The organism is Mycobacterium sp. 1245111.1, from assembly GCF_001673405.1.
In the GTDB taxonomy this organism is placed as follows: domain Bacteria; phylum Actinomycetota; class Actinomycetes; order Mycobacteriales; family Mycobacteriaceae; genus Mycobacterium.
Map to the genome: position 1 here is coordinate 1 of NZ_LZLV01000064.1, position 57,671 is coordinate 57,671.

Annotated in this window: 45 protein-coding genes, 2 tRNA genes and 2 pseudogenes; 25 read left to right on the forward strand and 24 right to left on the reverse strand. The window is 64.5% G+C overall.

Annotated features, from left to right (window positions below; genetic code table 11):
* The first annotated feature begins 418 nt into the window (after positions 1–418).
* Entirely contained in the window at positions 419–925 is a 507-nt protein-coding gene (locus tag A5658_RS11060; RefSeq protein WP_156751390.1) for a hypothetical protein, read from the forward strand.
* 137 nt (positions 926–1,062) lie between these two features.
* On the opposite strand, the gene A5658_RS11065 is transcribed toward A5658_RS11060, so the two are convergent.
* The 6 genes from A5658_RS11065 to recC are packed head-to-tail and all read right to left on the reverse strand — an operon-like array spanning position 1,063 to position 18,427.
* A complete protein-coding gene (locus A5658_RS11065) occupies positions 1,063–4,797 on the reverse strand; it encodes an ATP-dependent RecD-like DNA helicase (RefSeq protein ID WP_197503097.1) in 3,735 nt (1,244 codons plus the stop codon).
* Positions 4,798–4,821: 24 nt separating this feature from the next.
* The gene (locus A5658_RS11070; RefSeq protein ID WP_067334077.1) at positions 4,822–6,768 is read right to left on the reverse strand and encodes a UvrD-helicase domain-containing protein; all 1,947 of its coding nucleotides are present in this window, start codon (positions 6,766–6,768) and stop codon (positions 4,822–4,824) included.
* Entirely contained in the window at positions 6,765–10,127 is a 3,363-nt protein-coding gene (locus tag A5658_RS11075) for a DEAD/DEAH box helicase (protein ID WP_082993089.1), read from the reverse strand. Before A5658_RS11075 ends, A5658_RS11070 begins: the two co-directional genes overlap by 4 nt.
* A gap of 49 nt (positions 10,128–10,176) precedes the next feature.
* Positions 10,177–11,871, reverse strand: coding sequence for an exodeoxyribonuclease V subunit alpha (gene recD / locus A5658_RS11085; RefSeq protein WP_067334086.1), 1,695 nt, complete (start codon positions 11,869–11,871; stop codon positions 10,177–10,179).
* A complete protein-coding gene (gene recB / locus A5658_RS11090; RefSeq protein ID WP_067334089.1) occupies positions 11,868–15,143 on the reverse strand; it encodes an exodeoxyribonuclease V subunit beta in 3,276 nt (1,091 codons plus the stop codon). The genes recD and recB overlap by 4 nt, the downstream gene beginning before the upstream one ends.
* Positions 15,143–18,427: an exodeoxyribonuclease V subunit gamma gene (recC, locus tag A5658_RS11095; protein WP_067334199.1), complete on the reverse strand. Its 3,285-nt coding sequence runs from the start codon at positions 18,425–18,427 to the stop codon at positions 15,143–15,145. Before recC ends, recB begins: the two co-directional genes overlap by 1 nt.
* Before the next feature lie 324 nt (positions 18,428–18,751).
* On the opposite strand from recC, the pseudogene A5658_RS11100 reads away from it, so the two are divergent.
* Together A5658_RS11100 and A5658_RS11105 are read left to right on the forward strand one after the other, a co-directional pair.
* Positions 18,752–19,672: pseudogene (locus tag A5658_RS11100) on the forward strand (alpha/beta fold hydrolase).
* 29 nt (positions 19,673–19,701) lie between these two features.
* Complete coding sequence (locus A5658_RS11105; protein WP_067334093.1) at positions 19,702–20,217, forward strand: nitroreductase family protein; 516 nt, start codon at positions 19,702–19,704, stop codon at positions 20,215–20,217.
* A 32-nt stretch (positions 20,218–20,249) separates the two neighbouring features.
* On the opposite strand, the gene A5658_RS11110 is transcribed toward A5658_RS11105, so the two are convergent.
* From A5658_RS11110 to A5658_RS11130, 6 genes are all read right to left on the reverse strand, one after another.
* A complete protein-coding gene (locus A5658_RS11110; RefSeq protein WP_067334097.1) occupies positions 20,250–20,744 on the reverse strand; it encodes a barstar family protein in 495 nt (164 codons plus the stop codon).
* Between the two features lie 145 nt (positions 20,745–20,889).
* Positions 20,890–21,018, reverse strand: a complete 129-nt coding sequence (locus A5658_RS29090; protein ID WP_255361325.1) for a hypothetical protein — start codon at positions 21,016–21,018, stop codon at positions 20,890–20,892.
* Positions 21,015–21,272 carry a hypothetical protein gene (locus tag A5658_RS11115; protein ID WP_067334100.1) on the reverse strand — a complete coding sequence of 86 codons (258 nt, stop codon included), beginning with the start codon at positions 21,270–21,272 and terminating at the stop codon, positions 21,015–21,017. The genes A5658_RS29090 and A5658_RS11115 overlap by 4 nt, the downstream gene beginning before the upstream one ends.
* Positions 21,273–21,299: 27 nt before the next feature.
* Positions 21,300–21,677 carry a hypothetical protein gene (locus A5658_RS11120; protein ID WP_067334103.1) on the reverse strand — a complete coding sequence of 126 codons (378 nt, stop codon included), beginning with the start codon at positions 21,675–21,677 and terminating at the stop codon, positions 21,300–21,302.
* 38 nt (positions 21,678–21,715) lie between these two features.
* Entirely contained in the window at positions 21,716–22,843 is a 1,128-nt protein-coding gene (locus tag A5658_RS11125) for a WXG100 family type VII secretion target (protein ID WP_156751391.1), read from the reverse strand.
* A gap of 3 nt (positions 22,844–22,846) precedes the next feature.
* Positions 22,847–23,125: a hypothetical protein gene (locus A5658_RS11130; protein WP_067334109.1), complete on the reverse strand. Its 279-nt coding sequence runs from the start codon at positions 23,123–23,125 to the stop codon at positions 22,847–22,849.
* 81 nt (positions 23,126–23,206) lie between these two features.
* Between A5658_RS11130 and A5658_RS11135 the strand changes: the two genes are divergently transcribed.
* The 4 genes from A5658_RS11135 (at position 23,207) to A5658_RS11150 (ending at position 27,358) form a co-directional block, all read left to right on the forward strand.
* Positions 23,207–23,974 (forward strand): class I SAM-dependent methyltransferase, encoded by a 768-nt coding sequence (locus A5658_RS11135; protein ID WP_231997277.1) that lies wholly within the window; start codon positions 23,207–23,209, stop codon positions 23,972–23,974.
* An 88-nt stretch (positions 23,975–24,062) separates the two neighbouring features.
* The gene (locus A5658_RS11140; protein WP_067334115.1) at positions 24,063–25,022 is read left to right on the forward strand and encodes an alpha/beta hydrolase; all 960 of its coding nucleotides are present in this window, start codon (positions 24,063–24,065) and stop codon (positions 25,020–25,022) included.
* Positions 25,023–25,070: 48 nt separating this feature from the next.
* Positions 25,071–26,216 carry a type II toxin-antitoxin system HicA family toxin gene (locus A5658_RS11145; protein WP_067334119.1) on the forward strand — a complete coding sequence of 382 codons (1,146 nt, stop codon included), beginning with the start codon at positions 25,071–25,073 and terminating at the stop codon, positions 26,214–26,216.
* Between the two features lie 122 nt (positions 26,217–26,338).
* Complete coding sequence (locus tag A5658_RS11150) at positions 26,339–27,358, forward strand: NlpC/P60 family protein (protein WP_197503098.1); 1,020 nt, start codon at positions 26,339–26,341, stop codon at positions 27,356–27,358.
* On the opposite strand, the gene A5658_RS11155 is transcribed toward A5658_RS11150, so the two are convergent.
* Entirely contained in the window at positions 27,351–27,794 is a 444-nt protein-coding gene (locus tag A5658_RS11155) for a type II toxin-antitoxin system VapC family toxin (protein ID WP_231997278.1), read from the reverse strand. The two genes, A5658_RS11150 and A5658_RS11155, sit on opposite strands and share 8 nt — an antisense overlap.
* Positions 27,795–28,125: 331 nt before the next feature.
* Between A5658_RS11155 and A5658_RS29330 the strand changes: the two are divergent.
* The 3 genes and pseudogenes from A5658_RS29330 to A5658_RS11165 all read left to right on the forward strand — a co-directional run.
* A pseudogene (locus A5658_RS29330) lies at positions 28,126–28,845 on the forward strand (BadF/BadG/BcrA/BcrD ATPase family protein); the annotation flags it as partial.
* 48 nt (positions 28,846–28,893) lie between these two features.
* Positions 28,894–29,823, forward strand: a complete 930-nt coding sequence (murQ, locus tag A5658_RS29335) for an N-acetylmuramic acid 6-phosphate etherase (RefSeq protein ID WP_369830508.1) — start codon at positions 28,894–28,896, stop codon at positions 29,821–29,823.
* Positions 29,820–30,902, forward strand: coding sequence for an anhydro-N-acetylmuramic acid kinase (locus A5658_RS11165; protein ID WP_067334125.1), 1,083 nt, complete (start codon positions 29,820–29,822; stop codon positions 30,900–30,902). The genes murQ and A5658_RS11165 overlap by 4 nt, the downstream gene beginning before the upstream one ends.
* On the opposite strand, the gene A5658_RS11170 is transcribed toward A5658_RS11165, so the two are convergent.
* Together A5658_RS11170 and A5658_RS11175 are read right to left on the reverse strand one after the other, a co-directional pair.
* On the reverse strand, positions 30,889–33,522 hold the full coding sequence (locus A5658_RS11170; protein WP_067334210.1) for an adenylate/guanylate cyclase domain-containing protein: 2,634 nt from the start codon (positions 33,520–33,522) through the stop codon (positions 30,889–30,891). The two genes, A5658_RS11165 and A5658_RS11170, sit on opposite strands and share 14 nt — an antisense overlap.
* A 37-nt stretch (positions 33,523–33,559) precedes the next feature.
* Entirely contained in the window at positions 33,560–35,791 is a 2,232-nt protein-coding gene (locus tag A5658_RS11175; RefSeq protein ID WP_067334129.1) for a molybdopterin-dependent oxidoreductase, read from the reverse strand.
* 123 nt (positions 35,792–35,914) lie between these two features.
* On the opposite strand from A5658_RS11175, the gene A5658_RS11180 reads away from it, so the two are divergent.
* The 3 genes from A5658_RS11180 (at position 35,915) to A5658_RS11190 (ending at position 42,095) form a co-directional block, all read left to right on the forward strand.
* Positions 35,915–39,040, forward strand: coding sequence for an adenylate/guanylate cyclase domain-containing protein (locus tag A5658_RS11180; protein ID WP_255361326.1), 3,126 nt, complete (start codon positions 35,915–35,917; stop codon positions 39,038–39,040).
* 74 nt (positions 39,041–39,114) lie between these two features.
* Positions 39,115–40,779: a patatin-like phospholipase family protein gene (locus tag A5658_RS11185; protein ID WP_067334136.1), complete on the forward strand. Its 1,665-nt coding sequence runs from the start codon at positions 39,115–39,117 to the stop codon at positions 40,777–40,779.
* Positions 40,776–42,095, forward strand: a complete 1,320-nt coding sequence (locus A5658_RS11190; protein ID WP_082993093.1) for a serine hydrolase domain-containing protein — start codon at positions 40,776–40,778, stop codon at positions 42,093–42,095. The genes A5658_RS11185 and A5658_RS11190 overlap by 4 nt, the downstream gene beginning before the upstream one ends.
* On the opposite strand, the gene A5658_RS11195 is transcribed toward A5658_RS11190, so the two are convergent.
* A complete protein-coding gene (locus tag A5658_RS11195) occupies positions 42,092–42,778 on the reverse strand; it encodes a TVP38/TMEM64 family protein (protein ID WP_067334216.1) in 687 nt (228 codons plus the stop codon). The two genes, A5658_RS11190 and A5658_RS11195, sit on opposite strands and share 4 nt — an antisense overlap.
* A 46-nt stretch (positions 42,779–42,824) precedes the next feature.
* On the opposite strand from A5658_RS11195, the gene A5658_RS11200 reads away from it, so the two are divergent.
* Complete coding sequence (locus tag A5658_RS11200) at positions 42,825–43,766, forward strand: class I SAM-dependent methyltransferase (RefSeq protein ID WP_067334140.1); 942 nt, start codon at positions 42,825–42,827, stop codon at positions 43,764–43,766.
* On the opposite strand, the gene A5658_RS11205 is transcribed toward A5658_RS11200, so the two are convergent.
* Positions 43,763–44,596, reverse strand: a complete 834-nt coding sequence (locus A5658_RS11205; RefSeq protein ID WP_067334145.1) for an NYN domain-containing protein — start codon at positions 44,594–44,596, stop codon at positions 43,763–43,765. The two genes, A5658_RS11200 and A5658_RS11205, sit on opposite strands and share 4 nt — an antisense overlap.
* Positions 44,597–44,653: 57 nt before the next feature.
* Between A5658_RS11205 and A5658_RS11210 the strand changes: the two genes are divergently transcribed.
* Positions 44,654–45,022 carry an STAS/SEC14 domain-containing protein gene (locus A5658_RS11210; protein ID WP_067334219.1) on the forward strand — a complete coding sequence of 123 codons (369 nt, stop codon included), beginning with the start codon at positions 44,654–44,656 and terminating at the stop codon, positions 45,020–45,022.
* Between the two features lie 2 nt (positions 45,023–45,024).
* Here the strand turns inward: A5658_RS11210 and A5658_RS11215 are convergent, their stop codons facing one another.
* Complete coding sequence (locus tag A5658_RS11215; protein ID WP_067334150.1) at positions 45,025–45,690, reverse strand: class I SAM-dependent methyltransferase; 666 nt, start codon at positions 45,688–45,690, stop codon at positions 45,025–45,027.
* Between the two features lie 74 nt (positions 45,691–45,764).
* On the opposite strand from A5658_RS11215, the gene A5658_RS11220 reads away from it, so the two are divergent.
* Entirely contained in the window at positions 45,765–46,208 is a 444-nt protein-coding gene (locus A5658_RS11220) for a MarR family winged helix-turn-helix transcriptional regulator (protein WP_156751393.1), read from the forward strand.
* Between the two features lie 123 nt (positions 46,209–46,331).
* The gene (locus tag A5658_RS11225) at positions 46,332–46,685 is read left to right on the forward strand and encodes a VOC family protein (protein ID WP_067334222.1); all 354 of its coding nucleotides are present in this window, start codon (positions 46,332–46,334) and stop codon (positions 46,683–46,685) included.
* On the opposite strand, the gene A5658_RS11230 is transcribed toward A5658_RS11225, so the two are convergent.
* Positions 46,682–47,572 carry a hypothetical protein gene (locus tag A5658_RS11230; RefSeq protein WP_067334157.1) on the reverse strand — a complete coding sequence of 297 codons (891 nt, stop codon included), beginning with the start codon at positions 47,570–47,572 and terminating at the stop codon, positions 46,682–46,684. The genes A5658_RS11225 and A5658_RS11230 overlap by 4 nt on opposite strands.
* Before the next feature lie 66 nt (positions 47,573–47,638).
* On the opposite strand from A5658_RS11230, the gene A5658_RS11235 reads away from it, so the two are divergent.
* Both A5658_RS11235 and A5658_RS11240 read left to right on the forward strand, forming a co-directional pair.
* Positions 47,639–48,736: a DUF2235 domain-containing protein gene (locus A5658_RS11235; protein ID WP_067334161.1), complete on the forward strand. Its 1,098-nt coding sequence runs from the start codon at positions 47,639–47,641 to the stop codon at positions 48,734–48,736.
* A 13-nt stretch (positions 48,737–48,749) separates the two neighbouring features.
* Positions 48,750–49,304, forward strand: coding sequence for a phospholipase D-like domain-containing protein (locus A5658_RS11240; RefSeq protein WP_067334165.1), 555 nt, complete (start codon positions 48,750–48,752; stop codon positions 49,302–49,304).
* Here A5658_RS11240 and A5658_RS11245 read toward each other — a convergent pair.
* Both A5658_RS11245 and A5658_RS11250 read right to left on the reverse strand, forming a co-directional pair.
* The gene (locus A5658_RS11245; RefSeq protein WP_067334231.1) at positions 49,301–51,004 is read right to left on the reverse strand and encodes a sulfatase-like hydrolase/transferase; all 1,704 of its coding nucleotides are present in this window, start codon (positions 51,002–51,004) and stop codon (positions 49,301–49,303) included. The two genes, A5658_RS11240 and A5658_RS11245, sit on opposite strands and share 4 nt — an antisense overlap.
* A gap of 22 nt (positions 51,005–51,026) precedes the next feature.
* Positions 51,027–51,470: an SRPBCC family protein gene (locus A5658_RS11250; protein WP_067334235.1), complete on the reverse strand. Its 444-nt coding sequence runs from the start codon at positions 51,468–51,470 to the stop codon at positions 51,027–51,029.
* A 79-nt stretch (positions 51,471–51,549) separates the two neighbouring features.
* On the opposite strand from A5658_RS11250, the gene A5658_RS11255 reads away from it, so the two are divergent.
* The 4 genes from A5658_RS11255 to A5658_RS11270 all read left to right on the forward strand — a co-directional run bounded on the left by A5658_RS11255 (position 51,550) and on the right by A5658_RS11270 (position 54,995).
* On the forward strand, positions 51,550–52,002 hold the full coding sequence (locus A5658_RS11255) for a universal stress protein (RefSeq protein WP_067334168.1): 453 nt from the start codon (positions 51,550–51,552) through the stop codon (positions 52,000–52,002).
* Positions 52,003–52,119: 117 nt separating this feature from the next.
* Positions 52,120–52,584: a cyanase gene (cynS, locus tag A5658_RS11260; RefSeq protein ID WP_067334171.1), complete on the forward strand. Its 465-nt coding sequence runs from the start codon at positions 52,120–52,122 to the stop codon at positions 52,582–52,584.
* 54 nt (positions 52,585–52,638) lie between these two features.
* Complete coding sequence (locus A5658_RS11265; RefSeq protein ID WP_067334175.1) at positions 52,639–53,985, forward strand: DUF2254 domain-containing protein; 1,347 nt, start codon at positions 52,639–52,641, stop codon at positions 53,983–53,985.
* A complete protein-coding gene (locus A5658_RS11270; protein ID WP_067334179.1) occupies positions 53,982–54,995 on the forward strand; it encodes a patatin-like phospholipase family protein in 1,014 nt (337 codons plus the stop codon). The genes A5658_RS11265 and A5658_RS11270 overlap by 4 nt, the downstream gene beginning before the upstream one ends.
* 3 nt (positions 54,996–54,998) lie before the next feature.
* On the opposite strand, the gene A5658_RS11275 is transcribed toward A5658_RS11270, so the two are convergent.
* From A5658_RS11275 to A5658_RS11285, 3 genes are all read right to left on the reverse strand, one after another.
* Positions 54,999–55,694 (reverse strand): crotonase/enoyl-CoA hydratase family protein, encoded by a 696-nt coding sequence (locus A5658_RS11275; protein ID WP_067334182.1) that lies wholly within the window; start codon positions 55,692–55,694, stop codon positions 54,999–55,001.
* A 24-nt stretch (positions 55,695–55,718) separates the two neighbouring features.
* Positions 55,719–56,567, reverse strand: coding sequence for a hypothetical protein (locus tag A5658_RS11280; protein WP_156751395.1), 849 nt, complete (start codon positions 56,565–56,567; stop codon positions 55,719–55,721).
* 65 nt (positions 56,568–56,632) lie between these two features.
* Entirely contained in the window at positions 56,633–57,349 is a 717-nt protein-coding gene (locus A5658_RS11285) for an MBL fold metallo-hydrolase (RefSeq protein ID WP_067334190.1), read from the reverse strand.
* A gap of 117 nt (positions 57,350–57,466) precedes the next feature.
* Here A5658_RS11285 and A5658_RS11290 point away from each other — a divergent pair.
* Together A5658_RS11290 and A5658_RS11295 are read left to right on the forward strand one after the other, a co-directional pair.
* Positions 57,467–57,539 (forward strand) — tRNA-Thr (locus A5658_RS11290).
* Between the two features lie 52 nt (positions 57,540–57,591).
* Positions 57,592–57,665, forward strand: a tRNA-Met gene (locus tag A5658_RS11295).
* Positions 57,666–57,671 lie beyond the last annotated feature (6 nt).

A 57,671-nucleotide genomic window follows, 5' to 3' on the forward strand; every position in this document is an offset into this window, starting at 1 on the left:
TACCGCTTCGACGTACTCCCTGACATGACTCCAACTTTCCCAACAAGTGGAGTCTCCGGACATGCCGGGGCGGTTCATTGCGCTCTCCGATTGGAGATTTGCCCGGGCTCGCGCCGTCTTTCACGTAGTGCTCGAATGGCGGTGGTGCGCGATTGTTTGTCTCGGCCCAGCCATTCGTCGCGCAGGATGGGCCAGGCCTCGCGCACGAACTCGTCTTTCGGCCGCGCTCCGTAGATCTGTTTGAGGGCGTCGGCCGCGTCCTCGCCGCCTTCGACCAGCTGGCGGTATAGCTGATGGAGAAGGGCATCAGGGAGGTTTGACCAACAAAATTTGTATCTAGGCATTGCCTGGATGCCGTTCGAAATTTTGCATAGATCTCCGCGTTGCTTTCGCCTCGTTTTAACCTAAGACTGCGGCCTTGGTCGCGTGGCCCGTTGAAAAATTGAGCCAACGGCCAGCAACCGCAAGGCCACCCACGGATGGAGATCAGTTGATCGGCGAGATTGCAGGAATGGCTACGGCTGTCGGAGTTTTCGTCGGAGCTGCAGGCCTGTTCGCTCAGACGCGCGCCCGAAAATTCGGCCTCGCTCAGGTCTACATCAAGCGTTACTGGGAAGTGGACGAGCTTTTCGTCGGTGACGATCGTCAGCGCCACGAGTCTACCTATGCGCGCCGATACCTTCGGTTGTGTGAGGACGAGTTCGACGCGGCGCGGTTGGGATGGGTGGACATAGCAGTGTGGCGAGCTTGGCACGAAGGCATCCGGTCGCAGGTGCAGCGGGAAGGCTTCAACGTCGACAAGTATGTACAGCTCAAGCGCTGTATCGAGCAGAGCGATCACCAGGCGACCAAGTGCCGCGGTCTCGGCAAACTCAGTGTCAGGCGGAAGTTCTCGTGGCGGTTCGAGAGCCTGTTCAGCGGTTGAGCTTCGACGTACTTCCGCTCCGCCAGGCCCTTCAATCGACTCTGGCACGCGGACACATCTAGATCGACAACGGACGCCGTGCGTACGCGATGCGCCAGAGCTGTCGGCGAGGACTAATGGATGAGCCTGAACGTTGATCATGACGGCCTTGCCACCTTGCTGCCCCACCGCGGCTCTGCAACCGAACCGGATCCAAAGATCGCCTTCGCCATCTCCGTCCACGCCGGCGTATCGACACCGTGGGCGTCATCGGTCCACACCAAAATCCCGTTGGGCCCGTCTTTGACTCCAGCGAGCGCACGCCCCTCTGAGTCCAGCGCCGGAGTGATGCCGTTGCGGCGATACCATTCGAGCTTTTCGTCCCACCGTCTCGCATAAGACGGTTGATTCATCTTTCCCAGATGCTCCCAGTAGACGGGAACCCCTGATGGCCGGCTGATCGTGAAGTCCGGGCGGCACCATGTGCCGTCGTCACCTTTGAGTAGTACTTCATATCGCCATCGTCCGGGGACTACCTTCTCCAGGACGTCCGCGACGATCACCTCGTTCTTGCTGCGGACCATTTCTCCGTTGACGGCGACATGAATCAAGTTGCTGTCGAACGGTTGTGGTACACCATCGACTTCGATCACCGTCGGCCTGGAAGCAACAAACAGGTCGGTTAACCGTCGGGCCGTTTCTGAGTACCGCGGATGGGCTAGCTCCACCAGGTCGTCGACTGAACCGTCGTGCAGGATCACCACACGGCTTCTTTGCCGAGTAAGCGCGGCGTACAACAACTCTCGAGATACCCGAACCCTTTTGGGCAGCACGAGGATGGTGGTTTCGAACTCAGACCCTTGCGACTTGTGAACGGTGACCGCCCAAGCGAGCTCGAGCGGCGGGTCTTCTGTCGAACTCGGCCAGTATCGGTAGGTCGCGCCGACTTGTGACGAGAATTCGACATCTGCCGGTGGGCGCGGAGTGTTAGTCCATCGCCCAACCACCACGCCGATTTCGCCGTTAGCGACGTAGTTCAATCCGGATTCTTGCGGCCATGCTTTTGCTCGTGAATCGTTCCGCGTCTGCATGACTTTGTCGCCCCGGACGATCTGCTCGGGCCCGAGCGGCCTTGGGTTGCGCCACCCCTTGTATCTGAACGCGAGGTCGAGATCTTTTGCGCGCAGAGACCTTTTGATGTGGCGGTTGATCTCGACTACGCCGAACGCGCGCGACCTGAAGGGGCTGAGTATCTGCCACCGCTCCACTCCCTCACCCGCTCCGCCCTTACCGGTTCTCCAGTTGAGGTACTTGCGATCTTCGGAGAGGACGCCGCCGTAGCTCAGCTTGAAGGCAATCTCGGGATCATCATGCTTCGACCAGTCAATCGTTTGCTTCAGTACGTCGTCGATGGATTTGACGATGTCGCCTTCGCACCATTGCCGGTACTCGACATGCGCTGAGGCGGTTCCAGCGCGTAATCGTTCCCAAACCGAATCGGCGCCAGCGCCGACTTCACCGTCACCGAACCACTGGGCGAGTAGCACGTCGTCGCGGCTGCTGCCGCCTTGTCGTCGCGACACGGTCAGCTCGACATATGACGGGGCCACCCGCGTTGGTGTGTCGAACGATCCGGGATGTAAGCGATTTACCAAGTCGACGAACGGGCGACCCGCTCCAATCGGAGGCAACTGTCGCGGATCGCCAACAAGCACGAGCCGCTGCACGTTACCCAGCGCGGACAATGTCGCCGCGAGCATCTCTTCTGTCAGCATCGATGCTTCGTCGATGACAACCAAGCCGGCGTCCTCCGCAAACTTGGAGTTCACCTGCCGATACAGGTCCCGGTCTGGGTCGAATCCACCCTTCTTGACGAGAAAAGAGGCCAGCGTTCGTGCTTCGCGACCCACCTTTGTTCTCATCTGCACACTTGCCTTGCCTGTAGGCGCTAGCAGCAGCACACCCTTGTTAGAGATTGCCGGAAGATCGGCTAGTGCTCTCAGGAGTGTGGTCTTTCCGGTGCCGGCAGGACCTACGAGAACTGAGATACGCGAACGAAATAGCTCGACCAGGCCAGCCGCCTTTTCGACACGTGCCGCTTCTTCGTCTTCGTCCAGCGCGACGTCGTGCCCGCCGGCTTTCAGGGTGTTGTCGATCTGCTCACGGGCGTCGAAATCGACCGCGCGCGTCGAAACGTTGAACCTTGGCTCGGTCCACTCGAGGATCTTTCGCTTTGCATCTACCAGCTCAGCTAGTTTGTAGGCGGGCTGCCCATCTCCAAGTTTTGCTCCGTAGAACGGAGACCAGAAGTCCGCAGGCTCAAGGGCCCCTGCGTCGAGCTTTAACCCCTTGAGCAGTGCGGGTGAAATAGCAACTGGGTCAACAATATCCATGTCATCGACCCGCGCAATCATTTCTTTCTCAGGGACGATTGTGTCCCCATTGTTTGCCGCCGCTCTCAAAACATCGGTCATCAGTGCTCTGACACGGCGCCAGTCTCGGTGATCCACCATTCGGCACTCTTGCGGAACCTGGGACGCCCAGCGCGCGTGCGCCGAGGGAAACAGTGCACGATCAACCGTTCGAAGCCCAATTTGCTGCGTATCCGAGTAGGTGCACACGGCCGCGAGATACGGATCCTCCAACAAATCAACAGGTTCCAGGCCGCCCGCCGACTTGCCTGACATGATCAGCGCAATCTGGTCCGGGCGCACGTCCATGGTGGACAGCAGCTTGTATACGGTTCGGACCTGAGAGTCGGTATGCGTCCACTCGAGGCCGACTGATTCCGAAATCATTCCCTTCAGCGTTTCGGGCCAAGCCTTGCTATCGGCAAAGCCCTCTTCCAAGACTTGCCAAGGCTCCATGGGTGCCTCGGTGAGCTCGCGGGCAACGACATGCGCATGCCGGACTTGCAGGTGTGCCAAGACCGCGGCCAGGCCAGGCAACGGTCCGCGCTCATCCCACAGCCGGTGGATTTGTTTGTCGATCCACGATAGAGCGGCGGCCGGCACCTCGATGCCCAAATTCTGCATGCCGCCGGCGGCGGACCGCAGTGAGCCGAGCGCGTCGATAGCGAGATCGTTACTGACATGCTCTGTCACGAAGGAAAATTCAGCGTTTCGCCCGTCGGGCACCCATGCCAGTGCGGACGAGACGTCAACGCCTCGGTCCGTGAGCTCGATAAGCTTCTGATAGGGGAGCAGTACACCATGCTGCTGGTCTGTCCGCAGTGAGTGAACGACCTTCGTTTCCCACATCGACGAGTCGAACGGCTGATCGCCGGACTGAACCCAGAAGCCCGGAAACGCGATTGACTCGATCATCGCGGCACCGACGAGTAGCCGATCGGTCCGATCGTCTTGTAGTGGTGAGTGTTTGAGGTAGACGAAGACCAGACTGGAGCCGGCCAGAACCGGTTCAAAGAACGAACGAATCACTGACTGTTGATTGCGGCCATCCATGATCCATGTCGGCTTCTTGAGTCCAAGTATCTGACCCACGCACGCCTCGGCGTCGGGGTCGTAATCACCGCGCCAGTTCGGCCACAAATCTTTTTCGAATGATTCGCGGGCCATCCACCTAAACGGAACAGCTTCAAAAGAGTACGGCGGCATGCTGAGTAGCGTCGGCTCGAGATGCCCCTTCAGAGCCGGGTATGTCGCGTACGGGTGAACTTTGGTTACCTGGTAGCCGTTCGGAGACATGAAGGTCCCGCGCTCGCTCAAGCAAGGAATCGCGTTGAGCTTCCCGATGTCTTCGAGTGCGTGCGCAACTTCGTAACTGTCATCGCGCTTAGCGCCGATGTTCTTCAGCAGAAGACATGACGAGTTGTCGAGTGGGTTCGCACACAGACGTTCGTCCCACGGCTGGTCACGCCAAGGCACTCGCATTGACAAGTGGGTAACCATTTCGTCCTATTTACGTCGCAGTTCGTCCGGCAGCGGTCGGACGTGAACAATTGAGAGTTCGCGATTCCCGCGGGTTAGCGCTGTGTAGAGCGGGCCCTTTCGGCTGAAGTTCTCGGGAAAGTCGGCCGGCTCGGCCACCACAACTGCATCGAACTCGAGGCCTCGTGCGGCGTCGTGAGAACTGACCGTGACTTCCCGGCCGTTCTTCTCCCAGAGCTGCGGGCCACGGTCGGATCTACGCCACCCTGCTGAACGCAACGCAGTTTCGATCACCGACGGCGTCGGGGAGATGACGGCCACGGTACCCGTCGGATACTCATTCGTGAGCCGCTTGACTTCTCGAACGACGCTGCCGTCGAGTTCTTTTGGACTCACCTTTTGGATGGCTGGCTCGGGTCCTCTGTCTTGGAGCGCATACGTCTTGCGTACGGCTCGTGGCAGCAAGCGGTTGGCAAAGTCCAAAATCGGCTTCGTCGAACGGTATCCCCGCTTCATTTGGCGAATTGGGGTTTCTGGGTCGATGGCTATGACCTCGAGTACCTGCGCCCAATCGCCGAGCGTGTGGTCGGATCTGCGCTGATTGAGATCACCGAGAATCGTCCATGCGTCCGCCTCGTTGATCTCATCCAGGAGAAGCCATTCCAGCGGGGTCACGTCTTGTGCTTCGTCCACGATGACGTGTTCGATGTTGGCAAGTTCAGCCGGCTTCGCGATCTCCCATTTGATGAAGGCGACGAGGGGTGCGTGGACTCGCTGCGTCAAAGCCTTCTTATAGGCTGGTAACTGGCGCAGGTAGGCCAACCAATCTTTCTTTTGTGTGACTGTGCCGCTGTGAGACCGCAGGTACTCATATACCTGTTCGGAAGTCGGGGTCACTCCCTTGGCGGTTTTCAACTTGGCAATCGCGGAACGGGCGAGTCTCGCCAATTCCCAGTCGACGTCTTGATAGCTACGTGAGACGCCCCCATGCGGGGACTTCTTTCCGCCGATGATCAGGTCGGCGAGCTCGTGGAGCGATAACACCTTGACTCGCTCGGTATCCCCGGCGAGCTTCGCAACCACCTGCCGAACGTGCCGTGAGTAGCCAGTCGTCGGCCCGACGAGCAACACGTCCCCGTCGAGCGCGTTCTCCGGGGGTGTCTCCTCGTTCACCAGATAGGCGGCGCGGTGCGAGGCCACGATCGTCTTGCCGGTGCCCGGTTGGCCTTCAATGATGACGCTGTCCATGGCAGGAATCGTGACGAGTGCGTATTGATCGGGCTGCAACGTCGCAAGAACGGGCGCAAGGCTTTTGGTTCTCGGTGCCAGCATCTGAGCCCGCAGCAGTGGTTCGGCTCGTAATGGAGGAAGTTCTGTGGCGGGCTCACCCATTTCGTTCGAGAGACTCGCCATATGGCTGTATTGCGAAACTTCAGCAAGTGTCTCTGAACAGGATGCCTGATCGGACACTGTCGGCGGCAGCTTGGGGAGATTTGGCCGCTTTGGAGGCGCTGGTATAGAGAGTTCGCGCTTCTTGAACGGCTCTTTTGGCGCATCAGCGCGTAAGGCCTCGTCGATGAAATCGACGATCTGCCCGTTGTGACGGCTGAAGGCGCGTACGACTGCCACTTCATCGCAGAGGTCGTGATGCTCTTGGCCCCGAAAAAAAGTGCACGCGATGGGCGCTGTCCAGCCAAATACATTGACACCATTGATCGTTGCGTAGGTTTCACCGATGTAGAAATCGGATCCGCCATCGAGGATTTTTTGGTCTGGGTGAGCCAGTGCGACGCGCCCGACCAACTCGCCGCTGCGGATCTCCCGTTTCTTGGGTAGCCCGCCGCCGACCCACAGACTGTTGCGTGGGCCTTGATATGCGGATGGCCTACGCGCCCGCTCGTCGAGTACCTTCGTGTATTGCTTCTGGGCCGTCCGCTCGTCCTCGAGTTCGAGGTCCTTACGATGTGTGCTCATTCTGGCTCTCCGGCAATGATCTCCAGGACGCAGACGGCCAGATGCTCCAGTCGAATCTCTGGCTGCGACTCACCGGCGACATCCTCGCTGAGACTTGCGAATCGTTCCTCGGCCCTTCGCAATTGGCTCCTGAAGAGATCGACGGAGCTTTCGCGCCGACCGCGGCTGAGGGTCGTCGCGATCCTCTTCTCGATGGCCGCTCTTCGGCGGTGATACTGCGCCTCTAGGCTGATCAGCTTTGCTTCCTTGAGCGCGCCGAACTCACTGTCTCTTTTCGCCTGTTCGTGGACATGCCGAAAGTCGAGTTGGTTAGCTGCCCGTTCGGCAAGTCGATCCAGGCGCTCTAGTGACGGCAAGGGTGCGTCGATGAGACCGCCTCTGGCCAGAGCCGCAAGCAGGGCGTGGACGGGCGCTTCGCCCGCATTGCGTCCCTCGTCTGTCACAGCGCATCCCCAGATTTCGTCTCCCGCACGCGAGGCGGATACTGCCGTCGCTAACACTGCAACGTAGATGCCCGGTACGACATCTTCTTCCAGCGTGCTGATCTGGAGCGATGCGAATCTTGCCTGCCGGTGACCAGGCACGGCTGCCGCGGCCATCGCGAGCGGACTTGTCGCCGTCAACAGGTTGCCGCCGCTGGTTCGCGCGAGCTCCTGGTCTAGCAAAAGCTGCATCGGCAGCTCGTTGCGGAGGAACGAGGTCACCGAGCTGATCTCGGAGCGAGTCCTTTTGTTCGACTTCGCGAGTTCGTCGACCCTGGCGGCCATCGCAGGGTTGCCGCGAAGCTCGACGCTGACACCGTCGCGTGCGAAGGTGATGCCTTCAGCTCCGTCTATTCGCGCCCAGTCATCAATCAACAACGCCAACTCGCGCTGGCCGATGTAACTACCAGTGCGGACCAGATCATCCTCTAAACCTGCGACGTCGACGTCGTTGCTCACGAGTAGCGCGCTCGATGCGTCTGAAATGTCCTGTACGCCTGCCTTTTGCTCCTCGATGGCGGTAATTGCTTCGTGAAGCCGCTGCTCTCGCTGCTCCGCGCTCAATGTGAAGTCGAACCCCGCCTGCAACACCTTAGTCGCTTCGACCGCGATGATTGGCTCGAGTGCGCCGATCGAGGATTCGAATATCTCGATGCGATCGAGAAGTCGGGAGAGGATGCGTTCGTCGATGGTGCTCTCGTTGACGAAGTTCACGACGACGATGGTTTCTTCTTGCTGACCAATCCGATCAATCCGACCGATCCGCTGCTCGATCTCCATCGGGTTCCATGGCAGGTCGTAATTTATGACTGCAGAACAGAATTCGAAGTCTAGGCCTTCGCTTGCGACGCGGTTGGCGAGCACGAAGTCGTATTCGCCGGCGCGGAAGCTAGCCATGATCTTGCGGCGCCCCTCGCGATCCACGCCCCCATGCATGACTGCCACTCGAAATTCATGCGCCAGCCGCTGCTGCAGATACGCGAGAGTCGGCCTTGAGTGCGTGAAAAGTAATGCACGCTTTCGCTTCTCATGGAAGTGAAGGAGGACCTCGTAAAGCAGGTCGAATTTGGTGTCGACGGTCTCGGGAAGAAGACTAGCGGCCTCGATCAGGCCGGCATGTGGCTCCAGCCGCGTTGCCGAATCGCCGGAGTCCGCATCGGAGATTGCCCCGAACGAAACGGGGTCGAGCACAGCACGGCGGGCCATTGGCAAGCACGCGCTGGCGAGCCGCAGTGGCATCTGCATCGCAAAGTAGAGCGGGCGCTCCATAGCCTTTGCTCGCGTTTCGCACCAGGCCAGGTATTCCGCGTAGAAGTCCTCTTCAGCATCGGTCCAGATGACGTCCTGTCGATCTTCGGTGCGTTTGGCCTTGCGGTCGTCGACCTCGACTTTTTTGGTGCGCGTGATGACGGTGGACAGGGTGTTCAAATCAGCGAGATATCTTTTGGCATCGACGATTTCGCGTGGTGTCAGTTTATCTTTGTCAAGCAGCTGGGTCAGAAGCTTGAAATCAGCTCGCTGCATGAGCGGTCCACCCAGAGCAGTGCCGCCGAGTTTGTTGAGCTCGGCGAGCAGATCGCGACCGCTCACACCCTTCTGAACGAGCTTGGCCGCGACGCTATTGGTGATCCGGTTGGGCTCCAGTCGGAGCTCGAGGTCGCGGATGTCGCCGTAGTCTTCAGGTGCGAGCAGTTCCAATAGATTGAGCAAGTCTTGTTGGTGAAGATTGATCGGTGTCGCTGTGAGGAATATCAGATTGTCGGCCCACTCGGCGATCTCGGTCCCCAGCGCATAGCTCTTGGTGTCCTGGTTGCGCATCGCGTGGGCCTCGTCGACGATGACGAGATCGAACTCGGGCGGAACATCTTTCAGATCATCGAGTCCATCCCACGTCCTTAGACGTTCGAGGCTGGAGATGTGGGCGCGTCTCTGTGGTAACCGATTCTGGCGATGCTGCTCGGCGAAGTTCGTCAGGCCGTTCCCGTCGAGCTCCATCAGTTCGAACTCAAACCGGTCGGCCATCTCCTCCTTCCACTTGTTCAGCAGTCCTGACGGGCACACGACGAGAACGCGATCGGCCTCCCGTCGAGCCTCGAGTTCCGTCCATATCAGACCGGCTTCGATCGTTTTACCGAGACCAACCTCGTCCGCGATGAGTAGGCGAGCCTTGCCGGTCTGGAGCAGCTTGAGTACAGGTTTGAACTGATACGGGCGAAACGTTGTTCTGGTTGCGCGAAAAGAAAAGAGGGTGTTGGCGAACTTGCCCAATAGCTTGGCGCGGGTGAGTGTCGCACCGAATCGGTCCGCGGGTGTTGGTTCACCCGTGACCCAGGTCTGCGGGCTATCTATCCGCGGCCGCGGCCTTAGCTTTGACTCGATGATGGTTTGTTTGCGACCTTGCACAACGACCGTGTAGGACCATTGACGGCTGAGATATCTTCGTTCACGCACATTCACATCGATGTCGCCTGGGTCAGTGACCGCGTCTTCATTGATGTGAAATTTCGGTATGGGAACTTCGATAGCTCTGGGCCATAGGTCCTCTGCCCATGCCAAAGCTGAAGCCAAAGGGTGATTTTCGTCGATTTCGTTCAGCGGGACGATCGCGGAACCACCTGGAGCTACCCCGCCGGCGACCTGAAACAACATCGGTCGTTGGATACCCTCGAACCAATAGATTCCCTCGGGAAGGGGAACATCGGCTTGCCAGAGAACTCGGCATTCATCGATGCGATCGACGAGATCCGTAACCGGGTGGTCGAGTACGAGCGCGCGAATGAATGACGTGCGGCCGAGCGGAATGTCAAGTCGGTTGACGTCGGGGCAGTATCCGAATGATGGCCCGCCATCGATGCCGGGTGAAGCATTTGTGCTCACGAGCTTGATCCCGGTCTTCTCAAATGTGCGGCACCGATATTGGCGGTACTCATTTCTGCAACCTCAGCGTCAGCCCGGTTGCCCGCAGGGCACGCCTGCCGATCGCCGCTCGCACAGATGTTTCCGACCCGACCACCCGCACCTCCTCCTTCGCCCGAGTCACCGCCGTATAGAACAACTCCCGCGTCAACAGTCGCGAATCCTCGTCCGGGAGAAGCACTGTCACTTCATCAGCTTGACTGCCTTGCGACTTGTGAATCGTCATCGCATGCATCGTCTCGACGTCGGACAGCCGGCTGGTCGCAAAGTCCAATGGCCCACCAGCACCGGCGATCACCGCCCGGAGCCCGTTGAGGCCGTTGATGACGACGCCGGCGTCGCCGTTATAGACATGGAGTCCGTAGTCATTGGCCGTCACCAGCAGTGGACGCCCGGCATACCATTCTGACCAGGGCGGCTGTCCAGTCTCTTCGGACAGCCATTTCTCAACCTGACGATTCCAGTGCCGCACGCCGTACGGCCCCGACCGGTGCGCGCACAGCAGTCGGTGCTCCTCCAGCGTCGCCAGCGCAACCGCCGCGTCGCCGCACAGCGCAGCCTCGCGCAACCGCAGCGCATGCGGCAACAGCACCGAACGTAAAGCGTCAGAGTCATCTTCGATGAACTCGATGTGCTCACCGCCGGCATGTAACAGCTCCAGCGCACGATCCGCGTCACCGACGCGGATCGCTTCGGCGAGAAGTCCGATCGTCTTACCGAAGCGATATGACGTCCGAAGCGTCGCCACCCGCATGTCGCTTCGGGCCGAAATGCCGTCCACCAAATCGGCCAGCACAGCGCCGGCTTCCACCGACGCCAGCTGGTCGGCATCACCGACGAGGATCAGGCGAGAATCAGGGCGCACCGCCTCCATTAGCCTGGCCATCATCGTCAGCGACACCATCGACGCCTCGTCGACGACAATCACGTCATGTGGCAACCGGTTTCCGCGATCATGCCGAAACCGCGACGACGTGTCCGGCCGGCTGCCCAACAGCCGATGCAGCGTCATTGCCCGCAGTTCGCCGAGCCGTAGACGATCGGGCTCGTCCAGCCTGGCTACTTCGATTTGCACGGCTTCGGCCAGCCGGGCCGCCGCCTTACCGGTCGGCGCCGCCAGTGCGATTCGCAGTCGTGAGGCGCCGGCCTGCTCGGCGAGCAGCGCCAGCAGCCGCGCGACCGTGGTGGTCTTACCAGTACCCGGACCGCCGGTAAGCACTGTGGCCGCTTGCGACAGTGCGATTTCTGCCGCCACGCGCTGCTCTGCGTAGTCGGCAGGGAAGAGTCGATCCAAGGCAGGCACGTCGCCTGCCGGTTTGGAGAGCTGCAGCGCCAGCAAGTCGTCGCAGACTTGTTTCTCTTCGCGCCAGTACCGGTCGAGATAGAGCAGACGGTCGTCGTAGAGATGTAGTACCTGGCCGAGCAGCGCGCTCTCCCGCACCGCCGCCAGCCAATCCGAAGACGAGGGCCACGGCACGTCATCGATGCCTACGTCAGCCGCCACGGTCGCCAACTCGATACAGACTGACCCGCCCCGGAGTCCGCGCACCAGCAGCGCCACCGCCAGTGCCACGCTCTCGTCAGACTCCTTGCCGAGCAGGCAAATCCGATCGGCCACCCGAACGTCGGCAACGTCGAGCACACCAGCCTCGTTGAAAGCCGCAAGCAAGCCACGCGCACCGATAGCAAGCTCTACAGTGGTCACGCCGCGGCCCTCCCCGAGTCGAGAAGCTCCGAAAGCGCGACCACCAAGCCGACAGGCGGCTGCCAACTGAACACCCCGCACGGCTGACCGTCGATGACCGGCGTGTCGGTGCCGCACATGCCGCGGACGAACAGGTACAGCACCCCACCGAGGTGCGAAGCCGGGTCATAACCGGGCACACGCCACCGCAGATAGCGGTGCAGCACAACGGTATACAGCAGCGCCTGCAACGGGTAGTCGGAGTGCAGCATCGCCTCAGCCAGCCGCCCGGGCCCGTAATCGGTGGCGTTGTCGCCCAGGTAGTTGGTCTTGTAGTCGACCACCAGGTAGCGCTTGTCGGGCAAACGCAGCACCGCGTCGATCGACCCGGACAGGTATCCACGTAACGATTGAGAGCCCAACGCGGCCGACGTCAGTCGATCGATATACGGCGCCACCGGGTCGTTGTCGGTTAGGAAAGTACCCAGCAACAAACCGACGTCGGCGACCGACACGTTCGGGGCTACGCCGCGCACATCGCCGCCAGCCAGCGGAATCTCGAAATCTAGCTCTCGCAACCGATCTCGCAAACCAATCTGCCGCAGGGTCAGGCCGCCAGCCAACGAGCCCAACGACGTATCGTTCAAGGGCAGCATCGCCGCGGCCAAATCCGATGCCGTCACGTCCACCGAGTACCAGTTCAGCTCACGTCGTGCATGGGCCTCGAGCTCAACACCAAAGTCCGCGGCCGAAGGATCCGCGTTCTCCAGCACGGCGTGCACCAGCGTGCCGAACGTCGCACCCCTGGGCAACAAAGCCATCGGGGACGATACGGAAGGTCCGGAAGCGCTCTCTGTCAACGGGATATCGCCGGTTTCGTCGTCGAGCTCGGTGACCTCGGGTTCGCTGCTGACGCCAATGGTCTCGGCCACCTTGACAAGACCCGAATAAGAGGTGCGCCGCCACCCGGTGTCGATACTGCGATGGAAGTGTCGTATCCCGAGGTCCGGCGGCGTAGGCCGAATAGGTACCGGCGGGGCTTCGGCGATCACCGCCGGCTCGATGACCGGACCGCCCGCAGCCTCCCACTCCCGGAAGCGGGCCATCGCATCGTCGTCGGTGATCTTCGGCGGGTCGCACCGGACGGGGACGATCGGCTCGCCCGGTCGACGGCCACGGAACAGCCGGGAAATGCCACCGTTCGGTTCGTCGTAGGACGGCGCCCACCACACCACCACCTGCGACTGCGCCCGCGTCATCGCGACGTAGCTCAATCGACATGCATCGCTGGCGTCTTCGAGCCGGCCTTGCTGCTTGGCGTGCGCGACACCGGGGCCGTTCGGGCCGCCGATATACAGGCAGCGCTCTCGGTCCTCGTGATAGACGACTAGGTCGTGATCCTGAACGTTGCGGTTAAACAAGAACGGCACGTAGACAACTGGGAATTGCAGCCCCTTGGCCGCGTACACCGTCATCACTTGAACGGCGGTCGCATCGCTGTCGAGTCGACGGTTGCGTTCGGTGGCGCCGCTGCGCTCCTCGCGTTGCTTACGCAACCAGTCGCGCAGCCCCGGCAAGCCCAATCGCTCATGATGCGCGACGTCCTGCAACAGCTGAGTGACGTGAGCAAGATCGGTCATCCGCCGCTCACCGTCATCCCAGGACAGCACCCGATCGCCCATCCCGCGCAACTGTGCGGCCTCGAACACTGCCGCGACGCCGCGTTCCCGGGCATGCGCGGCCCACTCGCGCAGGGTGTCGGCGACCCGGTCGGTTAGTGAGTCACCGCCGGCAGCAAGAGATTCCGCGGTCTCACCGAAGAACACGGTTGCCGCGGCTGCACGCACCATCCCCGGGCGGTGCGGTTGGTCGAAGGCCTCCAGCAGACAGAGCCAGTCAGTGGCGGCGTTGGATGTGAACACGTCGGTGTTGCCGGTGTACACGACCGGAATGCCGGCGTCGCACATCGCCTGGAAGCAGACCTCGGCGTCGCGGTGCCGCTCGACGATCACCGCGATGTCGCGGGCCCGCAGTGGCTCGCTGTCGAACGTGGCACCGCTGGTCAGCAATGCGCTGACATCGGCGGCAAGGTCGGCGCCAATATGCTCGCGGAAGCGGTCGATCGCAACATTCTGAACGCCTCTACAGCCGAACATCTCTCGCTGCACGACCCGGAGCCGGAACGGGTCGTTGTGCGGTGCGCCCGCAAGCCGGTGGCCCTGGTGGTGCGCCGTCACGTCCTCGACCACGATGGCGGCATCCCCGAGTTGCGCGCCACCGAGCAGCACCTGCAGCCGGTCCAGCAGCGCGGAATCGCTGCGCCAGTTCGTCGCCAATGTCTTCCGCGTACCGGCCGTCTTCGCCGCCTCCAGATACGTCACGATGTCGCCGCCACGGAAGGCGTAGATGGCCTGCTTCGGATCGCCGATCAGGATCACCGTGGAGCGCCCGCCGAACGCGCGCTCGATCACCTGCCACTGGACCTGGTCAGTGTCCTGGAATTCGTCGACCATGACGATCGGCCAGCGGTGGTGCATCCGCTGTCGGGCGGGGGAGTCATCAGTGTCGAGCGCTTCGGCCAGCTGGCTGAGTAGATCGTCGTAGCCGAGGACACCGAGGCGTCTCTTGCGCGTGTCCAGCTCGGCCAGAACATCTTTCGCGAAGACGACCCGCGCGGCGGCCTCGGAGCCGGGCTGCGCGTCGCGGGGCCGCAGGTCGGCGGCGGGGTTGTTGACCACCTCGCGCGCCAGCTTGAGCGCAGAGCCGTACTGCAGCGGCGGGTCGTCGGGCTCCTGCCCGAAGTGGGCCAGATACAGGTCGTCGACGATCTCGGTGGTGAGGTCGTCGAGGCTCTCCAGCAGGGTGACATTGGCGGCACTGTCGCCCGCGACGCCGAGCGATCGGAGCACCAGCTGGCAGAACTGGTGTGTGGTGGCGATGGTGGCCGCGTCGAAACCGGCCAGCGCATCGCGCAGCCGCTGCTCGCGGATGGCACGCGCCTCGTCGGGGGCGTCAATCAGCCACTGCGCCAGTTGGTTATCCCCGACGGTCGACGGATCGTCGAAAGCGGCTACGGCATCGGCGATTTGGCGGCGAACACGCTCGCGGAGCTCCTGGCTGGCCGATCGACTGAAGGTGATGAGTAGCATCTGGTCGAGCGTGGCCACGCCCTCGGCGAGATAGCGCGTCACCAGGCCTGCCAGCGCGAACGTCTTGCCCGTCCCGGCGCTGGCCTGCAGGACGGTGGTGGAGCGTTCAGTCGGCAATGGGCCGAGCAGGTCGAAAGGTTCCATCACACCGTGATCCGCTCGGCGCGCAGCATCGGTAACCAGAGCCGGCAGGCATAGGCGCCGAGTCGATTGCCTTCGCTATCGAATTCCTCACCCGACCGCAGCGGTGTCATCAGGGCGGAGAGCTTCGCGTCGGCACCCCACGCTTGGATGTGCGCGGGCGACACGTCTTCGCCTGGAAACTTTTTGCTATACCAGCGGTATTCAGCTTCCTTGACCGGGTCTTCGCCTTCAAACCGTGCAGCCGCCCACGCATAGGAGGTCTTGACCGGCAACGGCAACGGCTCCCGACGCCCCGCGTCATAGATCGCCACCAACTCGCGCAGGACTTCGGTGGCGTCGCTGTCGGGCCGACCGATTTCCTCGACCCGCGGCGTGGTGCCCCGCCTCGGCCGGCCGATGCACGCCGCCGACCAGTCTGTGCGGGAATCGTGAGCGTATAACGCCAGCAACGGAATCCACGACTCCATCAAGTGCTTGCCATCCAATTTGGAATAGGTCACCGATACCAGTCGCTGGCCGTAGACCGCGGGTACCGTGCCGCTGAGCCGTCGCCCACCGCCGAGCTCGATGTCGACCTCGTATGGCCTGGAATCCCCGGTGCGGTATTGCTGCGCGGCGTTTGCTAGCAGAGCGGCCTGATCGCGGATCTCAGTGGCCTTGCGCCAGCCCAGTTTTCCCGGTGGCAGTGTGCCGCGACGCCATTCCGCCTCGCGTGCTTGATCATCGGTCATGCCGCGTAGCACGTCGTGAAGAATCCGGTCGCCGACCGACCACTCCTCGAGGTTGTCGAGGTCGACCGGCATCGCGTCTTCGACGCTCTCGATGTCGCGTGGCAACGTGAAGTCCAGTGCCCGGAAGAACCCTTTTACCGGATCTTTGAAAAAGCCGATCAAATCGGCCAGGATGACGTCCTCGAGGGGTTGGGGCGGCAGCGGTCCGGAAATGAATGCCGAATGTGCGTGGCGGTCGCCGGCGCTGGCCTTGGCCGCCCGCAGTGCGGTCGGGTCGAAGCTGAATGGGACGTTCGGCACCAGCCGACCGGGTTCGACATTGCGAATGTCGAAGGGCTGCAAGGGATGATGCACGACGATGTCGTCGCGGATCTTCTCGGGTGTGGTGGCATCGAGGGTGTCCAGCAGCTCGTCCAGCGGTACCGCGGGTGGGCGAGGCTGACCGGTGTATTGGTTGGCACCGGTATACGTGATGATCAGCTTCTCGGTGGCCGCGCCGATGGCATCGAGCAGCAATTGCCGGTCCTCGGAACGGATGTCGCGTTCCCCGGTCATCGGCTCGCGAGCTAACGCGTCGTCGCCATCAATGACACCGATCCGCGGGAATACGCCGTCGTCGAGACCGACGAGGCACACCACCCGGTGCGGAACGGACCGCATCGGCACCATGGTGCACACGGTCAGGGTTCCGGTGCGGAAGTTGGCCCGTGTCGGCCGGCCAGCGAGATGCCGGTCGAGCAGTGCCCGAATGTCGGGTAGTCGTAGCTCGGTATTCGCACGAGAGCTAGCTTGCTCCAACATGTCTGCGAACTCGCGCTGCATCTGTCTGGTCTGCCACGCGTCATCGTCGCCGATCCGCGTCAACGACGTGATGCCGTCGCTCAACGCGCTGAGCCACGCATTCAACGGTTGTGCGCCGGACAGCGAATTGGCCGCCCGCTCGAGGCGGCAGGCGAATTCCGCTAGCTGTCCGGCCAATTCGACGCGGTTGCTGCTGACGTCATCCAACGGCAGGGTTCGGTCGATCCAGGCGTGGGCGTCGTCGGACATCGCGACACCGGTCAGTATCCGGTCGATGCCGAAACGCCATGTGTTGTGGACGAAGTCGACGTGGTACGGCTTGCGGTGTTCTTGATCGAAGCCCCAACGGATGTTGGCCTGTCGGACCCAGCGGGTGATCGACTCCAAGTCGTCGTCGGTGAACCCGAACCGGGCTCGCACCGGTGCGGTCTGCGCGATGTTCAGCACCTCGGTGGCTGTGACGCGGCCGTCGGCCAACGACAGCAGCTGGGAGGCCAGGCCGAGCAGCGGGTTGGTTTGGATCAGCGAACGGTCCGCTAGCTTGACCCGCAGCCGGTGGGCCGGATGCGCGCCGTGCACGACGTCGCCGAGCCCGAAGTCGGCGATGATCAGCGGCGCGTACGTCTCGATGTCCGGGCACATCACCAAGATGTCGCGCGGCTCCAAAGTCTGGTCATCCTGCAGCAGACCGAGCAGCACCTCGCGCAGAACGTCGACCTGACGGGCCGGGCCGTGGCAGCTGTGCAGCTGCACCGAGCGATCATCCGCTGAGAGCATACGGCCTTGTGGCTGAACGGCATTCGCCGCGATGTCAGCTTGTAGCCAGCCCAAGAGCGTCTTAGCGCGATCTGTGATCGGTAGGTATTCGTCGGTGTTGACGTCGGCCGGCAGGCTGCGCTGGAGTTCACGGAGGTCGCGTCCGAGCGTGGCCAACAACGGATGGTCCACTTGGCGGTGACTGGTGTCTTCGCGGCGGGGGACAGGCCCGTGCTGCCCCGCAAGCTTCGCCCACAATGCATCGCTGGGGTGTGGCATCCACAGGTGCAGATCGTGGTGGGTGGACAACGCCTGCAGCAGTTCGATGTCGGTGCACGCCAGCCGGGTGGGCCCGAACAGCGACAGCCGCTGCGGTAGGTCGCTCGGCCCTTCCTGCAATCGCGTGACGGTCTTCTGCTGCCGGATGTGCGGGGGATCGGCGTCGATACGTTCGACGAGTGCGCTCCACAGTTCCGGTTGCCAGCGCAGGTCGTCGTCGAGGCCATCGGAATTGCCGTCGAGCCAGTCGATGAGCAGCTGGGGACGCTGGCGGGCGTAGGAGGCGAACAGGCCAGCCAGCCGTCGCGCCACCGAATACCTTCGGCCCCTACGTAATTCGGCCTCATCACCCGCGTCGAAATGGCCCAGATGTCTGGCGAGGATCGCGCACCACGGTTGGTCGAGCGAAGCGTCGATCGTCTCCAGTAACGGCCACGTCATCGCATCGGGTGACCATGGATCGTCGTCGACCGTGTCGGTGATCTCGGCGATCAGTGACCCCGGGCTGCGGAAGGCGATGCCGGCGCACACTCCATCGCCTCCGCGACCGGTGCCCAAGACATGGGAGAGCCGCTGGCTGAGCCAGCGCTCGACGCCATGGGCGGGCACCAGAACGAGTTCCTCAGCGAACGGGTCAGGCAGCGGGCTGGACAGCAACGTGCCCAGCCGGTCAGCGAGTAGGTCGGTGCGCTCGGCACGGTGGACGTGAAGTGCCATCGTCGTCACCCTAAAACGAGACGCACGTACCGTTGGCCGATCGAGCGATTTATCGTACGAACGTATCAACGCCCATCAGCCCTCGGCCAGCTCTTCGTGTTGTGCGACGGGGAAGGCAGGCATCGTGGCGGCCGGGTCTGACAATTTCGCGCCTGCGCTCGCCCGCTGGAACGGCCTCTCTACGGCGGACAACCAGCGCGAGCTGAGTAGTAGACCACTGCGCCGCACGTCACCGGCAGTGTGACCCATCGTTGCCACATCGGTTCCATGCGTCCCCCGTCGTGACCGCGCCCCGTCGGGGGCCAGAACGGGTACCCCCGACCAATGAATGACGTGAAATTCCTTGAGCTGCACGGCGACAAGGTGGCTTACCGCGACGAAGGCAACGGGGAGGCGCTGCTGCTGATCCACGGCATGGCCGGAAGTTCGGACAGCTGGCGGGCGGTATTGCCCCAGCTAGCGAAGAAATACCGGGTGATCGCGCCCGATTTGCTGGGCCACGGCCAGTCGGATAAGCCCCGCTTTAGCGATTACTCGCTCGGGGCGTTCGCGGTGTGGCTGCGCGACCTGCTCGACGAACTCGGCGTCAGCCACGCCACCGCGGTCGGCCACTCACTCGGCGGCGGCGTAGCCATGCAGTTTGTCTAGCAGCACCCTGACTACGTCAAGCGGCTTGTCCTCATCAGCAGCGGCGGCCTGGGCACCGACGTCGGACTGATCTTGCGCCTGCTCTCGGCGCCTGGAGCCGAGCTGGTGTTGCCGATCATCGCTCCAAAGCCCGTGCTCACCGTCGGCAACAAGCTCCGGTCGTGGCTGCGCTCAGCCGGCATTCACTCGCCGCGCGGCGCCGAGATCTGGAGCGCCTACTCGTCGCTCGCGGACCCTGCGACGCGTCAATCGTTTTTACGGACGCTGCGATCAGTCGTCGACTACCGCGGGCAGGCGGTCAGCGCGGTGAGCAAGCTGGGTCTGCGCCAGCAGTTGCCGATCATGGCGATCTGGGGTGAGCGGGATGACATCATCCCCGTCGACCACGCGCACTCCGCACATGAAGTCCGACCCGACGTCAGACTCGAGCTGCTCCCCAACGTCGGTCACTTCGCTCAAGTCGAGGCACCCAACGATGTCGTCGAGCTGATCGAGGACTTCATCGCAACCACCGACGTCGGTACTGCCGGCCCTGCCCGGCCGAACTCCGGACTGCCGACCGAGGACGGGCGTCACGACGGGCTTAGCGTGGAGTAGACAACCGCACATCCGAGGGGAGCGACTTCATGGAAACCTGGGACGCGATCCAAGCCCGACGCAATGTCCGTCAGTACAAGCCGGACCCGGTGTCCGATGAGGACCTGAGTCGGATCGCCGAGGCCGGCTGGCGGGCGCCGTCAGCGAAGAACCGCCAGGCCTGGGACTTCGTGATCGTCACCGATAAGGCTCAGCTGCAAGAGCTTTCGACGGTCTGGCAGGGAGCCGGGCACATCGCTGGCGCACCTGCAGCTATCGCATTTGTGATTCCCGAACCGCCAGACGAGCGACGACGTGTCACCGATCAGTACGACGTCGGCCAGGCCACGATGGCGATGATGATCGCGGCCACCGACCTCGGCATCGGTACCGGTCACTCATCGGTGGGAGACCAGGACAAAGCGCGTGCCATCCTCGGCGTCCCCGAGGGCTATCAGGTGGCTTACCTGCTCGGCGTCGGCTATCCCGCAGACCGCCCACTCAAGCCGATCCGCAAACCGAACCGTCGGCCGTTCGAAGAGGTTGTCCATCACGGACATTGGTGAGTCGGTGAAGCCGGGCTTGTCACGAGCCGGACTCATAGACGGCGGTTGCGGTCCAACCACTCGTCGCGGTTCCACTCCAGTGTTGTAGCGCCCACCGGCGCCAATTGCAGGCTCGGATCTTCCGACTGCACCAGACAAATCAGATGATCGCCGTCGATGAGGGCATCGCGCTGGTTTCTGGCGTAGATATCAAGTAACAAGTGAGACTCGTCGGGATACCTAGCGGCGAAGATGTTAAATCGCCTCAGCACCAACACGACTCGCAACGTACCGGCTGGAAGATCCCAGTAGAATGACCGAACATCGCCCAGGCAGTCATTCAGCGCTGCCCAATTCTTTCCGTAATGCGCGGGAAAGTTGAAGGCGTCCGCCAGATCTCGATGCATTTTGTCCACATCGGTCCAGCCCGACGCGTCCACGTCCACGATCTGATATCCAGCGCCGCGCAAGGCGGCGATATCGCGATCGACCAGAGCTTTTCTGAAATACAGGTTGACCGCCGTTCTGAGAAACTCGGCACCAAACATGGGGCAACTCTATAGTTGGCAGCCGCCTCTGCACTCCAGCCTCGTGGACAGGCAACATGGCATATGAACAGCGATGGACACCTGCGATTCGAACTGTTGTCATAGTGAATCGGTGCGCTACCCGGAGGTCTGATTAACGTGCATCCTATTTGTCGTCTACGAGATCGGCCGAGACGTGTTTCCCCTTCTCCGTGAGGTTGAGCCAGACCCGGTACTGCCACTGCAGCGGGTCTTCGTGGCGTCCGACGAAGCGGTCGACAAACTGCGTCATCACGTCGTCGACGTTCCCGGCCAAGTCTTGAACTCAGGGTCGTCTGGGCCGGGGATGTCACCGACCTCAACGAGCCCGTCCTTCAGTAGAGATCGGACTGTGTCGACGACCAGCTGCTGCTGCTCAGCCGACAGGTCCTTCAGGTAGCCGCCGAAGATGTCGGCCTGCACGTCGGCCATCGACACGAAATCGTCATACTCGCCCGCCAGAATGCAGTCCCTAAGGCCCTCCTGCGATGTGATTTCGGATTTCCTCATCGCGTTTGTGCTCCTCTTGTCAGCGCGTTAGCCCTCATCTTCGAAAGCCGCCGAGACCTCTCGCCCTTTCGTAGTCAGGTTGAGCCAAATCTTGTAGGCCCACTCATATCGGTCTTCGTAGTGGCCAACGAAGCGCTCGGCAAATCGCTCCATCACCTCGTCGACCGTCCCCGGCCACGTCTTAAACCCGGGGCTACTCGGACTGGGTATCACGCCTACCTCGACCAGGCCCTCTTCGAGCATCGATCGGACGGTGTTCACCACAAGTTGCTGACGCTCAGACGCCGAATCGGCCAGGTCGCCATCGTCGATGAGCCCTTGCACAGCGGCCAAGGACACGAAGTCTTCGATGCCGACCGCAAGAATGTCGCCGCGCAAGGTGTCTTGGGCCTTGTTCTTATTCATTGCCTTGATGCTTCCGTTGTCGATATGGGGTCTTCGCGTTAGTGCTTGAAGTCACGCGCATCCTCTCCGGGGTCGTCCTCGCCGAGGATCGGGATTCCGTGGTCGATGGAGCCCGGCGTGTGCACGAGATGCGGCCAAGGTTGAATGCCGGCCGGACCGCCCGCGACGCCTTCGACAGGACCAGCTTCGGTCGACGCTACTTCCGGCGGAACAGCTTCGGCCGGGCCAATCGCGGGAATGTCTGGGACTTCGCCGGTCTTCGGATTGATGTGGACCTTCCAGTACTCGGTCCCGCCATCCGGCTTCGGAAGGTCGATGTCCAACACGTTCTTGCCAGTTGAGTCGGCGGAGACCCTCTCACCAACCTCGCTGCCGTCTGGCAGCCGTGTCCATTTGCCCATGTCTGGTTCGGGGTAGTGCGTCTCCATTGCGCCGCCATGCTCAGTCATCCACTGTTTCAACCGCTGCAGATCTTCGGGGGACGTGACGGTTTTGTACGTCGGCTTCGAGCCTTTGCCGAGCTTCTCGAGCACTTTGCGAATGTCATCGGCACTCGGCCCCTTAGGTGACGGCGGCTTGCCCGGGCTCTCCTTGAACGTGCGGTTATCCACCGCGTGGACTTGGCCGTTGCTCGAGGGGACCTTCGGGAACGTCGAGCCGACACCGGCCACCGCCGCCGTGATCCTCGCAGCCACTTGAGCATCTGCGCTCACCAATTGCGCTGCGCGCCCACCGATCTGACCGGCGAATGCTTGAGCGGCGGCCTGCCGGGCCGCCCGCTCGGCTGCGGACCCGCCGACCATCCGGTCGGTGACCGAAAGGTCTTCGCCCACTTGAAATCCCGCTGATCGGGCATCCTCGACGGCGTAGCGGATTTGCGAACGGGCCGCTTCCAACTCCGACGCCCCGCTGCGCGCGACGGTGGCGGCATCCTGCAACTGGTCGACCACCACACTGGTGGACAGCATGTCGGCGTGCGTCGCGGTCCGCAATGCGTCGGCGGCTTCGCCGCGCCAATCGGCCCCGAGCGCGTCGCTCCACACCCCGTGGGCCAGGCCGTAGCTGCGCTCGCCGACGGCTTCCCAGTGACTAGCAGCCTCCGTTAGGTGGTCCGTCGGCCACGCCATCAGAGCCGACAGACCAGGACCTCCTGCGACCGCTGCCATTGCCTACTCGCTGACCGCCGACAACGCTGACGCTGATTCAGCTTCCTGGGCGAGATAGCTCGCGTCGGCCGCCGTGACACCGTCCGCGTGCCCACTGACCTGCGCACCTAAGCCCGCAATGAAAGCGGCGACATCAGCGTGGGCGGCATCGACTGCGGCTGCGCTGGTCTGACACGACAGTCCGAGCCCGGTGGGTGCCTCCGCCTGTTGGAGTTCACCCGCTGAGACACCCCAGCGCGCGGCCATTGCCTGCACACCGGCAGTGTCCACACGCAATCCCACAGGGCGGAGTTTAGGCGCGGATCACGGTCGCCAACCAGTCACCGACATATTCTGGACGAGATTAGCGAGGGAGAGTCACCGATGCCCGAACATGCAATGCCGCGAGATCACCAGGGCGACTACGGAATCGACGGTTCTTTCAAAGTCATCTCCGCCCGCGGACAGGCGATCGGCATCGGTGTCTGGTCTGCGGCCCTCGCGGCATGGTCGGCAATCAGCGCTAAACGCGGCAAGCGAGTGACCGCGGCGCTGACCGGCGCGTCATCCCTCGGCATCGCCGCGAGCACCGCGCTCTACATCTACGCAACCAAGGCCGGCAAGTTCCAGGTCTGGCAACGCATCCTCGACGAACTCGTGCTGGAAGGCGACGAGACCGTCCTCGACATGGGCTGCGGCCGCGGCGCAGTACTACTCGCCACCGCAAAGCGACTCCCCAACGGCAAAGCCGTCGGCGTCGACATCTGGCAAGCCGACCAGACCGACAACTCGCTAACGGCAACACTGGCCAACGCCGAAATTGAAGGCGTCAAAGACCGTATCGAACTGCACACCGCCGACATGACCGCACTTCCGTTCGCCGACAATAGCTTTGACGTCATCGTCAGCAGCCTCGCCATCCACAACATCCCCGGCCGCGACGGGCGGCACAAAGCCCTCACCGAGGCCATGCGCGTTTTGAAGCCCGGCGGCCGCCTCGCCATCGCGGATTTGTGGGAGACCAAACAGCACGCCGAGCACCTACGAGCCAACGGCTGGCAGCAGGTCGAGCGCACCAGCGTCGGATGGCGAATGTGGTACGGCGGCCCATGGATTTCGACCCATCTTGTCACCGCGACAAAGCCACGATGAATCACGCTGGAACTCCTGCCCAACACTGCGCATAACTGGGCATTCAATAGTCATTTAAGCGTCAACGGGTCGCCTACTCTGAAGGTTGATGGACAACCCACTGCACCACCCTCCCGGCGTGCCGCGTGTCGAAAAGCCGCGGGCCGAAGGTCAGTTCCACCTCGCCGACGGCCGCCGCCTCGGCTACGCCGAATTCGGTCATCCCGAGGGCCCGGTGGTGCTGTGGTTTCACGGCACCCTCGGCGCGCGACGCCAGTTCCTCGCCAAGGGCCGGCGCGCCGCCGAACAGCTCGGCCTGCGCGTCATCGTCATCGAACGACCGGGCACCGGACTCTCCGACTCCCACCGCTACACCTCGGTGAGCGAATGGGTCGCCGACATGGCCCAGGTTGTCGACACTCTTGACGCGAAAAAGCTTGGTGTGGTGGGCATGTCCGGTGGAGGCCCCTACGCGTTGGCGTGCGGTGCGCTGCCTCCGATGGTCGATCGTGTGGCCGCCGTCGGCGTGCTCGACGGCACCGTTCCGGCCGTTGGCCCCGAGGCTACCCGCGCGGGCGCCACCGAGATCGCCCGACGCTTCGGCCCGATCCTCACCCAGCTGCGGCGTCCACTGGCGGTGATCGCCACCATCCTGCTCGCCCCGCTAATTCCCTTCGCGCACTACGCCTATCGCGTGTACATGCGGATGTGGCCCGAGGTCGACCGGAAAGTCCTCGACGATCCGGAAGTGGAGGCGATCTTCGTCGACGACATGGTCAACGCCTTCCGCGGCCGCTGCCTGGCCATGGTCGACGATGCACGACTCCTTGGCCGCGACTGGGGTTTTCGGCTCGTCGACGTGAAAGTCCCGGTCCGATGGTGGCACGGCGTGACCGACCACGTCGTCCCGATCGCCGGTGTACACGCGGCCATCACGCGCCTGCAAGACGCCGAACTCGTCGTCCGCTCCGAGAGCCATCTCGGCGGGTTCGCCATGACCGAGGACGTGCTGGTCCACATGCGCGAGCAGCTCATCGCCGAACCTAAAGATCTCGGGGTTGCTCAGTAGCTGGCGCACGCTCGCTGCTGTGAGAGAATGCTATGGCAGTATTTCGCTATGCGCGACTCGCTCACTCCCGCCGCAGTTTTGGAGACCCTGGTCGAACTCGACTTGGTCGATCTCAACGCGGGTGGCCCGTGGCCGGGTGAGCCCGACAACGCGGACGTCTACGATCCCGACTGGCGTCAGGTGCATCCGACGCAATCCGACTTCGCGAGCGCGCCCCTCGACATGCCCGACGACACCGGCGCATTCTATGAAGAGGTGCGCCGACGAGCTAACGCAGGATTCAAACCCCCACTCATACCAGTCATCGACGCCCTCGCCTGGTACACGCCAATCCACTACTTTGGCCTCGGCATGGCGATCTACATTCGCGAATCGGCTGTGCTTGACGTCACCGCGGCCGTCGTGAACCAACTCGAGCCGGCCGAGCGCGACAACGAAGCCAACATCCTCGGTGCCTCCCGGGCGGCGATGTCAGTCCTCTACTTACACGAGGCGTTCCATCACAAGATCGAGTCGTTGGCGATCCGCTACGAAATTGTTGAGCGCACAAGGCGTTACCTTCCTTACTCCGATGACGTAGTGATTCCGCTGCTTAAGCAGGGATCCGACGACGTCCTTGAGGAGGCGCTTGCGTGCGCGCAAATGTATCGCCGCTTCGAGACCGAACGCGTGTACCGCCGCGGCGTTCCCGAACCCGTATATCAAGCGACGCTGCGAATGCTTGTCCAGTGGTTTCCGACGTTGCCACCGAGTTATCGAGAGGCGCTCGACTACCTCTACGATCATGAGTTCGAGCCTGCGCTAAACATGTTAATGAGCCAAGTACAGGAGGCGACGACATCACCGAAGCGGGGCCGGAAAGAGTGGGACCTGGCTTCCCACATTCATCGCGGCTTATTCGACGTTCGGCAGATCACTCACGTGCTTGTCCCAGTGGGCGAAATGCCTGTTCTGCCGTGGATCGGCCACGCTCCGGCTTTACCATCTGTCAGTACACGCGAGGCTGTGCGCTACTTGGAGCGCGAAGGCTGGGAGGCCGATGTCCGGCGCGGCAAAGGCTCGCACATATTAATGAAACGCCCCGGTGCTAGGCGACCGCTCCCGATCCCTGCGAACAAGAAGTCATTGTCTCCTGGTTTGGTGAAACAAATCGCAGCCGCGTCCGGTGTACGAGTGGCGGATTTGCGCCTCTGACAATCCATCGTCGGCAGCACTTTGGTGTCGTGGCCTAGCGCTGAAGTGGCACGCGCGCTAGTAGCTAAATCGCAGCGCGCCAACCCGGACACAGCGGCCCGTCTCCGATAACGTCGATGAACATGACTGGCGCCGCGACCCGACTAGCGCTAGCCGCCGTCGTGACCATCGGGCTGAGTGCCGCTCCCGCCTCCGCGTCCCCAGCGACGCAGAACGCGTATGTCACCGTTGCGGTGGCGACGGTGTGGACCACGCCGCAGAGCCCGCGCCCCGTCGACCACTTCGCCGTGACAAACCCTGTCGATATTCGCGGCTGGGTGTCCGCGATGACGACGGACCAACAGGAGGCGCTCACCTCGGACGAGCTCGACCAGACACAGGTCCTCTTCGGCGACCGCGTAGTTGTGGTGCGAGAACAGGGCGACTGGGACGAGGTGCGGGTTCCCGATCAAGCCACGCCGAAGGACTCTCAGGGCTACCCCGGCTGGATTCCCAAGTCGCAGTTGACAATTGATGCGGGCTACGGCGCACTGAAGGGATACGGTCCCTTCGTGCTGGCGGATCGCGGCGTCACCACCTGGCTGTACCGCGAGCCCGGACTCTCCGATCGTGACATCGAGATCAGTGCCAACACCCGGCTTCCCCTGCTGAACCGCACCGACAAGGCCGTTCAGGTGGCCACCCCCGATCGCGGCTCGAAGTGGCTGGACGCCCGAACGGTGTCGGTCTACCAAAAGCCCACGGACATACCGCATCCCACCGGAGCGGACCTGGTCCGATACGCTGCCACATTTCTCGGCATCCCCTATGTGTGGGGCGGCGTGTCCGGGTTCGGCATCGATTGCTCGGGCTTCACCGCCGCCATCTACCAGGTGCACGGCATCACCCTGCCGCGCGATGCCGGCCCGCAGGCCGCCGATAGCCGGGGCCGCCCGGTCGACACATCCGCGTTGCAACCCGGCGATCTGCTGTTCTACTCGCACGACGGCAAGGACCCCGCCAATCCCGATGCGATCCACCACGTGGCGATGTACTACGGGAACGGCGAGATGATCGAGGCATTCGACAAGTCGGAACCGGTACGCATCACCCCGGTTCGACTCGACGAGGACTACTGGGGCGCGCGCCGCTACCTCAATTGAGGATCTCGACCTCGCAAGTGAAGCCCGACGCACGTGAGAGACGCGCATCAGCGGTAACCAGCGAGGCATCAAGAGCCTCGGCCAGCGCAATGTAGGCGGCATCGTAGGGCGTGACGACATGCCGCAGCTCCCATATGCGCTGCAGGAATGGCTGGTGTGAGGACCGGCGCAGAGGCAAAGCCACCAGGTCGGCTAACGCACTTGCGGCCCTTCGGGCGGGCATCAATTTTGCCGCAACGTGACGGCGCCACACGGAGACCACCTCAAGGTCAACGAGTTCGGGCGCGACCAACGTCTCGCCCGCTAAACGCACTCTGGCCCGCTCGCCGTCTGTTCCGTCGTCGCCCAGCGCTACGGCCAATACGCTTGCATCAACGACGATCACGTTCTGCCCGAACATGATCGACAGCAGCCTTGAAAGAGACGCGGCCACCATGGCGTCCAGCGATGCGGTCGAGAACCTCGTCCAGAGTGGGTTGATCCGCTTCGGCGATCAGACGGCTTCGAAGGTATTCCTGTAGGGACTGATGTGCGCGCGCCGCTCGCTCGCGTAGGACCCGGTGGGTGTCTTCAGGGACATCCTTGATCTGAACGCTGGGCATGGCGCCATTATGGCGCCACCGGCGCCATAATACAAGCGCGAGCCTCAGGAGCCCTCGAGTGATATCGCATGCGCGTTCGTTTCCGAAAAAGAGTGCCCCTCTGGCCGAGAGGCCTGTGTGGCGGATGTGACTTCGGATGCGGTCTCCCGTGGAAGGATCACTTCCGTGATCCTCGCCGTCGACCTCGGCAAGACGTCCTGCCGCGCCGCAGCTGCCGGCCGCAGGGCCGAGGGCGCGGGCGCACCCGGGCTCGCGACGCCCAACGGCGTGCGGGCTGCGGAGGCGGCGATCCTGGCCGTCGCACGGCAGTTCGGCCCGGTCGACGAGGTGATCGTGGGTGCCGCCGGCGCCCTCGCGGCACCGGACGCGGCCCGCGCGTTGGGCCATGCGCTGCTGGCCTCACTGCACGCGCAGCGCGTCACGGTCACCAGCGACGCCGTCACCTCCCACGCGGGCGCGCTGAACGGGCAGCCGGGCGTCGTGCTGATCGTCGGCACCGGCGTCGTCGCGCTCGCGATCGACGCCGACGGCGCTATGCGGATCGCCGACGGCTGGGGTCCGTGGCTGGGTGACGAGGGCGGTGGCGCGTGGATCGGCGCCGCCGGGCTGCGCGCGGCATTGCGCGCCCACGACGGCCGCGGCCCGTCCACGACGCTGCTCGACGCCGCCCACGCCCGCTTCGGCGCGCCGCCGACGTGGCCCGCGCAGTTCAACGATGCTGCGGCGCTCGCGCGCTTCGCGCCCGACGTGCTTGCCGCGCAGGACGACGCCGTGGCACGAAAGATCGTCATCAAGGCCGCCGACGCGCTCGCCGCGACCGCCCGCGCGGTGGGGGATGGCCCGGTGGCGATGGTCGGCGGTCTAGCGGAATTCGCGGCCCTGCGCTCCAAACTCAACGCAGTCCCGGCCGCCGGTGACGCGCTCGACGGCGCAATGCGGCTGAGCGCGATCCACGAACCGCACGTCATCCGGCTCCACGCCAAAACCCCTGCCGCACAAGGGCTTGACGCGCTGGCCACCGAAGCCGTCAAGCCCGGCCTCGACGACCTCGACGCGCGGCCGATCGGCGAAATAGTAGAGCTACTCGTCGCCGCCGAAGGCGAGGCCCACCACGCGATAGAAGCGGCCGTCCCGCGCATCGCAGCGGCAGCGGAACACATCGCCCAGAGGCTGCAAAGCGGCGGTCGCCTGATCTACGTCGGCGCCGGAACGCCCGGTCGGCTCGGTGTGCTCGACGCGGCCGAGTGCGGGCCCACGTTCGGAACCGACCTCGTGCGCGGCGTGATCGCCGGTGGGCCAAGCGCTTTGACTGAGGCAATCGAGGGCGCGGAGGACGCATTCGACCCCGCCGATCTCACCGACCTAAAAGCCGCCGACGCGCTCGTCGGAATCACGGCGTCAGGCCGCACGCCGTACGTGCTCGGGGCGCTCGAGCACGCCCGCACGGTGGGCGCGCTGACCGTCGCGATCGTCAACAACCCGGGCAGCGAGGCGTCCGCCGACCTGGTGATCGAATTGCTCACGGGCCCTGAGGTTCTCGCCGGCTCCACGCGGCTGACGGCGGGGACAGCACAGAAGATCGTCCTCAACGCGCTCTCGACGAGCGTGATGATCGCGCTCGGCAAGGCTTACGGACCGCGGATGGTCGACGTGCGGCTGACCAACGCGAAGGTGCGCCGCCGCGCGGTGCGCATCGTCCGCGACGCGGCCGGCGTCGACGAAGACACCGCGACCGCAGCGCTGACCGCCTCCAAAGGTCACGCCAAGACAGCGATCGTCGCATTGCTGGCGGGTATAGACGCGAAAGAGGCCGCGCAAAGGCTCGAAAGGGCACGCGGACACGTGCGCGACGCACTGACATGAAGGTCATCGGACTGATGTCGGGGACGTCGATGGACGGCCTCGACGCGGCGGTCGCCGAATTCGAATGGGACAGTGGCGCGGTCGCGATGTCGCCGCTACGTCACATCGAGCGACCGTGGCCGGACGGGGTGCGCGCGCGGCTGCACGCCTCGCTGGGCCCGACGACGGCGGGCGAGCTCTGCGAGCTCGACCAGCTGATCGGGCAGGCGTCGGCGGAGCTCGCCGCGCAGCTGCTGCCCGCCGACCTCGTCGTCAGCCACGGCCAGACCGTCCACCACTGGGTGCACGGCGACAAAGTTAAGGGGACACTGCAGCTCGGGCAGCCCGCGTGGATCGTCGAGTCGACCGGGTTGCCAGTCATCTCCGACGTCCGCGCGCGCGACATCGCCGCCGGCGGCCACGGTGCCCCGCTCGCCGGGATCCTCGACGACCTGTGGCTTCGCGGCGAGCACACCCGCGCGGCGCTCAACCTCGGGGGCATCGCGAACGTGACGATCGTCCGAAGCTGCTGCGCGCCAATCGCATTCGACACCGGCCCGGCCAACTGCCTGCTCGACGAGGCGGCCCGCCGGACGGCCGGGCAGCCGAGCGACCACGACGGCCGGCGCGCCGCCCGCGGCACACCGGACGCGGCGCTACTCCAACGTCTACTCGACGACCCCTATTACGCGCTCGCCCCGCCGAAATCGACCGGCCGCGAACACTTTCGGCTGGATGATATGCCAGATCTTGCGCCCGAGGACCTGCTGGCGACGCTCACCGAGCTGACCGCGATCACCGTCGCCGACGCGCTCGCGCCGTACGAGCCCGTCGAGGTCGTCGCGTCCGGCGGCGGCGTGCGCAACCCGACCCTGCTCCAGGCGTTGCAACGCCGCCTGCCGCTCACGCTCAGCGACGAGCACGGCCTGCCGGCGCAAGCCAAGGAGGCCTACCTGATGGCGCTGATCGGCTTCCTCGCCTGGCACCAGGTGCCGCTGCTCACCGGACCGCACGTGCTCGGACGCATCTCTCCTGGCAACGCGCCGCTAACACTCCCGCCGCCGGCAAAACCGCCTACCGGCCTGCTTATCGGGCCGTGAATCCTGTTCGCGCCTGGTCGATTTGGTCGTAGGCGTAGGTCACCATCTCGGCGGTCGTCATCGTCTCACCTCGCCGGGCGAACGATTCGTAGGTCTGGTTGCCGAGGACATCGCGTAGACCGGTGATGGCCGTGGTGAACGCGGGGTTCGCTGTCGCGGTGAGGGGACTGAACGCGAACCCCGCGATCGTGGCCGCCGGTTCATCACGTCCGAGCCGCTCGAAAAAGGCAGCGAGGACAGCCAGCGGAAAACGGATCATGGTGCTGTTGCCCGCCTCGTGAAAATTCCGGAGCGCGAGCGCGACATAGTCGAGCGCGGCCAGTGGGTCGCCGTACTCCGCCTCGAGGCGAGAAAGACTGCCAGCGAGACGTGTTTCAGTATTGCGGTTGCCGCCCTCCTGGGCGATCACCAGACCGCGACGCTGCGCGTCCAACGCCGCGGCGGGATCAGCATCGCCGAACGCGTAACCGTAGGCGTAGAGCGCCCACGAGAGCGCGGCCGGGTTGCCAGTGCCCTCGGCAACCTCGATCAGGTCTTTCGCGGCGGCCCTCGCCTCCTCACCGCGGCCCGCGACCGTCAGCGCGACGGTCAGGAACGCCCGGGTGATCCCATGGGTGTCGCGGCCGAATGCGAGCCGGGCACGGCACCATTCGACCTGCCGTTCGGGCTGGCCAACGTGCAGGTACGCAGCGCCGAGCGCGCCCTCGAGGCCGAACGGCACTTCGTTGTAGCGGCCACTGCCGATCACCAGCTGGCCGGCGTCGCTGTAGCCGACAGCTGCCTCGGTCCGTCCGGGCCACCAGGACAAAGACGCCATCACATAGAGGAATGCGAGTGCCGGATGATCGGCGGCGCGGGCGGGCTCGATGAGCTCCTCGGCCCACGTTATCGGCTCGTAGTTGTGCATCCAAAAGCCAAGCCAGGCCGCCCATGTCGCGATCGTGGCGGCGACGTCGAGGTCACTTTGTTCGACGGCCCACCGAAACGCGGACCGCAGGTTGGCCAGCTCAACCGTGAACCAGTCGTAAGCCTCCCGCTGGTGCGGGCTGTCCCACAACGCCATGATGTCGGCTTCGCGCCTGGCGAAGTACCGCGAGTATGCGGCCCGAATCTCGGATGCCTCGCCGCGGGCGGTGAGTTGTTCGTCGGCGAACTGGCGGATCGTTTCCAGCATCGAGAACCGGGTCCGCCCCGAGGACTGGTCCGCGACCACCAGCGACTTGCGCACCAGCGCATCGAGCAGATCCAAGACTGCGAACTCATCACCGGAACCCGTGACGGCGCAGGCACTTTCGAGGTCGAATCCCCCGGCGAACACCGAACACCGCTCCAGCAGCGATCTCTCCACGTCATCGAGAAGGTCGTAGGACCACGCCACCGCGCGGCGGAGTGTCTGGTGGTGCGACGGCCCACGCCTGGAGCCGCCCAGCAGCCGCAACCGCTGATCGAGACGGTCACGCACCTCGCCGGCGGTCATCGACGCAATCCGCGAGGCCGCCAACTCGATGGCCAGCGGGATCCCGTCAAGGCGGCGGCAGATCTCCACCACCGCGCTCGCCTCATCAGTGCCGGCGATCGAATACCCGGCAGCCACGCTCCGCGCGCGCTCGACGAACAAATGGACTGCGGCACTGTCGACCCCCGCGCCAAGGTCGAGCGAGGGCACCAGCCACAGGTGCTCGTCGGGGATCCCCAGCACTTCGCGGCTGGTGGCCACGATCCTCACCGTCGCCGACTGCACGAGGATCGACTCGGCCAGCTTGGCGGCGGCGTCGCGCACGTGCTCGCAATTGTCGAACACCAGCAGCCGCATCCTGCCCTCCAACGCGGCGGCGACGCTCTCGCTGACGCTCATCCCGGGTTGTTGGGTGATGCCCAGGACCGCGGCCACTGCATCGGGTACCGCCGCCGGATCGGTAACCGCAGCCAGCTCGAAAAGCCAAACACCGTCTGGAAATTCATCGGCGAGGCGCCCCGCGACCTCTAACGCCAGCCGGGTCTTGCCGACTCCGCCGACACCGGTCAACGTCACGAGCCGATGAGCCTTGACCGCCGTTCGCAGCTCGTCGAGTTCGGAGCCACGTCCGATCAAGCTGCTCGCCGGGCGCCGCAGATTCCCCGGATTCGTATCGAGCGCCCGCAACGGCGGGAAATCTGTCGCCAAGCCCGGCGCACGCACTTGGAAGACCCCAACCGGCGTTGGCACGTCGCGCAACCGTCTGGGTCCCAGATCCATCAGATCGACGCCGCTCAGCAGAGCTGCCGTCGAGTCGGCCAACAGGATCTGGCCACCATGTCCCGTGGCCATCACCCGTGCCGCACGATTGAGTACCACGCCGAAGTAGTCGCTGTCGCGTAATTCGGCTTCGCCGGTCGCCAACCCCATCCGCACCGGCAGCTGAAGCTCGCGCTGCGCCGCAACCGCGGCATCCACGGCAGCTTGAGCCGACGCGAACGCGGCACATACCCCGTCACCGGTGTGTTTGAACAACCTGCCGCCGTGTCCCTCGACCGCCGAGCGCAATACCTCGTCATGTGCGGCCAGCGCCGTGCGCATCTCCTCGGCGTTGGCCTCCCACCGACGGGTCGAACCCTCCACGTCGGTGAACAAAAACGTCACCACCCCCGAAGGAGCAGCCCCCGTAGACACCCTGACGTCAGCCCGCGGGGGCGATGTCGACCGGAATCCCGTTGAGCACAGCGGTTCCCGACAACGGGTCGAGACGATTGCCGTCGTTGAGTTGGTTGACGTTGACCCCGGGTGTGCTAGCCGCGAGCTCCTGGCCCGTGCCGTCACGATCATGGCCCCAGCCGTGCGGCAGCGACACCACCCCGCGCCGGATGCCGTCGGTCACCTCGACCGGCGCGACGAGCTCACCGCCCGGGCCCTTGATGATGGCTATGTCGGTGAGCCCGAGATCGGCGGCGTCATCCGGGTGGATCTGCAGCGTGCACCTGTTGGTGCCGCCGGACAGCGCGGGCAGGTTGTGCATCCAGCTGTTGTTGGACCGCAGATGCCGCCGGCCGATCAGGATGAACCGGTCGTCGCCTCGGCCGATCGAATCGCGCAGCCGTTCCACGTCGGCGATCAGTGGCTGCGGCGCGAGTTCGATTCGCCCCGTTGGGGTTCGGAGCACCTCGGGCACGCGCGGACGCAACGGGCCCAGGTCGATGCCGTGCGGTGTGGCCTTGAGTCGCTCGAGGGTGAGCCCGTCGGGGTTTGCGCCGAACGCATCGCCGTAGGGCCCGAGCCGGAGCATCATGTCCAGGCGTCGTTCGTAGCCGGGACCCTGGATCAGCATTGCGGTCAATTCGTCGACCGCGCGGCCGGCGACGGGGGAGTCCGGGTCGGCAGTCTCCTTGGTCAACGTCGTCGCGATGACCTGATCGTCGACCAGCGCGACATCGCCGTCCGGTGCCAGGCCGTACAAAATCAGCGCGATGCGCGACAGGATCTCCGGCTCGTCGGGCCGCGCATCCAGCGGCAGCGCGGGCGGGGAGTAGCGGACGTTGTTGCGCACCGCAAGGTTATTGAGCGCGACGTCGAAATGGGCGCTTTGCGCGGGCGGGGGCGGGGGCAGGATCACGTCGGCATGCCGGGTGGTCTCGTTGAGGTAGGGGTCGATGCTGAGCATGAACTCGACGCTCTCGAGCGCGCGGTCGAGCCGATCGCCGTCGGGCGCTGACAGCACCGGGTTTCCGGCGATGGTGATCATCGCCTTGATCTGGCCCTCGCCCGCGGTGTCGATCTCCTCGGCGAGCGCAGCGGCGGGGAGTTCGGACAGTGCCTCGGGGTAGCCCGAGACGCGGCTGTGCCAACGCCCGATGCGAAATCCCTTGCCCGGCTTCGGCGGCCGGGGTGCGGGAATCGTCGCACCCAGCGGGAACATCGCTCCGCCCGGCCGGTCGAGGTTTCCGGTCAGGACGTTGATCACGTCGACCAGCCAGCTGGCGACAGTGCCGAATTCCACTGTGGACGTCCCGATTCGGCCGTACACGGCTGCCGTCGGCGCCGCCGCGATCTCGCGGGCCAACGTGCGAATGTCATCGGCGGGTACGCCGCAATGCGCAGCGACGGTCTCCGGTGCGAATTCGTCGGCCAGCGCGCGGACCTCGTCGACACCGTTGACGTGCTCGGCGATTCCGCCGAGATCCGTTGCGACAAGGCCGTCTTCGAACAACACGTGCACGATGGCGAACAGCAGAGCTGCGTCGGTGCCCGGTCGCGGCGCGAGGTGGCGGTCGGCCAATTCGGCCGTGCGCGTGCGGGCGGGGTCGATGACGATGAGCTTGCCGCCGCGTTTGCGCAACGCCCGCAGCTTGCCGGGGAAATCGGGAGCGGTGGCCAGACTTCCGTTGGACACCAAGGGGTTTGCACCGATGATGACCAGATAGTCGGTGCGGTCGAGGTCGGGCACGGTGAAGGCGACGGGGCTGCCGTACATCAAGCCGAGCGCGACGTGCTTGGGCATCTGGTCGAGGGTGCTCGCGCTGTACACCTGCCGGGTGCCAAGCCCGCGGATGACCAACGGCGCGTACAGGCTGCCCCCGATCGTGTGTGCGTTCGGATTGCCGAAGTACACGCCGACGGATGGGCCGCCGTGCTCACGGATGACCGCGCCCAGGCGGTCTGCGACGACGCCGTACGCTTCGTCCCAGCTGGCCTCGGTCAGCACCCCGTCGCGCCGGACGAGCGGCTGGGTCAACCGGTCGGGATCGTTGTCGAGCTCGGCGAAGCTCGCCCCCTTCGGGCAGATGAAGCCGGCGCTGAAGACGTCGTCTCGGTCGCCCCGGGCGCCGGTCACCCGCCCCTCGGAGATCGTCAGCGTCAGGCCGCAGGTGGCCTCGCACAGGGGGCAGATCCGCAGGGCGGTCCTGGTGTCAGACATTCCCGCATCATGCTCCTGCTATTGGCACCGCGTAAACAGCGAGCCCAAGGTGCCAATATGGCGGACTTCGTTGACCAGCGGTGACACGATGCTGACGTGGACCTGGTCTGCGGCTCCTGTGGCGTGCCATCTAGCTCGACGGCACGGTTCTGCAGCTCGTGCGGCGCGCAACTGGTGCGCGCCGCCCGGTCGGCCGAGTACAAGCAAGCCACCGTGCTGTTCGCCGACGTCGTTCATTCGATGGACATCGCCGCGACGGTGGGCGCTGAGCGACTGCGCGAGATCATGTCGGAGCTGCTGGACCGTTCGACCGCGGTGGTGGAACGGTATGGCGGTACGGTCGACAAATTCACCGGTGACGGACTCATGGCGATATTCGGCGCCCCGACCACATTGGAAGATCATGCGTTCCGCGCATGCCTCGCGGCATTGGACATCCAACGCGCACTGGCCGGCCTTTCCAAAGACGTCGAGAGCCGCGACGGTGTCGGACTGCAGTTGCGGATCGGCCTGAACTCGGGGAAGGTCATCGCTGGCGAAATCGGTTCTAACAGCTCAAGTTACACGGCGATTGGCGAACAGGTTGGTGTGGCTCAGCGGATGGAGTCCGTCGCTCCGCCCGGTGGGGTGATGCTGAGCGATTCGACGGCCAAGTTAGTCGGGAGCAGCGTCGTCCTGGGCGAGCCCGAAGAGGTCGTCGTCAAAGGTGGAAAAACGCTAATCGCCAGAAGGTTGATGGCCATCGGCGACTATCAGAACCGTCGCCAGACCGAATCGAAACTGGTTGGTCGCACCTGGGAATTCACGACGATCAGAAACATCCTCGACGAGGCGCTCGCCGGGACGGGATGCGTTGTCAACATTGTCGGCCCGCCCGGTATCGGCAAGAGCCGATTGGTTCGTGAGACGGCAGCGCTCGCCGGTGCCCGCGGTGTGCCGGTGTTTAGCACCTACTGCGAATCGCATGCCAGCGACATCCCTTTCCACGTCGTAGGGCGGATGTTGCGCGCGGCAATGGAAGTCGATGGGCTCGACCCTGACACCGCGCGTATACACATCCGCGAACGGTTTCCGTGGGCGGACCCCGAGGACCTGCTTCTCCTCGACGACATGTTGGGCATCCGTGATTCGTCCACGACGCTACCGGAGATCGCCCCGGACGCACGGCGGCGACGGTTGACCGCGCTGGTCAATGCCGGAGCACTGGACCGGCCGGAGGCGGCGGTGTACGTCATCGACGATGCGCACTGGATCGATGAAATCAGCGAGTCCATGCTGGCCGAGTTCATGGCTGTCACGCCCCAGATCCCCTCGTTGGTTATGGTCACCTACCGTCCGGAATATCAAGGTGCGCTTAGTCGTATCCCCGGTACTCAGACAATTGCGTTGCGGCCGTTGAGCGATGCTCACACCAGGGCGTTGACAACTGAGTTGCTCGGCGCTGCTACGACGGACGAACTGGCAACACAAATTTCCGGTCGCGCGGCCGGAAATCCGTTCTTCGTCGAGGAGATCGTGCGTGATCTCGCAGAACGAGGGCTGCTGCGTGGCCAGCCCGGTGCCTACCAACTGGGCGGTGACGTCGCGGATGTCGACGTACCGGCCACCCTGCAAGCCGCGATCGGCGCGCGTATCGATCGCCTTGGGACACAGGCCAAACAGACCTTGAATGCTGCGGCGGTCATTGGAGCGCGTTTCGACACGAATCTGCTGGCCGCGCTCACTCCCGACGTGGACGTGGCGCCGCTTATCCAGGCGGAACTTATCACTCAGGTGAGGTTTGCACCGGACGCTGAGTACGCGTTCCGCCATCCGCTGATCCGCACGGTTGCCTATGAGTCACAACTTAAATCTGTTCGTGCCCAATCACATCGACGCCTCGCCGCAGCGATCGAGGCCCGCGGCTCGGCAGACGAGAACGCGGCGCTGATCGCTGAACACCTGGAAGCGGCAGGAGACTTGCAGCTGGCCTTCGCCTGGCACATGCGCGCCGGAACTTGGTCCGCTTTTCGTGACATGCGCGCGGCGCAGACCAGCTGGCGACGGGCTCGGCAGGTCGCTGATCGGCTACCGCATGGTGACCCCAATCGTTTGGCCATGGCCATCGCGGCCCGCACGCAATTGTGTGCGCAGGCATACCGGCTGGGCGGCAGCGGCGCCGACCCCGGCTTCGAAGAGCTGCGTGAGTTGTGCACCGCAGCGGGTGATCGGTATTCGCTCGCTGTTGGGTTGTCGGGCCATGTGACGTGGATGGATATGAAAGCGCGCCGCCGTGATGCATCACAGCTTGCCCAAGAGCTCATCCAATTAATGGAGGCCATCGACGATCCGACCTTGACGGTTGCGCTGTCCTTTCCGGCAATGATTGCCAAGCACGAAACCGGAGAAATGGCCGAGGTGCTTCGATTGGCCCAGCGTGCCATCGACCTTGCTGAGGGCGATCTCGCAAAAGGCAGGCTGGTCACTGAATCTCCCTTGACGTTGGCGATCGCCATGCGCGGTTTCGGCCGATGGTGTCTGGGCGTCGGGGGCTGGAAAAGCGACTTCGAGCAGTCCATCGCGACCGCCAGTGGGCTGTTAGTCGACCCCGCGACGCTAGGCGGGGCCATGTGGTTTTCGTATGTCCCCTCGATCCCGTACGGGGTGCTACTTCCGGATGAGACGGCACTGCGCAATTCCGCAGAATTCCTGTCGACATCGGAACAATCAGGCGACGACCTGGCCGTTGATCTGGCCCGGACGATTCACGGCCTCGCCCTGACATATCAGGACGGTCCCGCGCGCCAACGCGGCTTCGAGTTGCTCGTTAGAGAGCGAGAGCGCTGCGTGAACAACCAGTTCGCCTTGACCAACCTGCCTCTGATCGACACACACATCGCCCGGGAAAAGGCGCGCACCGGCGATCCCGGAGGCGCCATCGAATTGGCTCGCACAGTCGTCGACGAGCTGTTCGCCAGCGGCGGTTGCATCTGGACCGCATTGGCCGTCAGCATCCTGGTGGAGGCACTGCTGCAACGTGGTGGTCAGGGTGACCTCGACGAGGCCGAGAACACGATCGAACAGTTGGCAGCCGTGCCCACGGATCCGGGATTCGTAGTGCACGACATCACGCTGTTGCGGCTGCGCACGCTGCTGGCCCGCGCTCGCAGAGATGAGGGCGCCTACTCCGACTTTCGTGACCGCTACCGGGCAATGGCGACGTCGTTGGGCTTTGAGGGCCACATGAAGTGGGCGGAAGCGATGCCGTGACAGCTAGCTCGGCTGGCTCGACGGGCTAGCGCTGGCCGCGTGGCGGTAGCCGGTGGGATTGTAGGTTGAGCCTCATGCAGATCCCGTTCGCCGACACGCTCCTCGGCCGGCTGGGCCGACGCGACGCCGGGCTGGAGATGGTCGAGGAGATCGAAGAAGACGAGCCCAATCTGCTCTCCGCCGAGCCCGCCCTGCTTCTGCAGCGGATGGAAAACCGGCTGATCCGACACCACCTCGCCGAGCCCGACGTGTTGAGCGCCGACGAGCTGCGCAAGCTGCGCTACATCCTCAACTTCGCCCGACTCGCCGACTTCGAACCGGGCGCCGCGGGCCCGGGCGGGAGCCGCGGCCGCGGCGACGTCTCGGTCGGCCCCGAAATCGCACCCTGGCGATCGCGCGTCGCCGACGCTCTCTACGGCCCGCTGCGCGAAGAGATCGATCCCGTCACGGCGCTGCAAACCGCACGCGACGCGCTGGACACTCTGGCCGCCGACCAGGACGACCAGCGGCAAGTGCTCATTGAGCGCCACGGAAACGACTTCTCTGCAACAGAATTGGACGCCGAGGTCGGATACAAGAAACTCGTGACGGTCCTCGGCGGCGGTGGTGGTGCGGGATTCGTCTACATCGGCGGGATGCGGCGGCTCCTGGAAGCCGGCCAGGTGCCCGACTACATGGTCGGTGCGTCGATCGGCTCGATCCTGGGCAGCCTGGTGAGCCGCGAGTTGCCGGTGCCCATCGAGGAATATGTCGCCTGGGCAAAGACGGTGTCGTATCGCGCCATCCTGGGACCCGAACGGCTCCGCCGCCGCCACGGTCTGGCCGGCATGTTCGCGTTGCGTTTCGACCAATTCGCCGGCGCGATGCTCAGCCGCGAAGACGGGCAGCGAATGCGCATGTCGGACTTGGCGATTCCGTTCGACGTAGTCGTTGCCGGCGTGCGCAGGCAACCGTATACGGCGCTGCCGTCGCGATTCCGCCGCCCGGCACTGGCGGCACTGAAGGGGCGGTCGGTGCCGTTTCGCCCGATCGGCATCGGCCCGGTGGTCGGCGCCCGGATGTGGCAGGTGGCCGCCTTCATCGACCTGCGGGTCGTCAAACCGATCGTCATCGGCGCCGACGTTCCGGGCCGCGACTTCGACGTCGTCGATGCCGCGTCGTTCTCCGCGGCCATTCCCGGTGTGCTGCACCACGAGACCACCGACCCGCGGATGATCCCCCTCCTCGACGACCTCTTCGAAGAGGAGGACATCGCCGCCCTCGTCGACGGCGGCACCGCCAGCAACGTCCCGATCCAACTGGCGTGGAAGCGCGTCCGCGACGGCCGCCTGGGCACCCGCAACGCCTGCTATCTGGCATTCGATTGCTTTCACCCGCAATGGGATCCGCGCAATCTCTGGCTGGTCCCTATCACCCAGGCGATCCAGCTGCAGACGGTCCGCAACCTGCCGTACGTCGACCACCTCGTCCGATTCGGGCCGACACTGTCGCCGGTGAACCTAGCCCCCTCCGCGCTCTCCATCGACCGCGCGAGCCGATGGGGACACGACAGCGTCGACCAAGCCATCCCGCTGACGACCGCGCTACTGAAGCCGACGTGGTGGGTAGGCGATGGCCCGCCGGCCCCCAAGCCGAAGGCCCCGCCCAAGTCGGTCGCGTCGCCGATGAGCGCGGTGATGGCCGCGATTCACGCACCGACGAGCCGGCTGACCCGCTTGCGGGACCGCTACCTGACATGAAGCGGGCAGCCGTTGTCATCGTAGTCGCCTTGCTGGTGTGCGTGGTGGCGGCCTCGACCCGGTACGTCGTTACCCGACGGGGAATACCCGCTCCCACAACCGAATTCGCGCCGATCTCGAGGCTGATGAACGATGCGATCGCGGCCGACAAGCTACCCGGCGGCGTGGTGGTGATCGGGCACGGCGGCCGCACCGTCTTCCACCAGGCGTACGGCTCGCGCAAGCTCGCGGGCGAACCGGGGTTGGACGGGTCGCCCGCGCCCGCCGAGCCGATGACCGAAGACACTATCTTCGACATCGCGTCGTTGACGAAGGCGCTTGCAACCGCGACCGCCGTCATGCAGCTCTACGAGCACGGCAAGGTCGCGTTCGACGAGCCCGTCCAGACCTACCTGCCGGACTTCAACCCGGCCAACGATGAAGAGCGGCAACGAGTTACCGTTCGTATGCTGCTGACGCACACGTCCGGCGAACCGATCGACGTCGACCTCAAAGACCCGTGGGGCGTGGACGCACCCGACAAAGCGGAAGGCATTCGCCGTGCGCTCACCGCACCGCTGCAGTCGCGGCCAGGCGAGGTCTTCCGCTATGCCGACATCAACTACATCCTGCTCGGCGCGATGATCGAAAAGCTCACCGGCCAAACAGAAGACGACTACGCCCAGCGGAATATCTTTGGGCCACTGGGTATGGCCCAAACCTGGTTTCGGCCGCCGGCCAACCTGGTGCCTCGCATCGCGCCGACGGCCATCGATCCCGACACCGGCCGCCTGCTTCGGGGCACCGTGCATGACCCGACGGCGCGCCGCATGGGCGGAGTGGCCGGGCACGCCGGGGTGTTCTCGACGGCGCACGATGTGGGCGTTTTTGCGCAGGCCCTGCTCGATCGGCTTGCCAACCGCCCCAGCAGGTTTCCGCTCACACAAGCGAATCTGGCCGCGATGACGACACCTCAGCAGCCCGGACATCACGCCGGGCAGGTCGAAGCCGCCAACGATGCCATCCGGAAGGCCGTCGCGGCGTCGCCAAACACGACTGATCCGCTGCTCGCCCCGCACTATCCGGCGATCGACGGCCAGGAGCTGTTCGGCTTCGGCTGGGACATCGACACCGACTTTTCCAAGCCGCGCGGGCTGATCTTTCCCGTCGGCAGCTTCGGCGCCACCGGCTTCACCGGAACCTCGCTGTGGCTCGACCCCGGCTCGGATACCTACGTCGTGCTGCTCACGAACGCGATTCATGTGCGCGGCAGCGCACCCATCTCAGGTCTGCGCGGCGACATCGCCACCGCGGCAGCCCAGGCGCTGCGGCTCTAGACCTCTGTGGTCTCCGGGTCTCTGCCTCCGCGCCACTTCCGGAATCCCTGCCGCGCGGCGAACGCTCCCACCACCGCCGTCACGCACCACACCGCGATTGCCGCGTAGGCCAAAATCGGCGACTTGTTTCCAATCGACGCACCTAGAGCGGTATAGACGAACGCGCGCGGCACCGACCCGATGAACGCGCCAACGGCCATCTGCCACAACGGAACGCCGAACGCGCCGAAGGCGTACGAGGCCAGCGCGTCCGACAGGCCGGGAATGAAGCGCTGCCCGACCACCGCCCAGAGCCCGCGTCGCTGAATCAGCGCGTCGAGCCGATCCGCCCGTGAAGCGCCCAGCAGCGCCCGCGCGCTGTCCCGTCCGGCCCGACGGCCGAGGAACGCCGCCACCACCGCGGTGCCGACCGTGGCGCCCAGCGTCACGAACACGCCGAGTAGCGGACCGAACAGCAGCCCGCTGCTGGCCGCCAGGATCGGGCCGGGCACGAAGATCGCGCCGAGCCCCGCCGACAACACCACATACGTGACAGGCGCCAGCGGGCCCGTCGCCTTCACCCAGCCCCGCACGTCCTCGATGTTCACCACGTGCCGGACGGCCAGCAAATAGAACATCACCGCCAGGAACGCGGCGAAGACGGCGAGCCGGATGACGTGCGACCGTCGGGTGGGGAAGGTCATGGTGACCGTGATTCTTCCGTAAGACCGGCTCACGTAGGGTCGGGACGTGGCGAGAACCGATGACGACAGCTGGGAAATCACCGAGAGCGTGGGAGCGACAGCGCTGGGGGTGGCCGCGGCACGCGCGGCGGATACCGAGAGCAGCGATCCGCTGATCAACGACCCGTTCGCGCGGGTGTTCCTCGACCGCGTGGGCCATGGCATGTGGGACTGGTACGGCGCTCCCGAGCTGCCCGCCGCCGTCGTCGAGGCCGAACCCGACATGCCGCAGCGGATGCAGGCGCTGGTGAGCTACTTCGCTACGCGGACAAAGTTTTTCGATACCGCGTTCATGGACGCCGCCAACGACGGGGTCCGGCAGGCGGTGATCTTGGCCGCCGGCCTGGACGCGCGTTCGTGGCGGCTGCCGTGGCCCGATGGCACCACGGTCTACGAGCTCGACCAGGACCGGGTGCTCGACTTCAAGCTCGAGACCCTGCACGAGCACGGCGCCGAGCCGATCGCCAACCGGGTTCCGGTCGCGGTGGACCTGCGCCAAGACTGGCCAACGGCGTTGCGGGAGGCGGGTTTCGACGCGCAAGAACCGAGCGTCTGGTCGATCGAAGGCCTGCTGATGTACCTGCCGGCCGCAGCGCAGGATCTGCTGTTCGAGCGCATCCAGGAGCTGGCGGCGCCCGGCAGCCGGATCGCCGTCGAGGGCCTTGGCCCCGAATTCGCCGTCCCCGAACTCCGTGATTTCCGCCGTGAGCGGATGGATCGCGTCCGGGAGCTGATTGCCGAGGCGGGCTCGCCGCTCGAAGTCCCCAAGACCGACGAGCTGTGGTACTTCGAAGAGCGCGAGGACGTCAGCGACTGGCTGCGCCGCCACGGTTGGGCCGTCACCGCGACACCGTCCGACGAGCTGATGGCCAGCTACGGCCGGCCGTCACCCGAAGGGCTCGAAGAGGCCTCGCCGACGCACTGGTTCATCTCGGGCCGGCGCACCTAGCGCAGCCGCACCATCCGCGTCGTCGAACTCTCGTCCAGCTCGACCACATCGGTGCGTGACCGCAGAAAGTCGCTGAAAGACTTGAAACCCAACGACTTTTCGCTGAACGACGGGTCCATCCGCTTCATCTGCGCCTTGACCGCGGAGTTGTGCAGCCAGTCGACGTCATCCTTCTCGGTGCCGATGCGCAGCGCGCGGGTCAGCAGCGCGGTAGCGCCCGCTTGTGCGTCGGGCGCGGGAGGTTCGTCGGCCTCGGCCTTCGTCCGGCGCGCCTTTGGCTCGGGCACCGGCACGCCAGGCAGCGCATCGTAGATGACGAAGTCGTCGCACGCCGCCGCCAGCGCCTTGCTCGACGAGCCGGCCACCCCGACACCGACCACGTAGCGACCGAGTCGCTTGCAGCGCTGCGCCAGCGCGATGTAGTCGGAGTCGCCGGCCACGATCACCACATGGGTCAGGTCGGGCAGGCGGAACATGTCCTCGACCGCGTCGACGGCCAGCCGGATGTCGGCGCCGTTCTTGCCGTAGGCCGCCGCCGGAAACAGTTGCACCAAATCGACTGCGCGACCGACCAATTGCTCGCGGTAGGTGTTGTTGACCTCCGAGGACCAGTCGGCGTAGGCGCGAGTCAGCACCAGCGTGCCGAACGACGAGGCGAAGTCGATGATGGCACCGACGTCGACGGTGGCCTTGGCCAGCCGCTCCTCCTTCAGCCCCTTGGCTTTGTCTTTCTGGAACGAGCTGCGGCCGTTGACCTGGTCATATCGCGAGATCACGATGTTGTCGAAGTCGAGGTACACCGCGACCCGGTCCGCGTCGGCATCTGTCATTGGTCCAGTCTTGACCATCGTTGGCCTGGTGAGCGTGATTTGCGGATAGTGGATGTCATGATCGAACTACTGCCAGATATGCGCAGCGGAGTGACCGGTGTTCGGGTGTCGGGCCACCTCGGCGGCGACGAGCTGCGCGAGGTCAAACCGACCATCGAGGACATGCTGAAGACCGACGAGATCAGGATCGTCGAGGTGATCCCAGACGATTACGAGGGCTTCGGGCCCGGCGGGTTGGTCGAAGACCTGAAGCTGGGTTTCAGCACCGTCTGGCCGCATCACGCGAATTTCAAGCGCATCGCGGTGGTATCCGACAAGGCGTGGGTCGGACACACCCTGCACGCGTTGGCGTGGATGATCCCCGGCGAGCTCGCGATCTTCAAGCTCGACGAGCTCGACAAGGCCAAGGAATGGGCCGCCGGGTAGCGTTACTTCCTCAGCCAGAGTTCGACGCCGATATCGACGCGCCGAATCTCCTTGCTACGGAATGGAATATCGGCCAGCATCCGTTCGAATTGCCCTTCCGTGTACGCTCGCTTCAGTAGCAGCAGCCGAAATGTGGCGAGCGTCATCCAGCGGCTGATCGTACTCAGACCGATCGAGCCGAAGTAATCGTTGATCTCGGACATCGGCACGTCTTTGCGCAGGTCCACAACCAGCGCCGTACCACCGGGGCGTAGCACGCGGTGCATCTCCTCGAGCGCCGTGTGCGGCTCGGAGAAGTTCTTGAACGCCGCACTGCATGTCAGCAGGTCGAAACTTTCGTCGGCGAACGGCATCGCCGAGGCATTGCCCTGGCGGAAGTCGGCCTGGACGCCGGCCTCGGCGGCATTCGCGTGGGCCAGCTCGACCATCGTCCGGCTGACGTCGAGTCCGGTCACGCGATAGGTCCCGCCCTTGGCCATTTCGATCGCGACGAAGCCCGGGCCGGGCGCCACTTCCAGCACGTCGCCGCCCTGCGGCAGCACGGTGCGGAGCCGTGCGGCCAGGGCCCGGAAACGCTCCATGTCCTTGCGGGTGCTCTTGTCGTACCAGCGCGCGATGGCGCCTTCCATGCCCATACCCCGGTAGCCTTTGACCGTCGCGGCCGTCATGCTGGGGTTTCCTTTCCTCAGATGATAAGTATCTTATTTAGTAAGCTAGTTTGAGGATAGGCGGATTGAAGCCAGTGTCAAGGTCAGACCGCGCTGGGTTGCACGAGGCGGTGATCAGCAGCCTGAGGCAATTCATCGCGGGTAGCATTCTCTACAACCAGCAGATCGCCGACCGAGTTGGCTTGCGCCTCACCGATATGCAGTGCATCAACGCGCTCGAGCTCATCGGACCGTCGACGCCGGGGGAGTTGGCCCGCTTCACCGGGCTCACCACCGGCGGCGTCACGGTGATGCTCGACCGGCTGGAGAAGGGCGGCTACCTCAAGCGCGAGCCAAACCCGCGTGACCGCCGCAGCGTGCTGGTTCACCTCAATCCCGCGAAGGTCAAGAAGATGCAGGCGTTCTACGGAGAGATCAACGAGCGCATGGGCGCTCTGCTCGATGCGACGCCCGAACGTGAACTGCGCTCGTTTTTGACGCTGTTGTCCAAAATGAATGCGTCGCGCGCCGACGGCTAGGCCGCTGCCGCAACAGCTTCGGCGCCCCAAATGTGTCATTAGCGTATGAACGCCGGCCGAATGCGGGAATGACCATGGCGACGCGAGTTACCGTGGCAAACACGCCCGATGAAGGAGGCTCCGATGAGTGATTACCAGGTCAAGCTCATCATCCTGTCGACCGACGATCTCGACGATTCCATCAAGTTCTACAGCGAAACCCTCGGCATGGGTCTGAAGTTTCGCGACGGCGCCCACTTCGCCGCCCTCGACGGCGGGCCCGTCACGCTGGCGCTGGCGACCGACGTCGACCACCCCATTCCCGGGCAGGTCGTGGTCGGCATCAAGACCGACGACGTCGATGGTGCGGCCAAAGCCGTCGAAGATAGCGGCGGCGGGATCGTGAAGGGCCCGTACGACGACGCCCACGAGCGCCGCGCAGTCGTCTACGACAACAAGGGCAACGGCATCGTCTTCTACAAGCCGCTGAACCGCTAGCCGCCCAGATGGGCGCTGCCGTCGTCTAACTCGTTGCGGCGCAACGCCATCGGCGTCATCGCCGGTACATCACCGGCGGCCACCACGACGCGGGTGATCGGCGTGATCGCCTGAAACAGTGTCTCGACCTCGTCGTCGCTCAAAGCGTCAAGCACGCCGACCGCAACCGCGTCGGTGGTGGACTCGACATGGTCCTTCAATTCCCGCCCCGCGTCGGTCAGCGACCCCTTGTCGTCGAGCAGGCCCCGTGTCGCAAGCTGACGCTCACGCAATGCCCACTCCTCGTCGTCGTAGTCGCGGGTGCGGGCGATGTAGTCGCGCGGGATGGCGCCCGATGCGGCATGCAGGACGTTGCATTCCCGGCCGGTCACGCCGGCGGCGGCCAGCACCGCGTTGTGCGTGTCGCCACGCTGCTCGCGCAGCAGGGTGCAGGCATGCCAGAGCGCGGCAATCGGCTCCTCGGGCCAGGGCAGCGCGCGGTTCGCGGCGAACAGCGGCCGCCCGGACAACGGCGCCTCGCGGGCCGCCCTGCCGAGCAATTCCGCTGCGGTAGCGACGTTTTCGTCCGCTTCCAGGCCGTAGCCCCGCAGCACTGCGACCGCGGTCTCCTGCCGCACGCGTAACGCTTGCTCGGGGCCGGCGATCGCCCAGGCCGCCGGGAACACCTTGGCCACCCGCGAGGGAGCGAAATTGTAGAAGATCGCCGTCACGACCTCGGGCGGCACCGTGCCCAGCGGCGCAGAGCGCGCGGCGAAATAGCCCATCCAGTAGCCCTTGTAGCCCAGCCCGTCCAACGCCTCGCGCACCGAGGGCGCGAAGTAGGTCACGCCGTGGATGGGTTCGAACCGATCGAGTAAGCGCCGCGCAAGCTTTGGTTCTCTATGCATAAAACCTGAGCCTAGGTGTTGGCGAAGTCCCCGACAACGCCGTTTTCGGGACGTAAAGTCCCGCAGATGACGCAGGCACCGCCAGGTAAGCGGATCGTCCTGTGCTTCGACGGCACCGCGAACCAGATCGGCGCCGGCAACCTCACCAACGTGGCCAAGCTGTTCGAGATGCTGGAGAAGAACAACCCCGGCCAGATGGCCTACTACGACCCCGGGGTGGGGACGCTGGCCCCGGCACACACGTCGCTGCCCAGCACGCTGGTCCTGTTCTTCGAGCAGGCCTTCGGCATCGGCCTGAAACACAATGTGGCACAGGGATACAAGTACCTGATGCAACACTGGCGTCCCGGCGACGCGGTGTACATGTTCGGCTTCAGCCGCGGTGCCTATACCGCGCGGGCGCTGGCCGGCATGTTGCTTCGACCCGGACTGCTGCGACCCGGCTCGGAAAACCTGCTGCCGTACGCGGTCGAAAAGTACGCGATCAACCGGTATTTCACCAAGGACGAATACGACAACTGGGCCGAGTTCGCCCGCGCCTTCTGCTGGCGCACCGAGAACGAGCCGCTGTTCGCTACCGTGCGGCTGAACAGCCCGAATCAGGTGTGGCACTACGCCGTACCGGTGGCCTTCCTCGGTCTGTGGGACACCGTGAAGGCCGCCGGTTTCCTGCGTTTCGGCAACCTGCGGTGGCCGTACACCCGCGCGCTGTCCAACGTGGCTCGCATCCGTCATGCCGTCTCGATCGACGAACGCCGCCGCCCCTACCGCGAATACCTCGTCGAACGACACCCGCTCGGACTCGAAGAGCGCTGGTTCGCCGGCGTCCACGCCGACGTCGGCGGGACATTTGCCGACCATCGGCTCGCCACCATCGCGCTGAAGTGGGTCACCGACGGCGTCGTCGGCGAACTGGCGATCAACCCCGAGGCCTACCGGCGGCATTGCGCGGTGGCCGAGGACTTTGCCGACGCACCGATCCACGACAACGGCTGGCTCTGGTACCTGCTCGGGTGGCGCAAACGTCCTATGGGACCAGATGCGCTGGTGCATCCCAGCGTGCTGGTCCGGCGCCGCGACAACCCGGACTACCTGCCGGACCTGACCGCCGAGCAACTCGAGCGAAGCGCCGAGCCCACCAACTGGACCGACCCAGCGTTGTAGAGGAGCAATCGCCATGGCACTGAAGTCGCTGACCGAACTGGACAAGTACAAGGCCGCGCCGTTTCCGCCGGGGTACCCGGACAGCACCCGAACGTTCTACAGCCCGGTCGATCAAGTGCACGCGGCGCTCAAGGACCTGTTGGTTTCCGCGGACAAGAGCATCGTGGTCGCGATGTACGGCTACGACGATCCGGAACTGAACGAGGTGCTGCGCTCATCCTTGGAGGACGAAAAGATCTATGTGCAAATGAGTCTCGACTCCACCCAAGCTAAGGGCAAGGCCGAACAGGTCCTACTCGATCCATGGCTCAACCACAAGATCGGTAACAGCATCGCGATCGGCCACAGCGAGAAGTCGGCGATCATGCACCTGAAGATGGTCCTCATCGACGGCGTCGACGTCGTCACCGGCTCGACCAACTGGTCCACCGGCGGAGAAACGAAGCAGGACAACCAACTCACCGTGATCCGCGACCCGCTGGTCTGCGCGGAAGCGCGCTCCCGCCTCGACATCATCCACGACGGCATGCTCAAGCAGATGGCCGCGCTGGCCGCCAAGCAACGCTAACGGTTCACCCGAGACACATACGGCCACGGCCGGTTTCGCTCCGGAATAGAGCTGGCCCGGGCCTGTTTCAGCTGAGTCCTCAAGTGCTGGCGCAGCTCATGCAGCTCTGGGTCCGACCATCGGTTGTGGGCTTCGATCGGATCCTCGGTGAGGTCGTAGAGCTCCCACTGGTCGTCGAGCGGGCTCATCCGATACGCCTCGCCGCCAAGCCCATTCGCTGCCAGATGACGCACGCCGGGCTCGGTCCACGTCGCCGGGTCGTCGAACGTGCGGACCAGCTTCCACAGCCGGCCGTCGACACGAACCACCAGACCCTCGAAGTTCGACCCGACGTGTGCGGGCACCCGGATCCGAATCAGCGCAGGCGGATTCGCGGTTCGTCGCAACCGGCGGGCCATCGCGGAGGCGCCGGTATCGCCCTCGAGGATATTGTCGCGGGTCATGATGTACACCGCGCGATCGTCGTCGGGCGGTCCGCCGTCGACCACCGGCAGCAAGTTCTGGCCCGGCAGCGGATGCACCTCGGAGAACGACGCGGCCAGAGTCGCGGCTGCCGCGCTGACGTCCACCCCTGCCGCCGCGAGCAGCGTCGGCAGCAAATCGACATGCGACGTCGGCGCCGTGACCGCTCGCGCCGATGTCGCCCCGGCGCCGATCCGCGCGATCACCAACGGCACCCGGGTCGCCTCGTCGTAGAGGTTGAACCATTTCTGATGCAAACCACCATGTGCGCCAAGCAGATCGCCGTGATCGGACGTTCGCACCAGCACCGCATTGTCCGACCCGCCATCGGTGACTGCGCGGCGCACCCGGTCGATGGGACCGTCGACCTCGGCGTGCAGTCGGTAGTACAGGTCGCGGTAGCGCTGGGCGTTGCCGCGATAGGCCCGCTCGATCAGCGGCGCCGGCCCGTAGCCCGTCGCGTAGGCCTCCCGGAATGCGATCTGCGCGGCGGGCTTGCTCGCCAAGTCTTCGTCGGCGGTCGGCGCGGCGGGCACGTGCGGTGGATCCAGCGGCGACGGCTTGATCGGGCTGCGGCGCAACCAACCCGGGAACAGCACGATGTCGTGCGGGTTGACGAAGCTGGCCACCAACAGGAATGGTCGCAGCGCTGACGGGTCCCCGGCGCGCCGCCGCGCATACCGGTCGATCAGCCACGTCACGACCCGATCGGCGACCAGCGGATCGCGGCGCACGCCGGCGTTACCCGGTAGCGCGCCGTGCGGCTCCGGCCCGACCCATCCCGAAAAGCCAAACGGACCAAGGGGATCGGCGTCCAGATATCGCCGCACAGCGTCATGGTCGACGTCGCCGTCCGCGTCGTTGGTCTGCAACACGGTGCCGTCGGCCTCGTGCAGATCGGCGTGCGAGATGTGCCACTTGCCGTCGTAGTGGGTGTCGTATCCCGCGGCGCGGAACCAGTTGCCCATTGTCGGCACCTCGCCCTCGCGCAGCCAGCGCATCCGCGAGTCGTCGGGCATCTTGCCCAGGCCGTCGGTCTGGGTGACGCCATGCAGATCGGGATAGTGACCGGTGAAAATCGTTGGGCGACTGGGTGCGCACGCCAGCGATCCGGTGTAGTGCCGCGTGAAGCTGACGCCGTGCTCCTCGAACCACTTGCGGCCGTGCAGGGTTCGGTCGCGCCACGCGAGTACGTCGGGTGACTCGTAGGGCGGGACCGCGCGTTCTTCGTCGGTCATCAGGATGATCACGTCGGGCTGACTAGTCACGAGGTTTCTCCAATTGGCGCGCCAGGCCGGCGAGCATGATGTCGGACTGTCGGGTTTGAACGCGGCACACCATCCGCTCGGCGACCTTCTGCAGTGGGCCCGAACCGATTTCGACCGTGCTGGTCAACGTGACGACCGTGCCGACTCCGGACGGCCGCAGGCTCCAGCGGTTGGCGAACCGGCGGACCCGCTTGGGCAACCCGTCGACGTCGTAGGCGAGCGCGCGCAAGGGGTCGAACTCGGTGATCGTCTCCACCAACGCGTTGCGGCCGATCTGCACCCGCCGCGTCGTGCCCAGAGGCTCGTCGCCGTGATTGAGGATGCACGAGTGGTCGATGTTGTTCGCCCATGCGCTGATCGAGCCGAAGTCGGCGAGCACCTCCCAGACCGCGTGCGGGTCTGCCGCGATGGTCCGGCTGCGGTCAATGGCGGCCACCGCCTCACCGTACGCGGTGGCTGAGCGCATTTCTGCCGAAATATCGGGCGCTGATGTACGGCGGCGTTACGGTCACCAGATGACGACCTACAAGACGGTGCTGGTCGGCACCGATGGTTCGGCGTCTTCGCTGCGGGCCGTCGAGCGGGCCGGAAAAATCGCTGCCGACACCGACGCGAAGCTGATCATCGCCACGGGCTACCTGCCCGAGAAGGACGACACCCGCGCCGCCGACGTGCTCGGAGCGGAGGGCTACAAGGTCACTGGTGCCGCGCCCGTGTACGCATTGCTGCACGACGCGCACGACCGGGCGAGGGCGGCCGGAGCCAGCAAGATCGAGGACCGATCGGTCAAGGGCACCCCGGTTCACGCGCTGGTGGACCTCGCCCAGGAGGTCGGAGCCGATCTGTTGGTGGTCGGCAACGTCGGCCTCGACACACGGGCGGCGATCATCGGCCGGATGTTTTCGGTGCCCGGCGCTGTCGCGAGCCACGCCAAGATCGACGTCCTGATCGCGCACACAAGCGACTGACGCTGGTGCTGGTAGCACCCAGGTCGACGTTGGCGTGCTGGTTACTCGACTTTTCTCGCGCTGCCGTCGATCTCGGCGACACTTCGCCTGAAGGCGCAGCGTGGTTCGGAATCCCGCATGCTGGTGACCATGACGCGCAACGAGATCACCGAACAGATCGTGGTGGCCCGCCTGGCCAAGGGGCTGACCTGGCAGCAGTTGGCCGACGCGATCGGCAAACCGGTCGTGTGGACCACCTCGGCCCTGCTCGGCCAGCACCCGATTCCCGCCGAAGCGGGCAAGGTGCTGGTCGAAATGCTGGGTCTCGATGAGTCGGCGATCCCGGTGCTGGCGGCGGTACCGATGCGCGGCGGACCGCCCGCGGCGCCCACCGATCCGACCATCTACCGCTTCTACGAAGCGCTGCGGGTGTACGGCCCGGCGCTCAAAGAACTCATCCACGAGAACTTCGGTGACGGCATCATGAGCGCGATCAACTTCAGCGTCGACCTGCAGAAGAAGCCGCACCCGTCCGGCGACCGCGTCGTGGTGACATTCGACGGCAAATTCCTTGCCTACGACTGGGTTTCGGCACAGCCGTAAAGAATCCGTCAAGACGCAAGCAGTGAGCCCCGCGCGCGCCTAACGTCTTGTCGAATGCGCGGTCCATACACCGAGGCCGATTGGCGCCGCGAAGCGCTGCGTACCAACCTGTGGTTGATTCCGGTGGTCGAAACGGTCGCGGTGGTCCTGTTGTTCGCGGTCACCTACACCTTCGATCGTTCCGCCTATGACGGGGTGATCCACTACCCGTCGTGGGTGCTCAGCGGCACCGCCGACGTCGCGCGCGTCCTGCTGGCCACCGTTGCCGCGGCGATCATCACCGTGGTCGGCATCGTCTTCTCGATCACGATCGTCGCGCTGACCCTGGCCTCGACGCAGTTCGGTCCGCGGATGCTGCGCAACTTCGTCCGCGACCCGGGGACGCAGCTGTCGCTGGGCACGTTCGTCGCCAGCTTCTGCTACGCGATGATCGCCCTGGTGTCGGTCGGTGGCGGACCACACGGCGACTTCGTGCCGCATCTGTCGATCACCACGACTCTGGTGCTCACGCTGTTCGACGTGGCGGTGCTGATCTACTTCCTCAACCACATCGCGACCATGATCCAGCTCCCGGTGGTGATCGCGAACATCGCCACCACGCTGGTCAACGAGGTCACGGCGATGGAGAACTCCGACGCGTTCGGCGTCGGCGCGGCCCGCGGCCCGTCGCACGACGAACTGCTCAACCGGCTGGCCGACGAAGGTGCCTCCATTCGCACACCCCGCAGCGGCTATCTGCAGGTCATCCGGCACGACGTGCTGGTCAAGATCGCCACCAAGGCCAACGCGGTCGTGCAGCTGCCGCACCGGCCGGGGCATTTCATGGTCGCCGGCCAGGTGATCGCCAAAGTATGGCCGCCGCAAGCCGCCGGCGCGGTCGCGGAGCAACTCGCACTCGGACATGTCGCCGGCGCGTATCGCACACTCCCACAAGATGTTTCGTTCGGATTCGACCAATTGGTCGAGATCGCGTTACGCGCACTCTCACCGGCGGTCAACGACACCTTCACCGGGATGACCTGTGTCGACTGGATCGCCGATTGCCTATGCCGGATCGCCCCGATCTGGCACCCGCACCGGGTCCGCCGCGACGCCGAGGGCGACATCCGCGTCATCGCCTACCAGCCCAGCTTCGACCGGCTCGTCGAGCGGACCTTCGACACGATCCGTCAGGCGGCAATTGGCATGCCCGCCATCATGATTCGACAACTCGACGCCATCGCCAAGGTCATCGAGCAAGTCCCGGACCGGCAACGACGGACCGCGTTGATCCGTCAGGCCGAAGCGATCCAACGCTCGAACCTCGCCACCGTCGCCGACCCGTCCGACCGCGACGACGTCACCCAGCGCTACGAGGCAGTCTTAAAACTTCTCACCCCAGCCGTTACCGTGGGGGCGTGACCTCCGAACTCAAGGCGGACCTCGTCCTCTCGGGTGGCGGCGTCAAGGGCATCGGGCTGGTCGGCGCGATCGTCGCGCTGATGGAAGCGGGTTACGCCATTCAGCGTGTTTCGGGCACATCGGCCGGCTCGGTCGTCGGGGCGATCCTCGCCGCGGGAACACGGGGTAGCGAGCAGTTATCGCCCGACCAGGTCAAAGATCTGGCGATGACGGTGCCCTATCGCAAGTTTCTCGATCCCACACCGATCACCGGCGTGCCGTTTGTCGGCCCCGCCTGGGGTGTGCTGAGCCAAGAAGGTATCTACAAGGGCGATTTCGCGCACGACTGGATCCGTGCGCAACTGCGCGACCTCGGTGTGCGCACGTTCGGTGATCTGGCCGTCGACGACAACCAGCTGTTACCGGAACGGCGCTACAAGCTGGTGGTCACCGTCGCCGACGTGACGACCGGCCAGATGGTGCGGTTGCCGTGGGACTACCGCAGGCTCTACGGCCTCGACCCCGACGAGCAGTCGGTCGCCGATGCCGTGCGGGCGTCGATGTCGATTCCGTTCTTCTTCCGTCCGGTCACGCTGAAGAGCGCCAGCGGCGTGACATCCACGTTGGTCGACGGGGGTCTGCTGTCAAATTTCCCGATCGATTCCTTTGCCCGGGTCGACAACAAACCACCGCGCTGGCCTACCTTCGGCGTCACCGTGCTGCCGAATCTCCCTCAGGGCAACGACAAGATCATTCCGGCGCTGACGCCGTTGCGCTGGTTCGGCGGGCCGACGCTGCTGGAAGACCTCGTCACCACGATGATCGTCGGTCACGACCAGGCGTACCTCAACCAGCCGTGGGTCAGTGCCCGGGCAATCCGGGTCGACTCGACCGAAGTCGGATTTCTCGACTTCAAGATCTCGCAGCCGCAAATGGACGCACTGTATGGCCGTGGCCACGAAGCCGCGGAAACTTTCCTGTCTAACTGGAACTGGGACGACTACTTCGAACGCTACTGGCGGCGCCGCTAGCGGCTAGGCCTCGAATTCCTTTGCCATGTTGTCGATTCCGGCCCGAATGCCGGCGAGCGCTTCGGCCCGCGTCCGCAGCTTGGTAGCGACGTGGGCGTGCCGCTTCAACGCGGCGAAATCCCTCGCGGCTTCCTCGGCGCGGCTGAGCACCATGTCGGGCAACACGATCTCATCGACCCACCCGGAGGCCACCGCCGTCTCACCGAAGAACGTCTTCGCCAGCCCGGCCGACTGCTGGAATGCCGCGCGCGTCAGACGCAGCTTCATCACCTCGAGCGCCGCGTAGGGAATCGTCATACCGATCGCGACCTCGTTGGCCTGAATGTTGTACGCCGGGGCCGCAATTCGGTGATCGCCGCTCGCCAGCAGGAAAGCGCCCATCGCAATCGCATGGCCGGTGCAGGCCATCACCACCGGCCTGGGAGACGACAGCAGCCGGTGCGACAGCTCGAAGCCGCCCTTGAGCATGTCGACAGAGGCCTGCACGTCACCGGAATTGAAGATCTTGAGGTCGAACCCGCCGCTGAAAACCCGGTCGTTGCCGGCGATCACGACCGCGCCGGCGTCGTCGCGGTCGGCGTGGTCGAGGGCCTCCTGCAGTGCCTGCTGCATCGTCGGGCCGAGCACATTGACCTTGCCGTCGTCCATGGTGATGAACGCGATGGAATCGTCGAGACGATAAGTGACTGGACCGCTCATAGCAGCGATTGAATCAGACCGCAGCTAGACCCGTTCGCCGCGGTGCTTGCCGAGTGCTTCTTGGGCGTTGCCCCAGCGGAGGCTGACGTCGGTGGGCGGCGCCTCGATCTGCCGGCTGCGCCACCGGTCCTTGGTCTCCTCGACCGCGCGGTTCATCCGCTCGATCTCGGTGCGGAACACGTCCGCACGAGTCTCCTTGGTGGCGTAGTGGAAGTAGGTCAGCAGGCTGCGCAGCAGCTCCAGCTTCTGCTTCTCCCGCTTGGCCAGGTCGTGGTTGGTCATCAACTCGATGCGCTGTACCGGCGGCAGCGACGCCCAGTCGAGTACCACCTTGGTCTCGTACGGTCGGCGGCGACCCTGCCAGAATTTCCAGCCGCGCGGGACATCGGCCCGGTCGTAGTAGGTCACGGTGCCGGGGAAACGCGACTCGATGCCCTCGCCGAGCTCGCTGCGGTCGAGCGCGGAATCCCAGACCGTGCGCCATTCCTGCCCGGGCGCCAGCGTCGGCAGCTGCTTGGGGAGTTGGAGCTCGACGACGTCGGCGTAGCCGTCGCTGGCGTTCTCGTACTCGGCGACGGTGGGCGGCTGCGGGAACGTGAACGAGACGTCGTAGGCCGACGTCTTACCGAAGTTGCGAACCACCAGCTCGATCACGTGCCAGTCGGCGGCATGGGGTTCCATGAACATGCTGACGTGCGGGCGGTTTTCTTCCGATGCCAGACGACGATTCCGACGGATTTGCACATTGGTGTACACGAGGGCAATCACGCCCAGCGCGAGCAATGCCCAGACGGCCCACGCCAGCCAGGTAGCGGAGCCGACGCCGGCCACCTCATGCCACCGATCGCGGATCCATTCCATCGAAGAAGCCATCGCTTTCGCCTACATCACGCGCTTGGTCGCGTGAAAATTCTTTCGAGAGCTCGTATCCGTTTCAGCTATCCACCCATCAGGGTTCGCCACTGCTCCAGATTTGCCACGCGGTAAACGTAATTTGAACGCTTGACCTCAGACAACGAGGCGCTTGGCTCCACCGAATACCAGTGTCCGGGAAATACTGTCGGATCACCCGATAGCTGTGCAAGTTTTTGCAGACTGCGAAATATCTCGTCGGAATCGCCGCCGGGAAAATCGGTCCGACCGCAGCCTTCCAAGAAAAGGGTGTCACCGGCGACCAACCGACCGTCCAGTAAGAAACACTGGCTGCCCGGCGTGTGCCCGGGGGTGTGCAGCAGTTCGATCTCGACATCGCCGACGTTGACTTTGTCGCCGTTGTGATGTGAGGTGAGATCGCTCATCGGAATTCCGGTAATGCGCGAAACAAACAGGGCCTCTTCGGAATTCACGTGGATGGGGACGCTGACCCGCTCCATCAGTTCGGCGAGGCCCTTCAGCTCGAAGCCCATCATCGAACCGCCCACGTGGTCGGGGTGATGGTGGGTGACCAGCACGCCGGACAGATGCATGCCGTCGGCCTCGAGCGCGTCGACCAGGTCGCCGGCGGCGTAGGCGGGGTCGACCACCACACAGTCACCGGTCTGCCGGTCGCCGATCAGGTAGGCGAAGTTGCGCATCTGGGCGGCGATGCCGTCGCCCTGGGCGAAGTCGCGGCCGGAGAGCAGTTGGCGGAAGTACAGCTGGTCTGTATCAGGCACGCAAACAGCCTATGCGGGGCCGCGACGAGGGGTAAACCTCACCGTTTGGTGCCCCCGCGGACCAGGCTGTACCCTCTTTTAGGCCCGAGGCATGACCGTAACGGTCATTTCGGGTGCGCCCCCTTAGCTCAGTCGGTAGAGCGTTTCCATGGTAAGGAAAAGGTCAACGGTTCGATTCCGTTAGGGGGCTCGGCGGACGCCAGGCAGGCAGGCGGGCCAGAACGAAGGCAAAGCAGTCCCGAGGCGGTGTAGCTCAGTTGGTTAGAGCGAACGACTCATAATCGTTAGGTCGCCGGTTCAAGTCCGGCCATCGCTACAAGAC

What these genes read in the sequence shown, in the direction of transcription:
- murQ (WP_369830508.1), top strand. Translation starts at nt 28,894, where the DNA reads ATGCGGCTGAGCGCGATCCACGAACCGCACGTCATCCGGCTCCACGCC.
- A5658_RS11235 (WP_067334161.1), top strand. Translation starts at nt 47,639, where the DNA reads ATGACGCAGGCACCGCCAGGTAAGCGGATCGTCCTGTGCTTCGACGGC.
- A5658_RS11155 (WP_231997278.1), bottom strand. Translation starts at nt 27,794, where the DNA reads ATGGTGGCCGCGTCTCTTTCAAGGCTGCTGTCGATCATGTTCGGGCAG.
- A5658_RS11070 (WP_067334077.1), bottom strand. Translation starts at nt 6,768, where the DNA reads ATGAGCACACATCGTAAGGACCTCGAACTCGAGGACGAGCGGACGGCC.
- A5658_RS11105 (WP_067334093.1), top strand. Translation starts at nt 19,702, where the DNA reads ATGGAAACCTGGGACGCGATCCAAGCCCGACGCAATGTCCGTCAGTAC.
- A5658_RS11185 (WP_067334136.1), top strand. Translation starts at nt 39,115, where the DNA reads ATGCAGATCCCGTTCGCCGACACGCTCCTCGGCCGGCTGGGCCGACGC.
- A5658_RS11265 (WP_067334175.1), top strand. Translation starts at nt 52,639, where the DNA reads ATGCGCGGTCCATACACCGAGGCCGATTGGCGCCGCGAAGCGCTGCGT.
- A5658_RS11120 (WP_067334103.1), bottom strand. Translation starts at nt 21,677, where the DNA reads ATGAATAAGAACAAGGCCCAAGACACCTTGCGCGGCGACATTCTTGCG.
- A5658_RS11240 (WP_067334165.1), top strand. Translation starts at nt 48,750, where the DNA reads ATGGCACTGAAGTCGCTGACCGAACTGGACAAGTACAAGGCCGCGCCG.
- A5658_RS11205 (WP_067334145.1), bottom strand. Translation starts at nt 44,596, where the DNA reads ATGACAGATGCCGACGCGGACCGGGTCGCGGTGTACCTCGACTTCGAC.
- A5658_RS11150 (WP_197503098.1), top strand. Translation starts at nt 26,339, where the DNA reads ATGACTGGCGCCGCGACCCGACTAGCGCTAGCCGCCGTCGTGACCATC.
- A5658_RS11115 (WP_067334100.1), bottom strand. Translation starts at nt 21,272, where the DNA reads ATGAGGAAATCCGAAATCACATCGCAGGAGGGCCTTAGGGACTGCATT.
- A5658_RS11125 (WP_156751391.1), bottom strand. Translation starts at nt 22,843, where the DNA reads ATGGCAGCGGTCGCAGGAGGTCCTGGTCTGTCGGCTCTGATGGCGTGG.
- A5658_RS11215 (WP_067334150.1), bottom strand. Translation starts at nt 45,690, where the DNA reads ATGACGGCCGCGACGGTCAAAGGCTACCGGGGTATGGGCATGGAAGGC.
- A5658_RS11195 (WP_067334216.1), bottom strand. Translation starts at nt 42,778, where the DNA reads ATGACCTTCCCCACCCGACGGTCGCACGTCATCCGGCTCGCCGTCTTC.
- A5658_RS11135 (WP_231997277.1), top strand. Translation starts at nt 23,207, where the DNA reads ATGCCCGAACATGCAATGCCGCGAGATCACCAGGGCGACTACGGAATC.
- A5658_RS11225 (WP_067334222.1), top strand. Translation starts at nt 46,332, where the DNA reads ATGAGTGATTACCAGGTCAAGCTCATCATCCTGTCGACCGACGATCTC.
- A5658_RS11165 (WP_067334125.1), top strand. Translation starts at nt 29,820, where the DNA reads ATGAAGGTCATCGGACTGATGTCGGGGACGTCGATGGACGGCCTCGAC.
- A5658_RS11065 (WP_197503097.1), bottom strand. Translation starts at nt 4,797, where the DNA reads ATGCGAGTGCCTTGGCGTGACCAGCCGTGGGACGAACGTCTGTGTGCG.
- A5658_RS11255 (WP_067334168.1), top strand. Translation starts at nt 51,550, where the DNA reads ATGACGACCTACAAGACGGTGCTGGTCGGCACCGATGGTTCGGCGTCT.
- A5658_RS11280 (WP_156751395.1), bottom strand. Translation starts at nt 56,567, where the DNA reads ATGGCTTCTTCGATGGAATGGATCCGCGATCGGTGGCATGAGGTGGCC.
- A5658_RS11190 (WP_082993093.1), top strand. Translation starts at nt 40,776, where the DNA reads ATGAAGCGGGCAGCCGTTGTCATCGTAGTCGCCTTGCTGGTGTGCGTG.
- A5658_RS11110 (WP_067334097.1), bottom strand. Translation starts at nt 20,744, where the DNA reads ATGTTTGGTGCCGAGTTTCTCAGAACGGCGGTCAACCTGTATTTCAGA.
- recC (WP_067334199.1), bottom strand. Translation starts at nt 18,427, where the DNA reads ATGGCACTTCACGTCCACCGTGCCGAGCGCACCGACCTACTCGCTGAC.
- A5658_RS11140 (WP_067334115.1), top strand. Translation starts at nt 24,063, where the DNA reads ATGGACAACCCACTGCACCACCCTCCCGGCGTGCCGCGTGTCGAAAAG.
- A5658_RS11245 (WP_067334231.1), bottom strand. Translation starts at nt 51,004, where the DNA reads ATGACCGACGAAGAACGCGCGGTCCCGCCCTACGAGTCACCCGACGTA.
- A5658_RS11210 (WP_067334219.1), top strand. Translation starts at nt 44,654, where the DNA reads ATGATCGAACTACTGCCAGATATGCGCAGCGGAGTGACCGGTGTTCGG.
- A5658_RS11230 (WP_067334157.1), bottom strand. Translation starts at nt 47,572, where the DNA reads ATGCATAGAGAACCAAAGCTTGCGCGGCGCTTACTCGATCGGTTCGAA.
- recB (WP_067334089.1), bottom strand. Translation starts at nt 15,143, where the DNA reads ATGGAACCTTTCGACCTGCTCGGCCCATTGCCGACTGAACGCTCCACC.
- A5658_RS11175 (WP_067334129.1), bottom strand. Translation starts at nt 35,791, where the DNA reads ATGTCTGACACCAGGACCGCCCTGCGGATCTGCCCCCTGTGCGAGGCC.
- A5658_RS11145 (WP_067334119.1), top strand. Translation starts at nt 25,071, where the DNA reads ATGCGCGACTCGCTCACTCCCGCCGCAGTTTTGGAGACCCTGGTCGAA.
- cynS (WP_067334171.1), top strand. Translation starts at nt 52,120, where the DNA reads ATGCTGGTGACCATGACGCGCAACGAGATCACCGAACAGATCGTGGTG.
- A5658_RS11275 (WP_067334182.1), bottom strand. Translation starts at nt 55,694, where the DNA reads ATGAGCGGTCCAGTCACTTATCGTCTCGACGATTCCATCGCGTTCATC.